55 protein-coding genes, 2 pseudogenes, 1 riboswitch and 1 other annotated feature (1 of these 59 running past the window's edge) are annotated in these 57,671 nt (G+C 37.8%); of the genes and pseudogenes, 28 read left to right on the top strand and 29 right to left on the bottom strand.

Features of this window, described 5'->3' with window-relative positions; genetic code table 11:
• From JOC76_RS13360 to JOC76_RS13335, 6 genes and pseudogenes are all read left to right on the top strand, one after another.
• Window positions 1-344, top strand: partial view of a FecCD family ABC transporter permease gene (locus JOC76_RS13360; RefSeq protein ID WP_205178308.1) — the end only. Its footprint begins 679 nt before the window's first position; the window shows 344 of its 1,023 coding nt (coding positions 680-1,023); its start codon lies beyond the left edge, outside the window; its stop codon occupies window positions 342-344.
• Between the two features lie 13 nt (window positions 345-357).
• Complete coding sequence (locus tag JOC76_RS13355; RefSeq protein WP_205178306.1) at window positions 358-1,182, top strand: ABC transporter ATP-binding protein; 825 nt, start codon at window positions 358-360, stop codon at window positions 1,180-1,182.
• A 16-nt stretch (window positions 1,183-1,198) separates the two neighbouring features.
• On the top strand, window positions 1,199-2,215 hold the full coding sequence (locus JOC76_RS13350) for an NAD(P)/FAD-dependent oxidoreductase (protein WP_239557721.1): 1,017 nt from the start codon (window positions 1,199-1,201) through the stop codon (window positions 2,213-2,215).
• Window positions 2,216-2,287: 72 nt separating this feature from the next.
• Window positions 2,288-2,428, top strand: a complete 141-nt coding sequence (locus JOC76_RS13345; protein ID WP_205178303.1) for a hypothetical protein — start codon at window positions 2,288-2,290, stop codon at window positions 2,426-2,428.
• Window positions 2,429-2,579: 151 nt separating this feature from the next.
• On the top strand, window positions 2,580-3,254 hold the full coding sequence (locus tag JOC76_RS13340; protein WP_205178302.1) for an NAD(P)H-dependent oxidoreductase: 675 nt from the start codon (window positions 2,580-2,582) through the stop codon (window positions 3,252-3,254).
• A gap of 11 nt (window positions 3,255-3,265) precedes the next feature.
• A pseudogene (locus JOC76_RS13335) lies at window positions 3,266-4,390 on the top strand (NADH-dependent flavin oxidoreductase).
• Between the two features lie 92 nt (window positions 4,391-4,482).
• Here JOC76_RS13335 and JOC76_RS13330 read toward each other — a convergent pair.
• Window positions 4,483-4,632: a hypothetical protein gene (locus JOC76_RS13330; protein ID WP_205178301.1), complete on the bottom strand. Its 150-nt coding sequence runs from the start codon at window positions 4,630-4,632 to the stop codon at window positions 4,483-4,485.
• Between the two features lie 136 nt (window positions 4,633-4,768).
• Here JOC76_RS13330 and JOC76_RS13325 point away from each other — a divergent pair, with 136 nt between their 5' ends.
• The 5 genes from JOC76_RS13325 to JOC76_RS13305 all read left to right on the top strand — a co-directional run bounded on the left by JOC76_RS13325 (window position 4,769) and on the right by JOC76_RS13305 (window position 11,341).
• Entirely contained in the window at window positions 4,769-5,644 is an 876-nt protein-coding gene (locus JOC76_RS13325) for a proline iminopeptidase-family hydrolase (protein ID WP_205178300.1), read from the top strand.
• Window positions 5,645-5,797: 153 nt separating this feature from the next.
• A complete protein-coding gene (locus JOC76_RS13320) occupies window positions 5,798-7,039 on the top strand; it encodes an ATP-binding protein (RefSeq protein WP_205178299.1) in 1,242 nt (413 codons plus the stop codon).
• Window positions 7,040-7,206: 167 nt separating this feature from the next.
• On the top strand, window positions 7,207-8,532 hold the full coding sequence (locus JOC76_RS13315; RefSeq protein ID WP_205178298.1) for an MDR family MFS transporter: 1,326 nt from the start codon (window positions 7,207-7,209) through the stop codon (window positions 8,530-8,532).
• Between the two features lie 144 nt (window positions 8,533-8,676).
• Window positions 8,677-8,924, top strand: a binding site (T-box leader).
• A 64-nt stretch (window positions 8,925-8,988) separates the two neighbouring features.
• Complete coding sequence (gene ilvA / locus JOC76_RS13310; protein ID WP_205178297.1) at window positions 8,989-10,254, top strand: threonine ammonia-lyase IlvA; 1,266 nt, start codon at window positions 8,989-8,991, stop codon at window positions 10,252-10,254.
• 364 nt (window positions 10,255-10,618) lie between these two features.
• On the top strand, window positions 10,619-11,341 hold the full coding sequence (locus JOC76_RS13305) for a YebC/PmpR family DNA-binding transcriptional regulator (RefSeq protein WP_205178296.1): 723 nt from the start codon (window positions 10,619-10,621) through the stop codon (window positions 11,339-11,341).
• Between the two features lie 644 nt (window positions 11,342-11,985).
• Here the strand turns inward: JOC76_RS13305 and JOC76_RS13300 are convergent.
• Complete coding sequence (locus tag JOC76_RS13300) at window positions 11,986-12,327, bottom strand: hypothetical protein (RefSeq protein ID WP_205178294.1); 342 nt, start codon at window positions 12,325-12,327, stop codon at window positions 11,986-11,988.
• Window positions 12,328-12,727: 400 nt separating this feature from the next.
• Window positions 12,728-13,639, bottom strand: coding sequence for a DMT family transporter (locus tag JOC76_RS13295; RefSeq protein WP_205178292.1), 912 nt, complete (start codon window positions 13,637-13,639; stop codon window positions 12,728-12,730).
• A 196-nt stretch (window positions 13,640-13,835) separates the two neighbouring features.
• Between JOC76_RS13295 and JOC76_RS13290 the strand changes: the two genes are divergently transcribed.
• Window positions 13,836-14,351, top strand: coding sequence for a YbaK/EbsC family protein (locus tag JOC76_RS13290; protein ID WP_205178290.1), 516 nt, complete (start codon window positions 13,836-13,838; stop codon window positions 14,349-14,351).
• A gap of 111 nt (window positions 14,352-14,462) precedes the next feature.
• On the top strand, window positions 14,463-14,816 hold the full coding sequence (locus JOC76_RS13285; protein ID WP_205178288.1) for a hypothetical protein: 354 nt from the start codon (window positions 14,463-14,465) through the stop codon (window positions 14,814-14,816).
• A 55-nt stretch (window positions 14,817-14,871) separates the two neighbouring features.
• On the opposite strand, the gene JOC76_RS13280 is transcribed toward JOC76_RS13285, so the two are convergent.
• Window positions 14,872-15,276 (bottom strand): hypothetical protein, encoded by a 405-nt coding sequence (locus JOC76_RS13280; RefSeq protein WP_205178286.1) that lies wholly within the window; start codon window positions 15,274-15,276, stop codon window positions 14,872-14,874.
• Window positions 15,277-15,426: 150 nt separating this feature from the next.
• Here JOC76_RS13280 and JOC76_RS13275 point away from each other — a divergent pair, with 150 nt between their 5' ends.
• On the top strand, window positions 15,427-15,816 hold the full coding sequence (locus JOC76_RS13275) for an SET domain-containing protein (protein WP_205178284.1): 390 nt from the start codon (window positions 15,427-15,429) through the stop codon (window positions 15,814-15,816).
• A gap of 339 nt (window positions 15,817-16,155) precedes the next feature.
• Here the strand turns inward: JOC76_RS13275 and JOC76_RS13270 are convergent, their stop codons facing one another.
• From JOC76_RS13270 to JOC76_RS13215, 12 genes are all read right to left on the bottom strand, one after another.
• A complete protein-coding gene (locus tag JOC76_RS13270) occupies window positions 16,156-16,389 on the bottom strand; it encodes a hypothetical protein (protein ID WP_205178277.1) in 234 nt (77 codons plus the stop codon).
• A gap of 16 nt (window positions 16,390-16,405) precedes the next feature.
• Complete coding sequence (locus JOC76_RS13265) at window positions 16,406-16,639, bottom strand: hypothetical protein (RefSeq protein WP_205178275.1); 234 nt, start codon at window positions 16,637-16,639, stop codon at window positions 16,406-16,408.
• Window positions 16,640-16,691: 52 nt separating this feature from the next.
• Window positions 16,692-16,925, bottom strand: coding sequence for a hypothetical protein (locus tag JOC76_RS13260; protein ID WP_205178273.1), 234 nt, complete (start codon window positions 16,923-16,925; stop codon window positions 16,692-16,694).
• Window positions 16,926-17,142: 217 nt separating this feature from the next.
• Window positions 17,143-17,820 (bottom strand): SOS response-associated peptidase, encoded by a 678-nt coding sequence (locus tag JOC76_RS13255; RefSeq protein WP_205178271.1) that lies wholly within the window; start codon window positions 17,818-17,820, stop codon window positions 17,143-17,145.
• A gap of 112 nt (window positions 17,821-17,932) precedes the next feature.
• Window positions 17,933-18,640, bottom strand: a complete 708-nt coding sequence (gene treR / locus JOC76_RS13250; protein WP_205178269.1) for a trehalose operon repressor — start codon at window positions 18,638-18,640, stop codon at window positions 17,933-17,935.
• 14 nt (window positions 18,641-18,654) lie between these two features.
• Window positions 18,655-20,325 carry an alpha,alpha-phosphotrehalase gene (gene treC / locus JOC76_RS13245; protein WP_205178268.1) on the bottom strand — a complete coding sequence of 557 codons (1,671 nt, stop codon included), beginning with the start codon at window positions 20,323-20,325 and terminating at the stop codon, window positions 18,655-18,657.
• A 79-nt stretch (window positions 20,326-20,404) separates the two neighbouring features.
• Complete coding sequence (gene treP / locus JOC76_RS13240; protein ID WP_205178267.1) at window positions 20,405-21,829, bottom strand: PTS system trehalose-specific EIIBC component; 1,425 nt, start codon at window positions 21,827-21,829, stop codon at window positions 20,405-20,407.
• A 596-nt stretch (window positions 21,830-22,425) separates the two neighbouring features.
• Window positions 22,426-23,088, bottom strand: coding sequence for a YwrJ family protein (locus JOC76_RS13235; RefSeq protein WP_239557719.1), 663 nt, complete (start codon window positions 23,086-23,088; stop codon window positions 22,426-22,428).
• 170 nt (window positions 23,089-23,258) lie between these two features.
• Complete coding sequence (locus JOC76_RS13230) at window positions 23,259-24,545, bottom strand: hypothetical protein (protein WP_205178264.1); 1,287 nt, start codon at window positions 24,543-24,545, stop codon at window positions 23,259-23,261.
• 65 nt (window positions 24,546-24,610) lie between these two features.
• A complete protein-coding gene (locus JOC76_RS13225) occupies window positions 24,611-25,192 on the bottom strand; it encodes a hypothetical protein (RefSeq protein WP_205178263.1) in 582 nt (193 codons plus the stop codon).
• A 151-nt stretch (window positions 25,193-25,343) separates the two neighbouring features.
• A complete protein-coding gene (locus tag JOC76_RS13220; RefSeq protein ID WP_239557718.1) occupies window positions 25,344-26,414 on the bottom strand; it encodes a CotH kinase family protein in 1,071 nt (356 codons plus the stop codon).
• A gap of 207 nt (window positions 26,415-26,621) precedes the next feature.
• Window positions 26,622-27,218, bottom strand: coding sequence for a hypothetical protein (locus JOC76_RS13215; protein ID WP_205178262.1), 597 nt, complete (start codon window positions 27,216-27,218; stop codon window positions 26,622-26,624).
• Between the two features lie 357 nt (window positions 27,219-27,575).
• On the opposite strand from JOC76_RS13215, the gene JOC76_RS13210 reads away from it, so the two are divergent.
• A complete protein-coding gene (locus JOC76_RS13210) occupies window positions 27,576-28,922 on the top strand; it encodes an arsenic transporter (RefSeq protein ID WP_239557717.1) in 1,347 nt (448 codons plus the stop codon).
• A gap of 42 nt (window positions 28,923-28,964) precedes the next feature.
• Here JOC76_RS13210 and dsdA read toward each other — a convergent pair whose 3' ends face one another.
• Complete coding sequence (gene dsdA / locus JOC76_RS13205) at window positions 28,965-30,296, bottom strand: D-serine ammonia-lyase (protein ID WP_372441949.1); 1,332 nt, start codon at window positions 30,294-30,296, stop codon at window positions 28,965-28,967.
• A gap of 233 nt (window positions 30,297-30,529) precedes the next feature.
• Between dsdA and map the strand changes: the two genes are divergently transcribed.
• The 4 genes from map to JOC76_RS13185 all read left to right on the top strand — a co-directional run bounded on the left by map (window position 30,530) and on the right by JOC76_RS13185 (window position 34,306).
• On the top strand, window positions 30,530-31,270 hold the full coding sequence (map, locus tag JOC76_RS13200; protein WP_205178261.1) for a type I methionyl aminopeptidase: 741 nt from the start codon (window positions 30,530-30,532) through the stop codon (window positions 31,268-31,270).
• A 254-nt stretch (window positions 31,271-31,524) separates the two neighbouring features.
• Entirely contained in the window at window positions 31,525-32,133 is a 609-nt protein-coding gene (locus JOC76_RS13195) for an alpha/beta hydrolase (RefSeq protein ID WP_205178260.1), read from the top strand.
• Window positions 32,134-32,147: 14 nt separating this feature from the next.
• Window positions 32,148-33,119, top strand: a complete 972-nt coding sequence (locus JOC76_RS13190; RefSeq protein ID WP_205178259.1) for a ring-cleaving dioxygenase — start codon at window positions 32,148-32,150, stop codon at window positions 33,117-33,119.
• A gap of 98 nt (window positions 33,120-33,217) precedes the next feature.
• Complete coding sequence (locus JOC76_RS13185) at window positions 33,218-34,306, top strand: PrsW family intramembrane metalloprotease (RefSeq protein ID WP_205178258.1); 1,089 nt, start codon at window positions 33,218-33,220, stop codon at window positions 34,304-34,306.
• Window positions 34,307-34,359: 53 nt separating this feature from the next.
• Here the strand turns inward: JOC76_RS13185 and JOC76_RS13180 are convergent, their stop codons facing one another.
• The 3 genes and pseudogenes from JOC76_RS13180 to JOC76_RS13170 form a co-directional block, all read right to left on the bottom strand.
• Entirely contained in the window at window positions 34,360-34,869 is a 510-nt protein-coding gene (locus JOC76_RS13180; RefSeq protein ID WP_205178256.1) for a DUF1259 domain-containing protein, read from the bottom strand.
• A gap of 172 nt (window positions 34,870-35,041) precedes the next feature.
• Window positions 35,042-35,203, bottom strand: a pseudogene (locus tag JOC76_RS13175) (NAD(P)-binding protein); the annotation flags it as partial.
• Between the two features lie 172 nt (window positions 35,204-35,375).
• Window positions 35,376-39,041 carry a trifunctional glycoside hydrolase family 18/polysaccharide deacetylase/glycosyltransferase family 2 protein gene (locus JOC76_RS13170; RefSeq protein WP_239557716.1) on the bottom strand — a complete coding sequence of 1,222 codons (3,666 nt, stop codon included), beginning with the start codon at window positions 39,039-39,041 and terminating at the stop codon, window positions 35,376-35,378.
• Between the two features lie 269 nt (window positions 39,042-39,310).
• On the opposite strand from JOC76_RS13170, the gene JOC76_RS13165 reads away from it, so the two are divergent.
• Window positions 39,311-39,919, top strand: coding sequence for a hypothetical protein (locus tag JOC76_RS13165; protein WP_205178254.1), 609 nt, complete (start codon window positions 39,311-39,313; stop codon window positions 39,917-39,919).
• Window positions 39,920-40,752: 833 nt separating this feature from the next.
• Entirely contained in the window at window positions 40,753-41,112 is a 360-nt protein-coding gene (locus tag JOC76_RS13160; protein ID WP_205178253.1) for a putative zinc-binding protein, read from the top strand.
• A 31-nt stretch (window positions 41,113-41,143) separates the two neighbouring features.
• Here JOC76_RS13160 and JOC76_RS13155 read toward each other — a convergent pair whose 3' ends face one another.
• The gene (locus tag JOC76_RS13155; RefSeq protein WP_205178252.1) at window positions 41,144-41,491 is read right to left on the bottom strand and encodes a hypothetical protein; all 348 of its coding nucleotides are present in this window, start codon (window positions 41,489-41,491) and stop codon (window positions 41,144-41,146) included.
• A 72-nt stretch (window positions 41,492-41,563) separates the two neighbouring features.
• Window positions 41,564-42,730: an MFS transporter gene (locus JOC76_RS13150; protein ID WP_205178251.1), complete on the bottom strand. Its 1,167-nt coding sequence runs from the start codon at window positions 42,728-42,730 to the stop codon at window positions 41,564-41,566.
• On the opposite strand from JOC76_RS13150, the gene JOC76_RS13145 reads away from it, so the two are divergent.
• A complete protein-coding gene (locus JOC76_RS13145) occupies window positions 42,721-42,903 on the top strand; it encodes a hypothetical protein (protein ID WP_205178250.1) in 183 nt (60 codons plus the stop codon). The genes JOC76_RS13150 and JOC76_RS13145 overlap by 10 nt on opposite strands.
• A 282-nt stretch (window positions 42,904-43,185) precedes the next feature.
• Here the strand turns inward: JOC76_RS13145 and JOC76_RS13140 are convergent, their stop codons facing one another.
• Genes JOC76_RS13140 through JOC76_RS13130 form a run of 3 tightly spaced genes read right to left on the bottom strand, consistent with a single transcriptional unit; the run spans window position 43,186 to window position 46,495 of the window.
• The gene (locus tag JOC76_RS13140; protein WP_205178249.1) at window positions 43,186-44,820 is read right to left on the bottom strand and encodes a PhnE/PtxC family ABC transporter permease; all 1,635 of its coding nucleotides are present in this window, start codon (window positions 44,818-44,820) and stop codon (window positions 43,186-43,188) included.
• Window positions 44,817-45,575 (bottom strand): phosphonate ABC transporter ATP-binding protein, encoded by a 759-nt coding sequence (locus JOC76_RS13135; protein WP_205178248.1) that lies wholly within the window; start codon window positions 45,573-45,575, stop codon window positions 44,817-44,819. Before JOC76_RS13135 ends, JOC76_RS13140 begins: the two co-directional genes overlap by 4 nt.
• Before the next feature lie 14 nt (window positions 45,576-45,589).
• Window positions 45,590-46,495, bottom strand: coding sequence for a putative selenate ABC transporter substrate-binding protein (locus tag JOC76_RS13130; protein ID WP_205178247.1), 906 nt, complete (start codon window positions 46,493-46,495; stop codon window positions 45,590-45,592).
• Window positions 46,496-46,887: 392 nt separating this feature from the next.
• Here JOC76_RS13130 and JOC76_RS13125 point away from each other — a divergent pair, with 392 nt between their 5' ends.
• Entirely contained in the window at window positions 46,888-47,118 is a 231-nt protein-coding gene (locus JOC76_RS13125; RefSeq protein ID WP_205178245.1) for a spore germination protein, read from the top strand.
• A gap of 524 nt (window positions 47,119-47,642) precedes the next feature.
• Here JOC76_RS13125 and JOC76_RS13120 read toward each other — a convergent pair.
• Together JOC76_RS13120 and JOC76_RS13115 are read right to left on the bottom strand one after the other, a co-directional pair.
• Complete coding sequence (locus JOC76_RS13120; protein ID WP_205178243.1) at window positions 47,643-48,953, bottom strand: nucleobase:cation symporter-2 family protein; 1,311 nt, start codon at window positions 48,951-48,953, stop codon at window positions 47,643-47,645.
• On the bottom strand, window positions 48,953-49,546 hold the full coding sequence (locus tag JOC76_RS13115) for a xanthine phosphoribosyltransferase (RefSeq protein ID WP_205178242.1): 594 nt from the start codon (window positions 49,544-49,546) through the stop codon (window positions 48,953-48,955). Before JOC76_RS13115 ends, JOC76_RS13120 begins: the two co-directional genes overlap by 1 nt.
• Before the next feature lie 118 nt (window positions 49,547-49,664).
• Window positions 49,665-49,766: riboswitch (purine riboswitch) on the bottom strand.
• A gap of 215 nt (window positions 49,767-49,981) precedes the next feature.
• Between JOC76_RS13115 and JOC76_RS13110 the strand changes: the two genes are divergently transcribed.
• From JOC76_RS13110 to JOC76_RS13100, 3 genes are all read left to right on the top strand, one after another.
• A complete protein-coding gene (locus JOC76_RS13110) occupies window positions 49,982-50,980 on the top strand; it encodes an NAD(P)H-dependent flavin oxidoreductase (protein WP_205178241.1) in 999 nt (332 codons plus the stop codon).
• A 227-nt stretch (window positions 50,981-51,207) separates the two neighbouring features.
• A complete protein-coding gene (locus tag JOC76_RS13105) occupies window positions 51,208-52,410 on the top strand; it encodes a glycine C-acetyltransferase (RefSeq protein WP_205178240.1) in 1,203 nt (400 codons plus the stop codon).
• 78 nt (window positions 52,411-52,488) lie between these two features.
• On the top strand, window positions 52,489-53,433 hold the full coding sequence (locus JOC76_RS13100; RefSeq protein ID WP_205178239.1) for an L-threonine 3-dehydrogenase: 945 nt from the start codon (window positions 52,489-52,491) through the stop codon (window positions 53,431-53,433).
• A 231-nt stretch (window positions 53,434-53,664) separates the two neighbouring features.
• Here the strand turns inward: JOC76_RS13100 and selD are convergent, their stop codons facing one another.
• Window positions 53,665-54,720, bottom strand: coding sequence for a selenide, water dikinase SelD (gene selD, locus JOC76_RS13095; protein ID WP_372441948.1), 1,056 nt, complete (start codon window positions 54,718-54,720; stop codon window positions 53,665-53,667).
• A gap of 174 nt (window positions 54,721-54,894) precedes the next feature.
• On the opposite strand from selD, the gene JOC76_RS30870 reads away from it, so the two are divergent.
• Window positions 54,895-55,101 carry an Rdx family protein gene (locus JOC76_RS30870; protein WP_372441954.1) on the top strand — a complete coding sequence of 69 codons (207 nt, stop codon included), beginning with the start codon at window positions 54,895-54,897 and terminating at the stop codon, window positions 55,099-55,101.
• 88 nt (window positions 55,102-55,189) lie between these two features.
• Here JOC76_RS30870 and JOC76_RS13085 read toward each other — a convergent pair whose 3' ends face one another.
• The gene (locus JOC76_RS13085; RefSeq protein WP_205178237.1) at window positions 55,190-55,579 is read right to left on the bottom strand and encodes an Hsp20/alpha crystallin family protein; all 390 of its coding nucleotides are present in this window, start codon (window positions 55,577-55,579) and stop codon (window positions 55,190-55,192) included.
• Window positions 55,580-55,769: 190 nt separating this feature from the next.
• Between JOC76_RS13085 and selA the strand changes: the two genes are divergently transcribed.
• On the top strand, window positions 55,770-57,185 hold the full coding sequence (selA, locus tag JOC76_RS13080; protein ID WP_205178235.1) for an L-seryl-tRNA(Sec) selenium transferase: 1,416 nt from the start codon (window positions 55,770-55,772) through the stop codon (window positions 57,183-57,185).
• The last annotated feature ends 486 nt before the right edge of the window (window positions 57,186-57,671 follow it).

Raw genomic sequence — 57,671 nt, 5'->3', positions numbered from 1 at the left:
ATGTATTAAATCTCGGCGATCAAATCGCCACAGGTCTTGGATTAAAGGTGGAGAAGGAACGGAGAATATTACTAATCACTGCGGTTGCACTGGCAGGATTTAGTGTGGCGGTTGGTGGAGGCATTGCTTTTTTAGGTTTAGTCACTCCACATATTGCGAGAAAATTAGTTGGTCCCAAACATCAGCTGCTTCTTCCCATTACAGCCATCTTGGGTTCTTTCCTACTGTTAGCGGCGGATGCGATTGGTAAAAACGTGCTTGCTCCGACAGAGATCCCTGTTGGAATCGTTACAGCGGTTTGCAGCGCCCCCTATTTTATTTATTTACTTATGAAAGCAAAATAAAGGAGGAACGGATGTGGTCTCACTTTCAACCGAACATCTTCAAATTGGATACGGAGAGAAACTGATTGTAGAGGATTTAAATTTAACGATAAATAAAGGCGAAATAACCACCATTATTGGGGCAAATGGCTGTGGAAAGTCCACCATCCTTAAAACACTGGCTCGAGTGCATCAAGCAAAGTCGGGTGTTGTTTATTTGGATGGAAAGATGATCCACAAGATCCCTACAAAGGAAATCGCCAAAAAAATGGCCGTTCTTCCGCAGAGTCCTGAAGCACCGAGTGGGTTAACCGTGTATGAATTAATTTCTTTTGGCCGTTCACCACATCAAGGCGGTTTCGGCAGACTTACTGAAAAGGATCGAAACGTGATTGAGTGGGCATTAAAAGTTACAAGATTGTCTTCATTTGCTGACCATGCTGTGGACGCACTTTCTGGCGGTCAGCGTCAGCGGGCATGGATTGCCATGGCGATTGCGCAAGAAACCGAATTATTGGTGTTAGACGAGCCAACGACTTACTTGGATATGGCACATCAGCTTGAAATATTACAGTTGTTAGAAAAATTAAATAAAGAAGAAGGCCGGACCATTGTAATGGTTATTCATGATCTAAACCATGCAGCCAGGTTTTCACACCACATGGTGGCTATGCGAAGTGGAAAGTTGGTAAAGGAAGGAACCGCTGAAGAAGTGATGACGCACGAAGTGTTAAAGGAAGTCTTCCATATTGATGCGGAAATTGTAAAAGATCCAAGGACCAATAAACCTGTCTGCCTTTCCTATGATTTACTACAGACAGAAACACAAATTGAGAAACAAAAAGCGTCTAGCTTTTAAAGTAGGATGGGATAACATGAAACTTTATGATGTAACAATCATTGGCGGCGGACCAGTTGGTTTATTTACTGCCTTTTACTGTGGAATGAGAGAAATGGAAACCAAAATCATCGAATATCTTCCGTATTTAGGCGGAAAGGTATCTTATTTTTATCCAGAAAAGGTCATTGGGGATATTGGTGGAATTCCTGCGATTACAGGGGAGAATTTAATCAGACAATTAGAACAACAAGCTAGAACCTTCCATCCAACCATTGTTTTAAATCAACAAGTGGTGGATATGGAAAGGCTTGAGGATGGGACTTTCCTGTTAACTAGCCAAAACGGAGAGCAGCATCATACGAAAACGATCATATTAGCGACTGGGTTTGGAGCGATTAAGAATTCAAAACTGGACCTTTTAAACGCTGACAAATACGCAGGAAAGTACCTTTATCATACAGTTGAAAATTACCAGGACTTTCATGACCAACATGTTTTAATTTATGGCGGGGGCAACTCTGCTGTTGAATGGGCTAACCGATTATTGCCGATTGCTAAACATGTTACGATTGTTCATCGAAGAGATGAGTTTTCCGGGATGCAAAGAAATATTTACAACTTGAAAAGCTCAAAGGCAGACATTTTGACCCCTTATATTTTAGATGCTTTATATGGTGATGAAGCATTGAGAAGTGTAAGTGTCAAACATATTAAAACCGAAGAAACAATGGAAATTCCCGTTGATGCTGTTCTTCTAAATCATGGTTTTTCCATTGAATTAGGCGAAATCAAACAATGGGGTTTAGCGTTTGAAAATGGAAGTATCATGGTGGATAGTTCCATGCAAACAAATATTGAAGGAATCTTTGCCGTAGGAGATATAGCAGGTTATGGAAATAAACTGCATCTCATCACAGGAGGTTTCTTTGAGGGGCCAACGGCCGTCAACAGCGCCAAGGCATACATAGAACCTAATAAAAAGGTAAAACCGATATTTTCAACCACTCATACGAAACTCCATCGCATAAGAGAGACAGGACATACAAATTAATTTAATGATTATTTTTTGAAAAGGACAGCAAAATAAGAGAGGAGAAAATGTCTTAACGAAGGAGGAAATATCATGTCAAAAGATAAGCAAACACCTTCATCAGAGGTAGATCAAAAGAAACTGTTAAATGATAAAGTGGAAAAGGCCCGCCAAAACGGTTTTGAAGATGATCATGTTCGCAAAGTAACACTAAATGGGGCACAAGGTCAATAATTTACCTTTTCAATCATAAAAAAGCAGAATGTCATTTTCATGATATTCTGCTTTTTTGTTGCTATAGGTAAAAATTTAACTAGAATGGTCAGAAGACATAATCGGTAAACTAATTCTTGTTACACTTTTCGTTTTAAGGAGCATATCTACAATGGTGGACAAAAACATTAAAAAGCAAGAGATATTGGATGCGTTTCAATTCCGGCACGCCACTAAAAGATTTAATCCTAAGAAAAAAATTTCTGATGATGACTTTCAATTTGTTTTGGACGCCGGAAGATTATCACCAAGTTCCATTGGTCTTGAACCATGGGTCTTTTTAATTGTGCAAAATATGACCTTGAGGGAAAAATTAAGAGAAGTTTCATGGGGGGCACAGGGGCAGCTTTCTACCGCCAGTCACTTCGTTGTGATATTAGCACGTACAGATGTTAGGTACGATTCTGATTATGTTGTCGATCAAATGACAAAGGTTAAAAAAATGCCGATTGACATTTTTCAAAATGCGCAAGTTCGGTACAAGAGCTTCCAAGAATCTGACCTGCCAATGCTCGATAATAACCGTGCCTTGTACGATTGGTCGTGCCGGCAAACTTATATTGCTCTAGGGAATATGATGACGACAGCCGCTTTGATTGGCATTGATTCTTGTCCAATTGAAGGGTTTGATTATCAAGCGGTAAATTCCATTCTTGATAAAGAAGGTTTGTTAGAGGATGGAAATTTACGAGTTTCTGTTATGGCTGCTTTTGGGTATCGTGAAGAAAATCCGAAACGGCCAAAAACGCGGAGGGAACTCAACCAAATTGTGAAATGGGTCCATTAGGGGGAGTTTTAATGAATTCAAAATATGCACCATTATTCGAGTCGTTCACGTTTCCAAGTGGCGTTCAAGTGAAGAATCGTATTGTTTTAGCGCCAATGACCAATTTTTCATCCAATCCTGACGGTACTGTAACAGATGCTGAGGTTAAATATTATGCAAGACGTTCTGGCGGTGTAGGGATGGTTGTCACCGCATGTACTTATGTAACAGCCAACGGAAAAGGATTCCAAGGTGAATTTGGCGGAGACCGTGACGAATTCATTCCAAGTTTACAACAGCTTGCTTCCGGAATTAAAGAACAAGGTGCAAAAGCAGTTTTGCAAATTTTTCATGGCGGCAGACAATGTCCCCCTGAATTAGTGCCAAATAAAGAAGTGGTTAGTGCAAGTGCTGTCCCTGCAGAGGGAGGCGGAAAACCTGTTCCGAAGGAGTTAACGGATCAAGAAATCGAAGCGATTATCCATGATTTTGGTCAGACGACTCGCCGGGCAATTGAAGCAGGCTATGATGGGGTGGAAATTCACGGAGCCAATGGGTACTTGATTCAGCAATTTTTCTCTCCTCATTCTAATCGACGGGAGGATCGGTGGGGTGGAAACATCGAAAAACGGCTAACCTTTCCGCTCTCCGTTGTCGATGAAGTGAAAAAGGTAGTAGCGGAGCATGCCGAGGGTCCTTTCATCATCGGATACCGTTTCTCCCCAGAAGAGCCGGAAACACCTGGAATCACGATGGCGGATACTTTCGTTTTAATTGATGCCCTGCTTGAGAAAAAATTAGATTATCTTCATGTTTCTCTTCAAGATTTTTAGTCTCAACCTAGACGTGGTGTGGACGATAACCGCCCGAGGATTGAAATTATTCAGGAACGTGTTGGCCACAAAGTTCCAGTTATCGGTGTGGGCTCACTATATACAGCAGATGATGTGTTGAAAGCTTCCCAGACAGGTGTGCCATTTATTGCTCTTGGTCGAGAATTAATCATCGATCCTGATTGGGTCCAGAAGGTGAAAGAGGGTCGTGAATCTGAGATTGTAACCAAAATTGATAAAGGCAAGCAAGAAGAATTGATGGTACCAGACCCACTTTGGCAAGCGATTATTCACTCGCCAGGCTGGTTTCCAGGAGTTGAATAAGAAAAGCGCTGGAGCTAGACATTTCTCAAAGTCGAAATTTCTTATCATTTAAATAAAGCATCCCAAACTTTTTGGGATGCTTGCTATCTCGTTTAAGAGTACTGATTTTCATTCTCTTCTGCATCATTGTTATTTATCATATCTTTTACATCCTGTGAAATTTTATCAAATGTTTGATTCACTCTATTCATAATTTCTTCATTGTTCGTTGTCCCCGAGAAATCATTTTTGTTTTTTTCCATTTATTTCACCTCCACTGTTATCGTTTGTCATTAGGCAATTGATAATGCATCTAATTAGGAATTTTGGCCAAAAAAGTCACTTTTGTGTTTGCTTTTTTGATAAAATAATGAGACATACATATAGGGAGCGATCTGAATGTATAAAGAAGGATTTATTGAGGTTCCCGGGGGAAGGGTTTGGTATCAAAAATTTGATGAAAATGGGAATGGAACCCCTTTATTAGTATTACATGGCGGCCCAGGGTCATCTTGTTTTTCATTACAGGTCTTAAAGGCGCTTAGTAAAGATCGTCCCGTCATTTTATATGATCAATTAGGCTGTGGACGCTCTGACAGGCCGACAGATAAGAGCCTATGGCGTATTGAAAGATTTGTAGAGGAAGTAGGTCAAGTCCGAGAAGCCCTGCACCTTGACGAAGTACATATTCTAGGTCATTCTTGGGGGACCACACTCGCAGCAGCGTATGCTTTAACTAAGACTTCCGGAATAAATAGTATTATTTTTTCCAGTCCATGCCTTAGTGCACCTTTATGGGAACAAGACCAAAAACGGAACCTTCAAAAACTGCCTGTCGAAGTGCAGGAAACAATCAAACGATGTGAAGAAAATGGAACAACTGATTCAGAAGAGTTTGAAGCAGCGATCGAGGTATTTGCTCAACATTTTGTGAATCGAATGGAGAAAAAACCGGAGTGGCTCGAGCAAAGACCACCAGAATATCGTAATGCTGAAATCTATAATATCATGTGGGGTCCATCCGAATTTACGGTTCTTGGCAATTTAAAGAACTTTGATTGTACAGAGCAGTTAAAGGAAATTACTTGTCCTACCCTTTTTTCTTGCGGTCGGTATGATGAAGCCACACCTGAAACCACCGAATATTATAGCAATCTGACACCAGGCTCAACATTTCATGTCTTTGAGAAAAGTGCCCATATGCCTTATATCGAAGAATCAGAAGAGTTTTTAGAAGTAATGGACGATTTTCTAACAAATATTGACCGTAAGTAGTAGTGTTTTGAACAGCTTGAGGAGATTCAAGCTGTTTTTATGTCGAATACCGAAATAAAAATTAGGAAGATTATAGAGGATAAAGAAGTTTTTTGGCGAATATACAACTTTATAACCATTAATTTCGAACTATAACATTATGAGGTTAAAAAAATGAAAAGAAAAGGGCAACTCATTCTGGTTTCAATATCGATTCTTTATACTCTCTATCAGTGGTTTACTGAGCAACACAAGTTATTCACCTTAGACTTTATTATCTTTATACTGATTGCTTGGGTTGTCGGCTGGCAATATGATAAAGCCCGCTACTATGAAAAAAAAGCACGAGCGAGTGAGGAGAGCTATAAAAAATTAATCGATTCGTTGCCTCAACCTGTCTATATTACGCAAAATCATCGTTTTCTATATGCCAATCATGCGGCTGTCTCAATGGCCGGTTATGAAAGCAGGGAGGAGATGATTGGAAAGTCTATATTGGATTTCATTATTCCGGAGTATAACGACCGGTTAACAGAAAGATTAAAGCAGGTAAATAAAGAGAAAACTCCGGTTAACACTATCGAATACAAAGCTAAACGCATAGATGGGTCCATCTTCTTCTTCGAAGTAACCTCCTTGTTTATATCTTTTGGTGGTGAAAACGCCATTTTATCAATAGGAAAAGACATTACTGATCGGAAAGAACAAACAGAAAGCCTTCTGCTGAAATCTGAGAAGTTGGCCCTTTTAGGGCAAATGGCAGCTGGCATTGCCCATGAAATTCGCAACCCGCTTACGTCGATCAGAGGCTTTATCCAACTGTTTAAGTCCAATCACATAAAAGATGAATACTTTGATATTGTTTTAACAGAACTCGATCGGATCAATGCCATTGTAGGGGAATTTCTTGTTTTAGCTAAACCCACTGCAGCAGTATATAAGAAACAAGATATTAAGCTACTATTAAATGATGTAATAACTTTAATTAGTACACAATCCATCCTAAATAATGTTCAGATTGCAGTTGAATTTGAAAATGAGCTACCAATGATCAGCTCTGAAGAAAATCAATTAAAACAAGTTTTTCTTAATTTATTAAAAAATGCGATTGAAGCCATGCCGCATGGAGGAAATATAGAAGTTACTGTCCGGAAAAAGGGAGAAGGACAAATTTCCATCAAGATTATCGATGAAGGTGTCGGGATTCCGGCCGAAAGAATACCTACACTTGGAGAGCCATTTTATACGACGAAAGAAAAAGGGACAGGTCTTGGCCTAATGACATGCTATAAAATCATAGAAGGTCACCATGGGGTGCTAAACATTGAAAGCAAAGTAAATGAAGGGACAAGAATTGAAATTTTGCTTCCAACCATTACACAGGCATTGTTAAAGGTCGATCCAATCAAAGTGTAAAAGGATTTAACAGTCCTCTGCAGAAAAGAGACTCTAACCGTTTTGGTTCGGAGTCTCTTTTCTTTTTCGGAACCCTATTTACTAAATTTTGTTAGATGCACTCATCTATATTTTGCTATAATGAATGATGCGCTGATTTTTTTGTAAAAGGAGGCAAATAAGCGTTTATGAATTCAAATAAATATGTTTTCTGGGGACTAGTGATCACAACCTTGATTTCAGCACTTGATGCTAATATTATGCAAACTGCTAGCCCTACGATTGTAAAACAGCTCGGTGGGATGGAGTTGTTTGCTTGGGTATTTTCTGTCTATATGTTAGCGAGTACCATTACGGTTCCGCTTTACGGGAAACTTTCAGATATGTATGGCCGGAAAAATCTCTTAATGATTTCAGTCGGCTTGTTTACCGTAGGCTCAATATTGTGTGGAATGGCAAATTCGATGGTCTTGCTGATTGTGTTTAGAGGGGTACAAGGTCTCGGGGCTGGCGGGATGATTCCGTTATCTATGATTATTGTAGGGGATTTATTCTCAATCGAAAGACGTGGAAAAATTCAAGCTGTTTTTAGCAGTATCTGGGCGATTTCATCGGTTGTGGGTCCCATCTTAGGATCTTTTTTTGTGGAAGCCTTAACGTGGAGATGGATTTTCTTTATCAATATACCAATCGGAATTGCCACTATTCTTTGCTTAATTCCTTATCAAGAAAATACAGAATTTAAGAAAACCTATATTGATTACAAGGGCTTCTTCATCTTTGGGATATCGATTACCCTCTTACTTTTGTCTACTAATGTCAGAAATCCTTATTGGTATCTAATAATTGGATTATTAGGATTGTTTGTTTTTGTTTTAGTTGAAAGAAAGGAATCACAACCATTTCTTCCTGTTTCTCTTTTTAAGAATAAAGGGATTTTCCGAACCAATCTTTTTATGTTATTTTACTGTCTATCCTTTTTCGGTACATCCAACTTTATTCCGTTGTATTTGCAAGAAGGCAATCATATGAGTATTTATAAAAGTGGTCTGATTTTATTAAGTATTGCTGGCGGTTGGATGTTTGGCAGTACACCGGCAGGGAAATGGATTATACGATATAGCTATAAGCCTTTATTTATCATAGGCAGCATTCTAACAACAATCTCGGGATTATTACTTTACTTATTTATTACTGACATATCCTATCTTGTACTGTTCCTTATACTGATAATTCAAGGGTTCTCATTTGGCTTATTGTTTGCGGTTGGTACGATTGCGTCTCAAGAGTTTGCAGATGCTCATATCAAAGGCATGTCCACGTCTCTTCAAATATTCCTGCGAAACATCGGAACATCTGTAGGAGTTACCATAATGGGTGTCATAATAAACCATGCCGTTACCATTCAAATAGGAATGAAAAATGTGTTTCTCTATGCACTTCTATTAAGTCTAGTTACAGTAGCAATCAGCTTTATCATCCCAACCAAGACTGCCGTTGAAAGTGAACAATAGGGTGCCTGTCACCCTTTTTATCACTTCAGTAGTATAAATGGTGCCTGTTACCAATGTAAGCGCTTTAAAATAAACAAAATAGTTAAAATAGTCAAAAAATATTGACAGACTTTTTTTTCGGTGGTACCCTAATCTAAAATTACATATAAGTTGATGACGAGAAGAGTAGGGTAGATTCGTTGTTTTTAGAGAGTCGACGGTTGGTGAGAGTCGATAACAGTTCTATCTGAAGATCATCTCCGAGATGTTTAGCTGAACGATGAAGTAAGCTAAACCGGAATGTCCACCGTTACCATGGAACACGTACAATCAAAGTACGTTGATCGAGAGCCGCTAACCTCCACAAAGGTCAGCGGAAGTAGGGTGGTATCGCGAGTTCACTCGTCCCTATTTTAAGGGGCGAGTTTTTTGTTGTCCATAAACAATAATGTGCACTAATTTAGGAGGAAGATCAATATGAGTCAACAAGTAGATAAAAAAGCATTTAATGTGGAGGACATCATTATTGCAAGTCATACAATTAAAGATGTCATTTCACCAACACCACTACAATATAATCATTTATTATCAGAACGATATGGCTGTCATATTTACTTAAAACGAGAAGATATGCAAAGTGTTCGCTCCTTTAAAATCCGTGGTGCTTATAACCGGATTAAAAAGTTAAATGAGGAGGAACTGAAGAACGGAATTATCTGTGCCAGCGCCGGAAATCATGCGCAGGGTGTCGCCTATTCCTGTCACCTTTTAAATATTAACGGAAAAATCTTCATGCCAAGTACAACACCAAAACAAAAAGTAAATTCAGTAAAGTTTTGGGGCAAAGATAGTGTGGAAATTGTCCTAGTTGGAGATACATTTGATGATGCTTACGAAAAAGCTCGCGAATGCAGTCTGGCTGAGAACCGTACCTTTATCCACCCATTTGATGATTTTGACGTCATTGCAGGCCAAGGAACAGTGGCGGTTGAAATGCTCAATGATTGTCCAGAACAAATTGATTATCTCTTCGCAGCCATCGGCGGTGGCGGTCTTGTTGCCGGATGTGGAACGTATTTAAAACACTTTTCTCCTCAAACACAATTAATCGGAGTAGAGCCGCAAGGTGCGCCTGGTATGAAGGAATCCATTTCAAAAGGTGAAGTGACTTCATTAGGTCAAATTGATCCATTTGTTGATGGGGCCGCTGTTAAAACCGTTGGTACGAAAACCTTCAATATTTGTAAGGAGCTTGTGGATGATATTGTGGTTGTTCCTGAAGGAAAAGTCTGTACGACCCTTTTATCCCTTTATAATGAAAATGCGATTGTTGTAGAACCAACCGGAGCCCTTTCTGTTGCAGCTTTAGATGCATACGCTGAACAAATCAAAGGAAAAACAGTTGTTTGTATCGTTAGCGGCGGAAATAATGATATTGGGCGGATGCAAGAAATTAAAGAGCGCTCCAAACTTTATGAAGGCCTTCAGCATTATTTCATTGTCCAGTTCCCACAACGTCCCGGAGCATTGCGTGAATTTTTATTTGACGTGTTAGGACCCAATGATGATATTAGCCATTTTGAATATACCAAAAAGAATAACCGTGAAACCGGTCCGGCATTAGTTGGGATCGAATTAAAGGATAAAGAAGATTACTATCCATTAATTGAACGGATTAAGGCAAAAGGATTCTTACACCGAGAAGTAAACAATGACAGCACACTATTTCAAATGTTAGTATAATTTAAGGCTAAAATTGTTTTATATACTATGTTGATTGGAGCGGAAGTCGCTCGACTCCTGCAGGAGTACGGGGCTGGGGAGACCCCACAGGCGCTTTCAGCGCCGAGGAGGCTCCCCGGGCCGGGCACGCCTGCGGGTTTGCTGAGCGACTGGAGCGGAAATCAACATCCTAATTTTAAAGACCATTCACCCGCTGAATGGTCTTTTTTCGCTATTTAAATTACAGGATACTTAACAAATGCAACATTTAATGTATAATATTATTTGTGCATGAAGATAGTGTTTGTCTTCTAGTCAGTATAAATGATATGAACTCCAAAATAGTTACTTTTGCGAGATTCAAATTGGAAAGAGAGTGTTCAGAATGGGACGTAAATGGAACAATATTAAAGAAAAGAAGGCTTCAAAAGATGCCAATACAAGCCGTATATACGCCAAATTCGGGGTTGAAATTTATGTAGCAGCGCGTAGCGGTGAACCAAACCCGGAATCCAACCAAGCGTTAAAATTTGTCCTTGAGCGTGCTAAAACTTACAATGTGCCAAGACATATTATTGACCGTGCGATTGATAAAGCTAAAGGCGGTTCAGAAGAAAGCTATACAGAACTTCGTTATGAAGGCTTTGGACCAAACGGCTCAATGGTTATAGTTGATGCCTTAACAAATAACGTTAACCGTACTGCTTCAGATGTACGTGCTGCTTTTGGAAAAAACGGCGGGAACATGGGTGTGAGCGGTTCTGTTGCTTATATGTTTGACTCAACGGCTGTTATCGGTGTGGAAGGAAAATCATCTGATGATGTTCTTGAACTTTTAATGGAAGCAGATGTGGATGTACGTGACATCGTGGAGGAAGAAGAGGATCAAGTGATTGTATATGCTGAGCCAGATCAATTCCACGCAGTCCAGGAAGCCTTCAAGCAAGCGGGAATTACGGAATTTACCGTAGCTGAATTGACCATGCTTCCACAAAACGAGGTTACCCTTGAGGGCGAAGCATTAGCGAAATTCGAAAAAATGATCGACGTATTAGAAGATCTTGAAGATGTTCAGCGCGTATACCATAACGTGGATCTTGGTGAATAAAAAAATTAACAAGATTTTACCCATAGTACAAAATCATTGTTAATTACGATAACAAAAGTTAAACCCACTTTTAGTATGAGAAATTCATATAAAGGTGGGTTTTTTTATGGATTTAATCGACGTTTATAAAGAGTTTTCATTTGAGTTAGAAATAAAAAATTATAGTCCACTAACCATCAGAGGATATAAAAAAAGCATTTTCTTTCAGTTAAATTTATGAATAAAAAAGACTACTCAAAAAGCCGAGTAGTCTGGAAAGAATATAAATATAGACGATTCAAAACTGGCTTTATTTTGACCGATATACCCTATGTATATTATGAATTAACACTCCTGGCTGGTATGGGAAAATAGATGGGAATTTAGAGCAAGGCTAAAATTTATCATGGTGTAGTAGCCATAGACAGTGAGGTGTATTGTTAAGCCTTGCTCTAATAATAAGATGGCCAATATTAGAAAATGTTATATGGGTATAATTTACTGTTTTGATTAAAAAATTAATAGTTCTAATTGGGTGTTCGGAAAAATTGTCGATTGAAAACTAAATATTCCCAAAATATATTGAGTGGTAAAAATGGATAATCTAGAGGACAATTACAAAGTCAAAAAAAAGATCCAGCATTCGCAGAACTGATCCTTTTGGGTCAATCTTTAATTACAGTAAAATTCCCATAATCAACTGCTACAAGTTCTCCATTTTCAGAAAGTGCTAGATTCTTGTCTTTTATATCTTTTGGTTCAATTCCATTTTCCATAAATAACTTAATAAATTGTGCTATTTTTATATCGTATTCTTGATCTAGTGGTATCATTTGTATCATTTTTTTCATTATTATCCATCCATATCCAAACTCGATGACGGGACATAAATGTTTTTGTATTAGGGATGGTGAATTAAAGAATAACTTATATTCTTGTTTATTGCTCTTCATACCCCAATCATTAATGGCAACCTTTAGTACATATCCATTTTCAAGGTCAAACACAATTCGATTCTTACCATTTCCAATTATTTTATATTTTAACTGAAGATTTTTTACTGCTTTTTCTATAAGTGAATTTACTTTTTTGGTTTCTTTACTATTACCTTTATTTTGTATTTTTAAAATCCATGAATTTATTGAATTAATTTCTTGTTCAGATAAGTAATTAGATTTTAAGGAATCAAGCCCATTCTTCGTTCCCTTACTTTTCTTATCTTGATGGTCGTAGATGTTTCCCCATCTCCCTTTCTAAAATGGTAATAATCTACAGTATCAGACAATTTGTTTTATGGATATATACTTAAGCATTATTAAAACATCTTTAAAATAATGTATGCATAACTTCCTTATCTGTTATAGCAAAAAAGCAGACCTTGATTGGTCTGCTTTTCATTAAGGAAATTTATTTTTTGACTGCCGACAGAATAAAAATGGTTGAAAGGATGGAAAGAGCTCCAATCCATTCCGCTAGACCGAAAGAGACATGAAGCCAAGCAACGGCTAAAAAGGCCGCAGAAAATGGTTCCACACAGGCGAGAAGACTTGCTTCAGATGCACGAATATATTTTAGACTCTCCATATAGCAAAAGAAGGCTAGCAACGTACCAAAAAGAACCACAAAACAGACAGCTAAAAAGGAAGTAAGATTCCAACTACCCTGGAAATCCCAAGGGGGGTGGTACGTTGCGAATCCGACTCCGCCAATTGTCATACCCCAGCCTACAGTTTGAACCGAGCCCCACCTGGAAAGCAGTTTTACAGGAAAAAGAGTATAAAAAGCTAAGGCAAAAGCAGACAATATCCCCCAAAATAAAGCAGGACCTGAGATCGATAGAGATTGGATATTTCCTTTTGTCACTAAAAGAAACGTTCCAAAGAGGGCAAGGAAAATAGCGATCACTTCTTGTTTAGCTGGTAGTGATTTCGTTCGTAAACACATATAACATGCAATGAGTACGGGAGCGAGGTACTGCAAAATAGTAGCTGTGGCTGCATTCCCATATTGTATGGCTGCAAAATATGTATATTGAACCCCAAACATCCCAAGCATTCCAAAAATGAGTATCTGTACAACGTCCTGCTTATTTTTCCAAATAGTCCAGATATTTTGCTTGAGGCCTAATTTTGAAAAGAATAATAACCCAACTCCGGATAGAATTAACCTTGTTACCACAAGCCAATTGGTCGTGAAGCCCTGCTGATGAAATAAAAACTGCGCAACTGTTCCAGAAACACCCCAAAAGATAGCAGCAACCAATACTAAAATAATTCCTCTTGTCCTTGAATAGGACATTACAGCACTTTGTGAATTCATCATAACCCTCCGAAAACAAACGATCGAAACCATCTTATTCTAGTAATTTACAAAAAATTATAACACTTATTTATAAAGGTTTGTTTAAAAATATCATTTATTAACTTAGTTAGACTCTTTTAAGCCGTGAGTTCGCTTTATTCCTTTAACGTATGTTATTATTTTAATCATGTAAAAAGTGGAAAGGATGAGACATGTGTCGTTAGAAAGTGTAAAGGAGCATTTTAAACAGTGGAATCGGCAACAGGATGTCATGGAATTTGAAACATCTAGTGCAACTGTTGATCAAGCTGCCGAAACGATTGGGGTTAGTCCAGCACGGATTGCCAAAACCTTATCGTTTAGGGGTTCTGATGAAAAAGCAATTTTGATTGTTGCCGCAGGTGATGCCAAGATTGATAATAAGAAATTCCGCCATTATTTTGGCTTTAAAGCACGAATGCTTTCGCCAGAGGATGTACTTGAACAGACAGGCCATGCGATTGGCGGCGTTTGCCCGTTTGGATTAAAGAATGACCTAGAGGTTTACCTCGATGTTTCCATGGAACGATTTGAAACAGTTTTCCCGGCATGCGGAAGCACTAATTCAGCGATTGAGTTAACGAAGGAAGAATTATATCAATATTCTTTTGCCAAAGAGTGGGTGGATGTTTGCAAATGTTGGGAAGATGACAAAGAGACGGTGAATACAACTCAACCAATAGAAGTATAGCGTAGATTTGTTCTACGGTATATTAATAATTTGACTAAGTGATTAATATAATTACAGTGATTTTATTTTGAATTTTAGCCATTATAATCATCATAGGAAGAAGGAATCGTGATGAAATTCAAAATATACCGCTGTAATTGCCGGAAAACTTGGTCAATCCAAAACAGAAAATCCAAAGTCCAGGCAGAAACAATACTATTAAATGCAAGTTGGTCAGCAGAACTAAAGCCGAAACGGAAGAGTGACCCCAAAGGGTTCGTTACGACCGATGGAGATGAGGGGATTATTTATAATCCTGACAGTGAAATGGTGAAACAATTCATTAAAGTGAAGAAGTTACTATATGACAAAAAGAATGTAAATTTTAATGTCAAACAAGGGGACTGTTTATACTTCGCTAAGGATGGAACCTGTTTTATTTTAAATCAATATCATAAGGGATCACAGATTAGCGAAGGAGACTAGAGATCTTTGGCAAAAGAGCTTGGTGTCCCAAGCTCTTTGAAATGTTAAGGATTATTTATCTAGGGGTAATGGGTTTTACCGAAATGGCAGGAGAAAAGCTTGTTATCATACAGCCTTCTAAATGTTTATTTGTTAATAAACCTAAATCCAAAGCAGCCTTTATTTTTATATCATCCGGTTTTCTAATGACCTGGATGAGGTCACTCATTTTTAATTCTTCTAATCTTTTTATGGTTTCTTCTTCATTATATTTTTCTGTTTTTCTAATTTGTCTTTGGAGCTTGAACCCACTGACGGTTATTTCACCTTTTTGCTGTGCTCCCACAAGTTTATTAAAATAGTTTTGAAAGGAATCCTTTAGGTGATTCATTTCCAAGTCAATTTCTTTTTTCTGTTTATTTAGCTCATAATACCTATGCAACATCTCACCAGTTATTAAGGTCTCATTGTTATTTACCATGTTCCCGCCTCCGATGCGAACGTATATTCTATAATATGATGGCCCGCATGGAAATATAACCCAAACAACAAATATTTGAACAACTAGCTAATCAGGTATATACTAGGCAGATACAACAATTGGTGACAGGCACCAAAAAGGGGTGAATTTATGATTGAGATTAGAACATCAAAACTTAGTGATGGGGAATTGAATAGAGGGGTATTTGCAACTTGTGATATTTCTAAGGGTGAGCTGATTCATCAGGCTCCCGTTCTTCCTTATCGTAATGAGGAACATGTACATATAGAGAAAACCTTACTGGCGGACTACGCCTTTGAATATGGAAAGAATCACACTGCCATTCTTTTGGGATACGGAATGTTATTTAATCATTCTTATCAGCCAAATGCGACTTATGATATTAACTTTCCAAATCACACCTTTGATTTTTTTGCTTATCGTGATATTAAGGCAGGAGAAGAGATTCTTATTAATTACAATGGTGACGTCGATGATGATGAACCGCTTTGGTTTGATAAAGAAAAGAAACAAGAATAACTCGTTAAACCTGTTTTGAAATAATTATGCTGCACATAGTGATGAACCCAGGAGATGATGAAAACATAGACATTTGCCTATGCCTTTTTATCTTGGGTACAGAACCAGGAAAAGCCTTGAATCATTCAAGGCTTTTTCTAATCAACTCTTCCCGACTTTGATCTTTTTTTTTTTAATACCTCCAATGATTTTTCCAGTAACTCCTGTTCTATTTTCCAATTTGTTCCATACGACTTTTCCCACTCCAATCATTTTTCATATGGATATTATAGCTTGTTAAATAAAAATTGGGGAATTGCAAAAAACAAGGACTTCAAAATTGAAGTCCCATGAATCACTCTATAGAATGCTATTTTTCACAGTCGGACTGTCACTTAAATCATTATCGAGTATAAGGGAAATAGGAATCAGCATGGGGGCAATGTCACCGTTTTGCTCACCATAACCTTGATTCCGTTTGTACGAAATAAAGAAATCGGTCATCTGATTTGGCCCCATATTCAGGATGGAACCATGGTCCAATACATTGACCTTCATACCGCCGAAATTGACGTTCATCGGTGCAAAAATCAACTAGATGCCCCCTTTATTAAACAAGACTGTTTTTCGTGGTATTGCTGTCCGTTAGATCAGGGTCCACTACATATGATATGGGGATGTTCACAGGGGATAAATCACCATTTTGTTCACCGACCCCTTGGTTCCTTTTATAGGACATAAACTGGTCGACAAATTGATTTGGACCAAGATTGATGAATGATGTATTATCCACTGTATTCACTTTAAAACCTAAAAAATTGATGGCCATTGGGGCGATATTCAAGGAAAATCACTCCTAAAATAAATTTATGTGCTTTCTGGACAATGAGTTACATCTACGGACAATTTAACTTACTATTAGGCGAATCGATTCCATCATCATCGAAAACGATATGAATCGGGATGACTGTGACGGTATCATCAGCCATTTGCTGACCAAATCCTTGATTTTTTTTACCATAAACATTCATTCCTGTTAGAAAAGTCGGACCTAGTGAAATAGCACTGCTATGGTCTGGACTATTATTTTTAAAGTTGAATATATTGACATTTGTCGGGATAAAAAACACTTTTTATCCTCCTTCCTGATGAAAAAACCATCATATCTTTTATTCTATTCAGCGAAAAGAGGCATAAGAACAAACACCTTAGGGTCAAAAAAAAAGAAAGTGGGTCAGCCACTTTCAAATGAAGGAAAACTTTTATGGGTTAGTACAGCATATGTTTGTCCTTGTACGAGCATGTAGTGAACATGTCCATTTTAAAAAATTTTTTCAAAAAATAGGCTTAACAAATTTTTTGTATAAGCTCAATGGAGTTATTCTTAGGCGAATTTACCAATGGTGATACCTCATATGAGTCCATTAAATGTTCATCAAAGGGAACAAGCAGAGGTTTTAAGATATGAGTTTCAGTAATACCTGGATTAAGCCAAATGGGCTCATCCTCTTGTTTTAAGATCACAGGCATTCGATCATGAATGTCTTTCATTAATTCATTGGGGCCTGTTGTAATGACAGAACAAGTATAGATTGTTTTTCCATCTGGGGACTTAAACCCTTCCCAAAGACCTGCCATGGCAAATAGTTCATTCGATTTTAGTTGAATTCGCATTGGAGTTTTAGATTTATCATGATGCCGTTTCCATTCATAAAAGCTGTCGGCAATAACCAAACAACGCTTTTTCTTAAAGGCGTTGCGGAAACTTGACTTTTCTGAAATCGTTTCGGACCGTGCATTTATCATTTTGTTTCCGATTGACATGTCTTTTGCCCATGGGGGAACAAGACCCCATTGTAGAAAGCCCATTCGGTTGGACGTTCCGTCATTAATGACAGCTAAGACCGACTGGGAGGGAGCAATATTATAACTTGGAGAATATAGTTCCTCGTCTAGGAAGGATTGGATATCAAAACGATCGATGATTTGATCAATTGTTGCAGTTAATGTGAACCGGCCACACATACTTTTCACCTCAGGTTGTGGATTAGGTTTATTGTCGCAAGTGACTCTTCCGATTACAAAACAATTTCTTATACAAATAGAAGACCTTATAAAAGGTCTTCTATACTTTCAATTATCTCCTTGCAAAATCGACAAAACGAAATTTATCGGGCCGATGCCTTGATTCTGTATATTGGAACAAAGTGGCATCATCTAAATAGACATAGTTTTTAATGACAACCACGTTGTGAAACCCTTCAAGGTCCAATAGGGAACGGTCTTCGTGGTTTGGTTCGACCACAACGATTTCCTTTTTCGCGAAGCTAATTGACAAATTTAGTTCATTTTCAAGATACTGATATATTGAATCAGCACAGATTTCTTCTGTTAGGGTAGGCACTATATTGCTGCATAAATAATCTTTATCTAAAATGATTTTTTCGCCATTTATTTCCCGTGTTCGGACTACCTTCCATACCATGTCTTTGCTTCCAAGCTGTAATTGCTGGCGAATATAGTCATCAGGCTTCATGAACGATAGTTCATTTACGATAGTTGTTGGTTCATTTCCCATCTTACTTGCTAATTCTTTAAAACTAACCAATCCACTGACAGGAAAGTCAAATTTACTGATATCAATGACAATGGAACCTTTTCCTCTAACTTTTTGAATATAGCCATTTTGTGAGAGCAGATTTAATGCTTTTCTGATCGTTTCCCTCGAGGTTTCATATTGATCTTTTAACTCATTTTCAGAGGGAAGTAGGGTTTGCGGAGGAAGTTCTTCATTCTTAATTTGCTCGACAATGCTATTATAAATGGTTAGGTACTTGTTCGTCATCATGACATCTCCGATCATTTTTTCAAGTGATACACAATGGACTCATAGGGACGCAGCATCATTTCCCTAGTTAAAAGGGCAGGGGAGTCCTGATAATTAGAGAGTAACATTTCACTATGATGGTCATCAAGATTTAATTCAGCAGGGAGGCTAAATCTTTTGTCTTCACCGTAAAAATTATTGAAGACAATTAGTTGTTCACAACCGCTTGTCCTAATGAAAGCAAAAAGCTCTGGATCTTGATCCATAATTAACTGGAAATCACCATCTGTAATCACATCATACTGTTTTCGTAATTGTATCAGCTTCTGATAGTGATAGAAAACGGAATCTGAATCTTTAAGGGCTTCCTCTGCATTAATCTCTTGATAGTTCGCAGCCGTATCGATCCAAGGCGTTCCAGTCGTAAATCCAGCGTTCTCACTTGCATTCCACTGAACAGGTGTTCTTGAATTATCTCGGGATTTCTGCTTTAAAATTTCAATGATTTCTTGCTCTTTCATGCCTTTGTTTTTCAAAATTTGAAACATATTTAATGACTCGACATCACGATATTTGTTGATGCTGTTGAAATTTGGATTGGTCATGCCGAATTCTTCACCTTGATAAATATAAGGGGTTCCTTGCATCATATGAAGGGTAGTAGCCAGCATCTTAGCCGATTCTTTATGAAACTCGTGGTCATTTCCAAAACGTGATACCACACGTGGCTGGTCATGATTACACCAGAAAAGGGCATTCCAGCCGCCGCCTTCATTCATTTCTATTTGCCATTCGGACATGATATTTTTTAAAGCTTGAAAATCGAAATCAGCTTTTGTCCATTTATCGCCGCCTGGATAATCCACTTTCAGGTGATGGAAACTGAACGTCATATTTAATTCGTTTTGGCTTGGGTTTGTATAAAGAATACAATTATCAATCGATGTGGAGGACATTTCACCAACCGTCATAATATTGTATTTCGAGAAAACTTGTTGATTTATTTCATGTAAAAATTCATGGATTCTAGGTCCATCTGTATAGAATTTACGACCATCACTGTCATCCTGAGGGAAGTGCTGGTCTTTCGAGATGAGGTTAATAACATCTAAACGGAAGCCGTCGACACCTTTTTTTAACCAAAAATGCATCATCTCATATAGTGCCGCACGTAATTTTTCATTTTCCCAGTTTAAGTCTGCTTGTGTGACATCGAATAAGTGTAGATAGTATTGTTCCGTTGCTTGATCATATTCCCAGGCAGAACCACCAAATTTAGATTCCCAATTGGTAGGAGGCTCACCATTTTTCCCATCTTTCCATATATAAAAGTCACGGTAAGGATTATCTTTTGAAGATTTAGCTTGTTTAAACCATTCGTGTTCTGTGGATGTATGATTAATGACGATATCCATTATAATTTTGATATGGCGTTTATGTGCTTGTTCGAGCAGTAACTCAAAATCTTCCATGGTCCCATAATCTTCATGAATACTGTAATAATCACTAATATCATACCCATTATCTCGCTGTGGTGATTTATAAATTGGCGTAAGCCAAAGGACGTCTACGCCTAGTTCTTTTAAATAATCTAATTTTTCAATAATACCTCGAACATCTCCGGTACCATTTCCTGATGTATCGTTAAAGCTTTTTGGATAGATTTGATAAACGACAGCTTTTTTCCACCATGCTGTTGACATACTAAACACCCGCCTAAAATTTTGATTTATCTAATATGGAAAAGGAGGGAGACGGTCTCCCTCCTCTAAGGAGTACTAATTATTTAGTTAACCTAGACTTATTCAATCTTGTTTTTGCAAAAATGGTAGTCAAGATGAATGGAACTACAATGGCAATCAACATACATACTGCAAATATGCCCATATATTTTGGCTGAATGGAAAGAATACCAGGCAGACCGCCGACACCTATGGAGTTAGCCATAACGCCACTAGCGACTGACACCACGGCAGCGACCATGGAACCAAGCATTGCTGCTAGGAAGGGGAAGCCGTATTTCAGGTTAATACCGAACATCGCTGGTTCTGTAACACCTAAGTAACAAGAAATGGTTGCTGGGATTGAAACTTGCTTTTCTTCTTCATTTTTACGGTTGATAAAGATCATTGCAAGAACGGCTGAACCTTGAGCGATGTTGGATAGGGCAATCATTGGCCATAGGTTTGTCCCGCCAAATTGACTTACTAATTGAAGGTCAATTGCATTTGTCATATGATGTAAACCAGTGATAACAAGTGGAGCGTAAGCGAATCCAAATACTGCTGCAAACAACCAGCCGAATGATGAAGTTAAGCTAGAGTAAACAACATGAGAGATACCAGCGCCGATTTTCCAACCTAGAGGTCCTAAGATGGTGTGCGCAATTAAAACAGTTGGAACTAATGCAAAGAATGGTACGACAATCATTGAAATTGAGTTTGGAACAATCTTACGTAATCTTGTTTCAAAGAATCCTAATGTTAAACCAGCTAAGATTGCAGGAATTACTTGTGCTTGGTAACCAATCATTTTAATTTGTACGAATCCAAAATCCCATGTTGGAATTTCTTTTGCACCTGCCACAGCATAAGCATTTAATAATTGTGGAGAAACTAAAGTAATACCAAGAACGATACCTAGAATTTGAGAGGCACCCATTTTCTTCGCCACAGACCAAGTGATCCCGACTGGAAGGAAGTGGAAGATTGCTTCGCCTATCAGCCAAAGGAATGAGTAAACACCGGACCAAAATTGAGATACTTCAACAATGGTTTTTGTCCCATCATCTAATAGCTTAATGTCACCGATAATATTACGGAAACCAAGGATTAAACCTCCGACTACAAGAGCAGGAATTAACGGAGTGAAGATTTCAGCTAAATGACCCATCATGCGCTGAATCCAGTTTTGATTTTGCTTTGCTGCTTTTTTGGCTTCTTCTTTGGAAGTGCCATCCACACCAGCAACTTTGACAAATTCGTTATAAAAACTTGGTACTTCGTTCCCGATGATAACCTGGAATTGACCCGCTTGCGTAAATGTACCTTTTACAAGTTTGATCCCTTCAATTTTCTCTACATTTGCTTTTGATGGATCGTTCAAAACAAAGCGCATTCTTGTTACACAGTGGGTAACCGCTGCAATGTTCTCTTTGCCGCCAATGTGCTGTAGTAATTCTTTCGAAGGATCTGTGTACTTCGTCATATGTTTTCCCCCTAACAAATGGTCTAACGACCATTTTCCCTCTATTAAAATGTAACTCTATATACATGTGTACGGTTTCAGGATCCATTACATCTTGTATATACAAGTTGTGTTTACGTTTTCATTTTATCTTGTATATACATGTCTGTCAACAAAAAAATTTTAAGTTTTTTAGTATAATTTAGTATAGAGGTAAGACTCTATTTTCCCTTTAATATGGCATATTTATAAGAAAACCATTCTCTAAGTGAAAGCTCAATAAAATAGGAAGTTGATAGGGGGAGATAATGGTATTTTAAAATAGGTATTTAGAATCACTTTCTTACTTTACAGTAATAAATAGTTGATAGAAGATTCGGAAAATGGTAATATGAACTTGTTTAAATTCTTCTGAGTTTAGACCTCCTAATTGTGAGAGCTTAGCCTAGACCACTAAGTTCTCTGTTTGGCCTTTGAATTCTATTCAAAGGTCCTTTTTTGGTGCCTGTCACTATTAACCACAATTGCAATATGAAAAGAGTGCCAATAGACACTCTTTTCATATGAATATTTTATGAGAGAAAAAGCTTGTTTCATATTAGCTCAAAAAAATGGTATTATGTCATATGCACTGTTTGAATATGGTGGAGGTTAATATAGATCGGATCTTCTTTAGCACTAATCAATTCAACAAAATTATTGTTAATGGTTTGGATTTTTCCAATAACATTTTCGTTTTCACCAATATTAAATACGATTAATTCTCCGATTAATTTTTCGATTTGAACTTCAAAGGACCTCGCAAACGAAAGATTACTTGGACTTACAGGCAGACTCGCATTACTTAACCCATAAGGACGCTGATTATTCGTATATGGGATTAACCATTTTAAATGATTCAAGGATATAAACATGGTTTTGTAAATTGGTGAGTAAAATACAAAGTAATTATTCATTATGCTAATGATATAACCATGTATAGCTTGGTTACTTGTTACATAAATTTCTGTGAAAATTCCTTTTGCAGCGGTTAAGGTTTTTCGCAATGAAATCTCTTCATTATGATTATAAATCGGTTCCGGTTCATCATTAAAATTAATTTCATCAATTTCATATGGTTTTAAGAACTGCCAGTTTTGTATATGAATGGTTGGGATATATAGGTAGTCATTGCCGTTAAAAATGACCCATAAATCACTCCCGATATCCACTAGTAATCCAAAAATGAATTTCTTACCAGATATTTCTAGTTTAATATACTTACCTATATTTTCTTTCATTTTCACGGACATTCTCACATCCTTTCTTTGGTATTTCCAAATACAAATAGAGAAGGGCTGATTTAAATGAGCTTAATCTGCCCAGCTCATATTTGTAAGAGGATATGTGATTCCGCCCAAAAGCTTGTCTTGAAAAGGATAAATTTAAATTCATAAAAGGGTGATAGCGATTAGAATCTGAATGTTCGATTATTATTTCTAGGCCATCCGTTAAAAGGGAAGTTTCTTTCTTGATTTTGAGTAACGGGTTCTTCTTTAAAACTGACGGCTTTGGTTTCTTGCCCTTTTTGTTTCCACACTTTTTGAGGATCATTATTAAATTTATAAGAATAAACTGTTTCTTTTTTATTTGATTCGGCTGATTCCGATACAGCGGATTTTGATGTGGATGTCGTTTCTTGAGGTTTTTCCTGTTTCTTTTCTTTTTTAGATGATGATTTCCCAGATGAATGGTTACTTTCCTTGTTAGACTTATGTTGTGAATTCACTTCTTGAGTTTTACTTTCGTCATTCTTCTTCTCTTTTTGGACCATTTCATTTTTTGTTTTTTTCATTTCGTTTTTGAAAAATTCATTTTCATCTTGCTTCTTCTGATTTGTAGGAGGGGAGTCCTTTGTTTCTTCTAAGCTTGATTCAAATTTGATTGGAAGTGGCCATAACTTCGTAACTTTCTTTTCTTCGACCCCCATAATAGTAGAGTCTTTTTGTTTATTGCCTTTTTCATTGTTAGATTGGGATTTAGCCATTTTATCACTAGAACCACTATAATAGGTCACTGACTTATAATCTTTCGGTTCTTGAAAAGGAATATCTTCTTTATCCTTATCTTTTTTCTGGTTTTTCTCCTTATACTTATCCGTATCCTTTTTCTGGTTTTTCTCCTTATCTTTATCCGTATCTTTTTTCTGGTTTTTCTCTTTATCCGTATCCTTTTCCTTTTCGTCTTCTTTTTCCTCGCCTTTATCCTTTACTTCATCTTGATTTTGAACTTGTGTTTCATTTTTACTATCTGATTTTTTTTGATTCTTTTTCTTAGGCTCTTCTTTAACAAAGCCTTTTAGAATATTAGATATTTGTGCTACCTTAATTAAAATTCGCTCTTCGCCATTAATTAACGTAACAAAGTCTTCATCAATTTCACTTAAAACACCGTAAAATTTTTGTTTATTAATGCTTAAAATCGTTACCCAAGAATAGTGAAAAGAATGTAAAAGTTCATGTAAGCTTTGAGTTTTTTGAAATTCAACAGATGCTCCCACAGGAATAAACTGCCTCGTATTTTTAAGGACCGCTTGAATTTTTTCAATATTGTAATAGAAAATATATTTATCATCTGTTTCAAGGACAACATGATCCGTTTCTACTCCAATCAGTTTTCCTTTAAAAATATCTTCACCCACATAAAGATTTACTTGAAAACCCTTCAGTAAATCCAATGCAGCTGTAAACTTTTCCAATCCCATGTGTTATCCTCCTATATGAGATAATTTGTCGCTTCTCTGTTTGAGAAGCGACATAATGTTTAATCATTATCTTCGTCGTTATCATCACTTTGATTATTATTATTATTGTTGTTTGAATTATTTTTTGAATTATTAGAGTTATTAGAATTATTATTAGAATTATTATTAGAATTATTGTTCGTGCTGCTACTACCTCCGCCATTACCTAGACTTTCTACCATTAATCCATAGCTGATATTTCGAATATGCTTCATTGAAAAACGGACGACTTCATCTTGGACGATTAGTGAAGCATAGTGTTTGTTAGCGTCACTAAGTACACCTTCTAAGGACTCTTGACCGCCATCCCGATTGATCCTTACCCATTGAAATCTAATACTTTCTAAAAGTTTATGAAAGTTTTCAGCGGACTTGAAATCTAAATTGTCAGGAATATTCAGTCCTAATTTCATGGCATCTTTAGAACTTTCAGTGATACTTCTGACATGATTCGTTTTGTAGTAGACGACGCCGTCACTTTCTGTCAAGAGGACAAAGTAATCTTCAAATACTGCAAGTAATTTCCCGATTCTTGATTCCGGACCGCCACGATCTACCCGAATTGTTTTACCCACATGCATGTTCATAAGTTCTCTATCCATAAAAGTTTTTTCCTCCTTTAATTAAATAAACATTTACACTGCATCTATATGTATCACGGGGTGATGTTGTACTAATAAAGAGGCCCTTTTTCATAATTTTGATAAAAAATAGGCAAAAAAAAGTATATGATATTCAACCATATACTCATCCTCACTGGAGTTTTATCATTTCTTGTTTTAAATAGGCATTTCTGTTTTGAATGAAATCTAAAATATAGTCCTTTTCTTTATCGAGGTCTTCAGCATTTATTTTAATAAACGGATCTAAATAAATATTGGGCTTTAATTGATGAAAAAGGTTTTCTAAAATGTCTTCTTGGGCCCCAGTTGTAAAATCATTTTCAAGACATGAGGCAAGTATATCTCGATATACTTCTTTAAATTTAGGAAAATGGAGTAATCTAGCTGTTAGAGTATTATATCCTGTTATAGGAATATAGTTATATCTTAATCTTTTTCCGTGTATATTTCTCCCCCATGTTCCGTCATAATCCCAAGGGGAAATTTCAAAAGTATCATTTTCACTATTTTGATATAGTGCGTAATTATGAATAAAGCCATCAAAATTTTGGGTGCAAACCACTCCGGCAAGCCATGTCAAATATTGATTAACATTTAGCACAGTTGTAATTTGTTCTTCAAACTGGTCATTGCCTAAAGTGTTTGTCATGGCGACTAATTTTTCTACCGCTGCAAGATCGCTTTTAATACCATATTTAACTGTATATCCCTCAGTTAATTTGGTTTTTAATTTCTTTTTAGGAGTTAGCAGGGAGAAATTTGCACGATTATTAGTGGCATAAATAATAGGACCTAGCGGCAATTTTCTTTTTTGTAAAAGAAATTGATCGAAGGACTCTAGCTCTAGGTAGATTCCCTTACAAACTCCATTAATATATAAAAGAACATGTTTGGAGTGGGGGGAGATGACACCAATTCGGTCAAAGAAGTCTAGGGAAAGCTTGTTACGGCAAAGAGATTTGTCACTGAACTCAGCATTTAAATGGATCTCATGGGCTCCATTTACTTGAAAAGGTTTTTGAAAAACGATATTATATGATTTTTTTTTCTTTTCTCTAATTAAATCTCCTCGATAAGTGATTCCTATTGTATATTGATTGGTACCAATCTTTAGTGTGGCTGGCATATGCTCATTTGCCCAAATATCATTGTCTAATTGGTTTAACAATTTTGGATTGATAATAATTTCATATTTTTCCAATTTAATTACCCCTATAGCACCTATTTTTTAGAATTGTATGCACTCATGAATGCATTGGTGCCGTTTATGGGCAAATGGTTAATTGTAAAAAAATGGGCGTTTACCTATTACATATCATTCTATTTCCCCATAAAGTAACATTGTATAAATAAATTTTGAAAGTGGTGGAAAAATGAGCGTAATGATGAAAGAATTGTTAACACAGGCTCAAGAAAATGGAGTTATTGAATTTCTTGTTAACAATCCTATAGAAATGAAGGGTAACAAAAATAATAGCGGCAACAAATCTGGTAACAAGTCAGGCAATAAATCCGGCAAATCTGGTAACAAGTCAGGCAATAAATCTGGCAAATCTGGTAACAAGTCAGGCAATAAATCTGGCAAATCTGGCAACAAGTCAGGAAACAAATCTGGTAAATCTGGCAACAAGTCAGGCAATAAATCCGGTAAATCTGGTAACAAGTCAGGCAATAAATCCGGTAAATCTGGTAACAAGTCAGGCAACAAATCCGGCAAATCTGGCAGCGGATCTGGCAAAGGATCTGGCAAATCTGGCAACAAATCTGGCAAATCTGGCAGCGGATCTGGCAAAGGATCTGGCAAATCCGGCAACAAATCTGGCAAATCTGGCAGTGGATCTGGCAAAGGATCTGGCAAATCCGGCAGCGGATCTGGCCATGGATCCGGCAGTGGATCAGGTAGCGGATCAGGTAGCGGATCAGGTAGCGGATCTGGCAGCGGTTCTGGTAGTGGATCTGGCAGCGGATCAGGTAGCGGATCTGGCCATGGATCTGTCGGTGTCAAACCGGGACCAAAACCACCACTTCCAAAGGGAGATAAGGGACCAGGACCAAAAGGCGATAAGTAAAAGCTGAGAGATGGGCTTTACCTTTATTCGAATATTAAAAAAAGCCGATACCTCATGTATCGGTTTTTTTATTTATCATAAATTCACTATGAACCCCAAACGGTAGTTCAAAACTACATAAATTTATAAAAAAAAAATATAGATAAATGCTGATTTGATTAAACCCGAGATATTCGTTTAGAACAAGCCTTCTTATTAGACGTACTATATTGCAAAGGACAAGAAGGATATAAACGGAAAAATAAAGAGGGAAACTAAATGAAGGGAGTAAATTCATTTTGATGTATCATCCAATGACGGTAATTATTACGATTTTTGCTTTTGTCCTTACAATGGTGCTGATTTTCATCCGTCCCAAAAATATGAACGAAGCAATCCCAGCCTCAATCGGAGCTGTTCTCGTATTTTTTAGCGGTAGTGTATCGACGGGGGACTTGCTTGACATCAGTTCAAAAGTAACAGGGGCTGCCATTACCATTATAGCCACAATAGTTATGGCAATTGTGCTTGAAAGCATAGGATTCTTCAGCTGGACCGCCGCACTTATGCTCAAACTTTCAAAGGGGTCTGGCTATAGATTATATTGGAATACTTTGCTGCTATGCTTTCTCATGACATTATTTTTTAATAACGATGGAAGTATATTAATTACAACTCCCATACTAATCTTAATATTAAATAACTTAAAATTAAAAAATTCAGAAAAAATACCTTATCTTTTAAGTGGTGCGTTAATTGCCACTGCTTCAAGTGCACCGATTGGAGTTAGTAATATCGTCAATCTCATTGCATTAAAAATTATAGGATTGGACCTTTATCTTCAAACGGAAATGATGTTTGTTCCAGGAGTTCTCGGTCTGTTGTTCTTATCCTATATACTGTACCTCGTTTTCAAAAAAAGAATTCCTGCAGAAATCCGTTTTCACTCATACTCCATTCCGCTGCAGAAAAACCGACCATTCCATCCACTTCAAGAAAACTCAGATAGCCTGTTTGACCAGCAAAAAAAATTAATGATTAAAATGTTAATCTTTGTTTTTATAGTAAGAATTAGCCTTTTCGTGGCATCTTTTATCGGTGTATCTGTATCCCTTGTTGCAGTTTGTGGTTCACTGCTCCTATTAATTTGGAGATGGATTTATTTAAAAGTGAAACCAACTGATGTTCTAAAGAAAATACCTTGGCACATTTTAATTTTCGCCTTCTGTATGTACGTTATAATTTTTGGCTTGCACAATATCGGATTAACGGCCTATTTAGTCGAAAATTTAAAACCACTCGTCCATGACAGTTTTATTCACGCAAGTTTAACCATGGGTGTCATCACGGCATTTTTAGCAAACATTTTTAACAACCACCCAGCATTAATGGTGTCTACTCTGGCGTTAACGGAAATGGGACTGGATCCTCTATTAATGAAAACGGTTTACTTAGCCAACATAATAGGCAGTGATGTTGGTTCACTTATTCTTCCAATTGGGACTTTAGCAACCTTGATTTGGATGCACATATTAAAGAAAAGTAAAATACGGATAACCTGGCTAGAATATATCAAAGTGACCTTAGTGGTCATTCCACCAACTCTAATTTTCACTTTAATTAGTTTGTATTTTTGGCTTTTGATCTTTTTTGTTAAATAAAATAGCAGCCGCCATCAATACATGAGCGGCTGCTTTTATTATTTACCTATTTTTATAATAATGTTCCATGATCTCATCAGGAACCATGCTTCCTCCTGTTGCCCAAACAATATGAGAAGCATGATTTATTTTTTCAATCAAGGGGTATTTTCGTAGATTCCCATTTCTTTCTTGCCATATTCTAATCGGTCCAATCATTCCGGCGAGGGAAGATGGTTCTAATTTAATTTCCTCTGTATCAACTAAATTTTTTAAAAGAGTAAATAGCTCTTGATCTCTAACTGTATAGGCTCCTGAAAGAATGGGTTGGATAATCTTGCCGACAAATCCTGAAGGTCTTCCCACAGCAAGCCCATCGGCAGCAGTAATATTATCAACACCAATGTCTTGGACGGAAATTTTCTCATGGAGTCCTGTCATTAATCCTAGTAACATGCAAGGTGAATGAGTTGGCTCTGCGAAAAAACAGTGAACATGGTCTTGGAATATTAATTTTAAGCCAAATGTAATGCCACCAGGAGCTCCACCTACACCACAGGGAAGATAGACTAGCAATGGATGATTTTCATCGACTTTAATCCCAAGCTCTTTTAATTGTTTTTGTAACCTTAAGGCGGCTACGGCATACCCGAGAAATAAATGCGGTGAGTTCTCATCGTCCACGAAATAACAAAGAGGATCTGATTCTGCTTGTTTTCGACCTTCCTCGACCGCTTTACTATAATCTGCTTCATACTCGATGACTCGCACGCCTTTGCTTCTAAGCAAATCCTTTTTCCATTGCTTCGCATCAGCTGACATATGAACACTGACTTTAAATCCTAACTTCGCACTCATAATCCCTATACTTAATCCTAAATTACCTGTCGAACCAACCACAATTGTATATTGAGTGAAGAACCTTCGAAATTCTTCACTGGCTAAAATGGAATAATCATCTTTTGGAGTAAGTAGTTTCTGTTCAATCGCTAAATCCTCTGCATATTTTAGGACTTCATAAATTCCTCCTCTAGCTTTAATCGAACCGGCAATAGGGAGGTGGCTATCACATTTTAACCATAAATCCCCTAAAAATGCCTGGTTATAGATTTCGACTAATTTCTGTTTCATCGCGGGGATTTTTTTCAGGTTTGATTCAATGATTCCATTGGATAACTTGGTTTCAGGAAAAACTTTCGCTATATAAGGAGCAAATCGTTTCAGTCGTTCATCTGCATCCTGCACATCTTCTAACGTAAACGGGGATCCTTTCAAGCCATTATGCGTCGTTTGGATGCCTGGATTGAACCAAAATACTTCTTCAAGTAATTTCATTTTTTCAAGTAGGACAAGGCTCTCGGCGTCGAGTAAACTTTCGATATTTGATAGGGTCACTTTTTTGTCCCTCCAATGGTTTATTAGATACCTTTATTTTAACATTCCAAGATTACTAGTTGAATGGTTTCATCTTTTTCCCGCCAAGAGGACTATGCCCAATCAAAAAAATCTCCTAAACCATGACAAAAAATGATTAGGCATCAACAATACTTGGATTTATGTTGAAAGACAGGTAAAATCTAAGTTATGGTGTTTTTTAATACTATATTACATAGAATGGGGCAAGACCAATGATTGCAAAAACAGAAGAAGATTTTAAGGCTTTAAAAGAAATCGGAAGAATTGTGGCATCGATAAGAGATGAGCTGGTGAAAAGAGCAGTACCAGGGGTTACCACAAAGGAATTGGACGACATCGCTGCTGAACTATTTGACAAAGAGGGTGCCATTTCCGCTCCAAAGGGTGAGTATGATTTTCCTGGCTATACTTGTATTAGTGTAAATGAAGAAGTTGCACACGGAATCCCTGGGGATCGCGTAATCCAAGAAGGGGACCTAGTTAATATCGACGTTTCCGGTTCTAAAAACGGTTATTTCGCAGATACCGGCGTTTCCATTGTGGTTGGAAAAGGAGAAGAAATCCTAACAAAAATCTGTGATGTGGCTAAAGAGGCCTTTGAAGCAGGATTACAGAAGGTAAAACCAGGATCTAGAATCTCGGGTATGGGTAAAGTTGTCCACCAGGTTGCGAGAAAGCATGGGTTAACGGTCATCATGAACCTAACGGGTCACGGGATAGGCAGGACGATTCACGAAGAACCTGAGTATATCTATAATTATAACGAAACCTCTGACCATGGGTTATTAAAAGAAGGCATGGTGATTGCCTTTGAACCGTTTATATCCACCTTAGATGAGGAAGTATTTGAACTTGAAGATGGCTGGACATTTGTAACCGAGCAAAGCTTTGTGGCGCAATATGAGCATACATTGATTGTGACAAAGGATGGACCGATTATTTTAACTAAATAACTACTGGAAGAAAAGCGTATTCCATTTTACGCTTTCTTTTTTTCCCTTTTCTGTAACCACAAAAGTATCCCGTTTTTATTGACTAATTTCAAAAATTACATTACTATTATCTCATATTCAAGATATTTTATTTCAAAACAACTTTAAACTGGATATAGGATATGCTAACCATAAAGGAGTGAAATCCTTACAAAAAAGGTCCAATCCATATCCATGTTATCCTAGGCAGTTAGAGCTATGAAAGGGGAATAGCAATGAAACATATTTTTCAAAAAGGAAAAAATCCTAAAAAACCAACATTACTCTTACTTCATGGAACAGGAGGGAATGAATTAGATCTGCTTCCGCTTGCGGGAATGATCGATGATGAAGCATCTGTGCTAAGTGTCCGGGGAAATGTACTAGAAAATGGCATGCCTCGTTTTTTCCGAAGATTAGCAGAAGGTATTTTTGATGAGGAGGATCTTGTCTTCCGTACCAAGGAACTAAATGCGTTTCTTGACGAATCAGCACAAAAATATGAGTTTGAGCGTAATCAAATCATTGCCGTTGGCTATTCAAATGGTGCCAACATTGCTGCAAGTTTATTATTTCATTATCAACACGCAATAAAGGGCGCGATCCTTCATCATCCGATGGTTCCAAGAAGAGGGATTGAGCTGCCTGATTTAACTGGAAAAAATGTGTTTATTGCTGCTGGTACGAATGACCCAATTTGTCCCCCTGTAGAGTCTGAAGAGTTACAATCCTTATTGCAAAAGGCAAATGCAAAAGTAGCACTCCACTGGGAGAATCGAGGACATCAATTAACAAGGGAAGAGGTAGAAGCGGCTGCCGAGTGGTATAAAGAGATTATCGGGTAAGGGAGGCATTACACATGCAATTATTGGGACTGCACCATGTATCAATCTTAACAGGCAAAGCGGAAAAAAATTATGAGTTTTATACCAAAATCCTTGGGATGAGGTTAGTTAAAAAAACGGTTAATCAAGATAATACACAATCCTACCATCTTTTCTATGCCGATGCGGAGGGTACACCAGGTACTGAAGTTACTTTCTTTGACATACCAGGTCTCGGGTCTTCCTACAGAGGAACGACAGATATATCAACAGTATCCCTAAGAGTAAAAACAACTGATTCGCTGTTGTTTTGGCGTGAAAGGTTTAAACAACTGGGTGTCCAACACGATGCTGTGATCCAGAAAAGAGCCGGTCGTGATAGTTTAGCTTTCCGTGACTTTGAAGGAACCCGTCTTATCCTCGTAGCGGATAACGGTGAGGATGGTGTTCGGGCAGGTATTCCTTGGAAGCGGGAAGATATACCGGTAGAACATGCAATTGTCGGGTTAGGCCCTGTAACCCTTACAGTCAGTATTCCTGAACCAACAATCGGCATTCTTACAGAGGTAATGGGATTTCGATATGTAAATTCCTATCCATCACTTGAAGGGGAGTATCCCGATCTAATGGTTTATGCAACAGGGGAAGGGGGAAGCGGAGCGGAAGTCCATATTGAACCAAGACCAGATCTTCCTCGTGCCCGAATCGGCCGCGGAGGAGTACATCATGTGGCGTTCCGGGTTCCAAATGAGGTTGAGTACAATCAATGGGCCGAGCGGTTAAAGGAAAATCGGATAGCGAGTTCGGGGAAAGTTGAACGTTTTTATTTTAAGGCACTTTATTTTAGAGAACCAAACGGCATATTATTCGAACTTTCTACCGACACACCTGGCTTTGCAACCGATGAACCTTTGGACACAATGGGACAAAAATTAGCATTACCACCCTTCTTAGAGCCAAAACGACAAGAAATTGAAGCTAATTTACGTCCGCTAGAATTAAATTAAATTAGAACTTGGTTTAAAACAGATGAAAAATTTCATCTGTTTTTATTTGTGTTAATTGGTTAAATTAACTAAGACGAAACCAAGAGGGGTGAAGTTCTTTGAATTGTCCGCAATGTGTCTATTCTAATCCGGATGGAGTGAAATTCTGCTTAAACTGCGGTGAAAAGTTTGTTAAGTCTAACACGCAAGAGGACGACAACAGCTTATTTTATGAGTTCGCTCATTATGTAGATTTTGTGCCTAAATTTGAAAGGTCCATTGAACCAAAATTTCAAAACATCTTTTCGCGTGTATTTCGTAATCACACTGAACTTGAAGCTGAACGGCTTTTCATCGTTGGAACGGCCCTTACGACTCCTAAAATTACCGAAGTAAAAGAAACTTGGCCAAAACCTTGGCTTTTTGCAAGGGTATTTATCTTTGCACTACTTGCTTTCACAGGGTTATATGTGGGCGTTGATTATTTTAGAAATGTAAATTTTATACCTGGACTTATCATTGTCGGTGCTTTTGCAGTTCCATTAACTACCTTAATATTCTTCTGGGAAATGAACGCACCCCAAAATATTGCCTTTTATCGGATTATATATGTTGTGTTTATCGGTGGAATCGTCTCCATGTTAGTGGCCCTGGTGTTTTTCGATATTCTAAGAAATAATATCAATCCTATTACAATCGGAATTGGGGAAGAGCTTGCCAAAGCGATTACCGTCATCACGTTTGTAAGATACCGAAAATACCGATTTATCCTAAATGGACTTCTTATTGGTGCGGCTGTTGGGGCCGGATTTGCGGCGTTTGAAACCGCTGGTTACGCTCTTAGAGCACTGCTTTCCGGAGATGCCAAGAATTTATATATCACCATTCTTTGGCGCGGTATTTTAGCTCCTGGCGGGCATGTAGCATGGGCGGCTTTGACAGGTGCAGCTTTTTGTAGGGTGCAAGGGGATCATCCATTTGAGCTAAAAATGTTAGTTAAATTTAAATTTTTACGTGTTTTTCTCCTAGTCGTCTTGATGCATGCATTATGGGATACTCCTATTTCAGGAATGTTTCCATTTGGCCAGATTTTCTTAATGGCTGTATCCTGGGTGGCGGTTTTCTTGCTCATTCGGGCGGGGCTTAAAGAAATTGGTACTAAAAAATCAATGTCAAAAACTGACTATCCAATCATGGAGAATTCGTAACACAATAAAAATTAGCCCCCTGTGTTTATGGCTTACACTAGGGGCTTGTCTCATTAAAATAGTCCTGCTTCTTTTGCTGCTTTGAAACTATTTTTAGCGAATTCAACTGGATCTCCAACATTTTCCCAATGCATATACATTAGGCGTGGCTCATCGAATAGCCAATGGTTGTGAACCGCTGTTACAATAAGCCCTCTTTTTCTTAATGCGGATAGAAATGGATTAATCTCTTCTTGAAGAATTACTGTTTCACCTAAGTTGAGAGTCTTTCCATTTTGTTTGTTTTCAAATGATAGAGCGAATGGCAATGCAAGTGGGGAAAGTGTGCGGCGTCCAAGAATGGTTGCATCGATATTGCGAAGACGTTGAACGACACAAACAGGTGTTGAGGTAATAACCATTCCTCCAATAATATCTGCTAGTTTCTGGCATTTGCTACAACTAACTCCTGCCACATTACCTCTCATGTCTTCCGAAGATTCCATTTCACTTGATTCAAAATCATGATTAGACCCTCTAAAGAAGTTTTGATTTCCTAATTGATCAAACTCTCTTCTAGCCATAAAGATCACCTCCTTGTCCTATTTCAATAATTAGCTTATTCCTTTGGAATATAAAAGAATAGGCAAATAGACAAGTAGAAAAGCCCTTTTTAATTAGTAGTTTTAAAAAACTTCTTAATCCTCATCCTGTGTTAAATGTTTTGCTATCTTATAGCCAATTAGGTAGGTCGCAGGAATCTTTTATCGGTATATCATTATCATTATTTTGACCAGCTTCTAGGACTAGAACTGAAGTTTTTTTATTATCCGTTAGTGTTTTCGCGATAACTGCACCAGCAGGTCCAGTTCCGACAACAATATAGTCAAAGATATTTTTGGACTGACTAGTAGTCATTTCTCTCATTCTTCTTTTCTTTGTTTATTTATCTTATGATTAGAGGAGGGGAGCGTATTAGGTAAAAATACTAGGTGATAAAGTAAATCAAATAATGTTTTTGTTATGCTATTTAATTTTAAACCAAATACAAAAGGTCTTCCCATTTGGAAAGACCTCGTTGTTAAAACTATTACATGTGTTCTCTAAACTTCACGCTGTAGGTTTCTTTAGTTACATTTCCTTTTCGTTTTAGTTTATTCCACCCAACGGTGACACCCATCATTGCAGAAACAATGGATTTTATTACGACATAGGTCATTAGTTGTTTATATAGGATTCGTTGAAGAAATAAGGATCCCAATGGTTTTGGACTTTCATTCTCTAAGCGAAAAGCATATAAAGAAGTAACGAAATCTAGCAAGTAAAAAAGGATAAAACCAATCGCTGCTTTTTTTGGATTTCCATTAAATAGTGCTATTATGAACAAAATATCCGCAATAGGAGAAATAGTTTGATATATATATTGAAAAATCCACATATTTGGAAGGGCGATAAATCCTAATGATGGATGTTGTTTATTGACTAAAGCCCCGCGATGTTTCCATAAGCATTGTAGTGTACCATAAATCCAGCGGTATCGCTGTTTGGCTAGACTTTTTAAATCTTCCGGCACTTCTGTGAAGGCATAAGCCTTTTCTTCAAACTCAATCTTTTTCCCTTGGCGTAACAGAGTAAGCGTGATGTCGGTATCCTCTGCCAATGTATCTTCTTTAAAGTATCCAGCTTCTACTACCGCTGTCTTTCTCCATGCACCAATTGCACCTGGTACTACAGTAATGCAATTGAGCGCGGCAAAAGCTCTTCTCTCGAGGTTAAAGCCTGTTACATATTCAATATGCTGCCAATTTGTAAGGAGGTTGCCCTTATTCCCTACTTTTACATTACCTGAGACAGCAGCAACATGTGCATCTTTAAAATGGTTAACAAGCAGGGAGATGGCATTTTCGGCAATGAGTGTATCAGCATCAAGAGCCACCACAATTTCGCCTTTTGCTTCCTTAAAACCAAGATTTACCGCAGAAGATTTCCCCCCATTTGTCTTTTTCATTAATCGAACTGAGGCATGGTTTTCGTAGGTTCTATGAACAACACCAGCGGTATCATCCTTTGAACCATCGTCGATAACTAAAACCTCAAAAGCTGGGTAATCACTAGATAATATCGAATCAATCGTTTTGCAAATTACCTTTTCTTCGTTATATGCTGCGATAACCACACTAACAAATGGTGTAAAAGAAGGGTCAATCACCGTTTCTTTATACTTTTTTACCTGCTTTCTAGAAAGGAAGACAAAAAGGACCAAGCGCAAAATTCCTAAAATAATAGCTGAGTAGAAAAGGAAACTTAATCCTAACCGCCAGCCTTGTAAGAGCTTAAATACTGCCTTATCGTAGACTAAATATGAACTGTCTTGATTGGCAGAAGGCATGACCTGACTATCTGTTTTTTCAATAAGCTGACCAATAGTCGTAAAGGTATAGCCCCGCTTTTTTAGTTCATTTATTATTATTGGCAAAGCCTGTACCGTATTCGAGCGGTCCCCTCCAGCATCGTGCAGTAAAATCACATTTCCTTCTGGCAGCTGCTTCAATACCCGCTGTACTATCACATTACTAGAAGGTCTTTGCCAATCGTTTGTGTCAATTAATTCACCAACCATGGTATAGCCCATATCCTGTGCCCGCAAGATTGGAAGTAATTCGTTTCTCGTACTTGGCTCCGCATCAGCTACATATGGAGGGCGGAAAAGGGTCGTCGAACGACCAGTCAATTCCTCAATCAAACGCTGATTTGCGTTTAACTCCAATTTTGTCTGAAAAGCAGTCGTTGAAGCCACATCAGGATGTGTAAAGGTATGACTGCCAATTTCATGGCCTTCATTAACCATCCTTTTAATTAGATCTGGATGCAGAACAGCATTCTCACCCACGATAAAGAAGGACCCTTTTATATGATACTTGTCCAATATGTCCAATATTTGAGGTGTATAGGCTGGATCAGGACCGTCATCGAAAGAAAGGACAACCTCCTTATCTTTAGGTTTTCCATAACGAACTACCTCAAAAGGCTTTGGCAGGGAAGTATAAGTTTCATTATTAATCATTCCCTCTGAATTTAATTGAATGATTCTTTTCCCATTTTTAGATTGAGAGATAATTTTTAGAATCTCACCCGAACCTTTATAGTGAACTAGCTGAGGACTGGTTAGATTTTTAAGAGCATTTGCTGGGTTATATATTTCCTTTGATTTATTAAGATAATTCCAGATAGAAGGGTCTTCAGAGCCGAGACGCCAAATAGCAATTCCTTTTGAACCACTCTCCATTGCAGTTCTCATTTGATTGTAAAATGTAGCCGCATCTAAAAACCAAACAATATGGTTTTTTCCATTTATTTTGTAGCGCAAATAGGGGTTGCCTGTTTGCTTATTCCAATGAATTTGAAGGTTCGTCCCAATTCCTAAGTTCATAATATCCCCGAAAGAAAGCGTCTCTGCGGGCTGTTTTGCATTTTCTTCCCAGTCATATCCGTAATTTCCCAAACTGACAATCAATTTTTTGGCAGGTAAATTGAGCTGATGTAAACTCTCTTTTACCCAATCGGTCGGAGCGATAGGTCCAGGTTTGCTCTGGGAGTTGTGTTGGTCATATTGCATGACAATGATCCGATCCGCGTTTTTGGCTAAAGAATTATAATCAAAAGCAGAATTATTTGGCGGGACATCAATAGTTACCAAGAGATTTTGCTGATGAAATTGTTGCGAAACCTTAGCTATAAAACTGGTGAAATTCGCTTTATCTTTTAGATTGATATTCTCAAAATCAATATTAATACCTGCAAACTCATTCGTTCTTACATATGCTAGCATTTTCTTAATAAAAAGATCTTCAGCCCCGGGATTAGTAAATAATCGGTGAAGAGTTTCCTCGTCCCATTTATTATTAATAAAATTATTTACTACTGGAATAACCTTTAATTGATTCGATTTTGCTTCTGCTTTTATAGCTGAATCAGTGCTCTTTTTTAGAGTCAGTTTAGAAGTAAGTTCAAGCCACTCCGGTAAAAGGGTTGTAATAGAATGAATATTTTTCTTAAAAGAAGTATTGCTGTTTTCGTCCCAATTGACATAAAAAGCATAGACTTCCTGTTTGCTCGAAAGCTGATTATTGTTTGATATACTGTTATTTTTTTGAATAAGAGGGGAAGATTGTGTATTTTGCAACTGTGATGCAAGTTGTTCTTCACTCAAACTTTGATTTATTGGTTGAATCTCGCTCGTTTCAGAGCCATTATTTAATTGAAGCTTAGGAAATACTGGATTAGTATATAAACTTTTAATAAAAATAATAGATACCAAAACAATTAGTGAAATAAAACCGATAGTGATTCTTTTAATAAGCGACCATCGCCTTTTGGCAGGATCAAGAAAAACTTGTTCTTGATTTCTCTCTCTTTTTTTCAGCCCTAAGTTATAAAACCAATGAAAGAAAAAATAACAGATTAGCCCGATTAAACCACCTAATATAGGTGTAACGTAATCTGCCTTTATGAAATTGAAATTCAGAAAGGGTAAATGACGTATATTAGGAATAAAAATAGGAACCAATGTACCAAGAAACAAAGCGATAAAATTTAGGCGTAGAAAAAGAGATAGAACAAGCAATAATAGAATCCTTATATTAAATACAGGCAAATAGGCCAGGAAGAATCCAAGTGAACTCGCCAATGCACCTCTATTGCCGGTTACAGGTGCAAAAAATGATCGAACCATCCACCTTAAAACTAGATTAACCATGACTCCTCCTTAAACGTTTAAAATATAAATAAATAATTTAAATTTAATCATTTACTTATGTTGTTATCGGTGACAGGCACCTGAGTTGTTTTTCGACAAAAAAAGACACTCACCAAAATGGTTAGGTAGTCTTAATAGAATTTTGGGGGTAGGCTGAAACTTTTTGTTAAATCTATAGGAACTTGTGTCAATTATACCCCCATAAATACCAGAGGATTGGTCGAAGTTTTGTAGTGCAATCTTGCATAAAAAGACAAGAGGAGACATTTATGAACAAGCGAACAATTGGGGCCCTAGCCATGGTATTAGTCGGGTCCGTAACATTTTCGGTTACCAACTCTTTGTTAGCCGATGATACTATTAATCGAAAAGATCAAGCTAATGAATTAACCATACCAAGTAAGCAAAATACAAACGATTCTATCAATCAAACAGAAAAACAACTCCATATTCAAACGACAAAAGCAGTGGAGGATACTGATGAAACTAAAAATACAGTAAAAGCTCCCTTAGCTACAATCAATATAAATAAGTCGAAAACTACGAGTTCAAACAAGATGAAGCTAAACACGGAAACTAGTAGTAATAAAACCATTACACAAACTCAAAAAAGAACAGCAACAAGTACAACAGCACCTGCTGCTAATGCTACAGCAACAACTAGCAAACCTATTACGAATCAGAAAACAATCACAACTACCAATAAAACGACAACAACCAGTCAAACTAGCAGCAAGACAACTGCCACAGCTACACCAACAATTTCAGCCGCTCCTACAACAACTACGACAAACCATGGAAATCAAGTTTCACAAGATGCAAGAGAAAAAGCTCTGAGTCGTAAAGTGGTACAAAAAAGCAATGGAAAGAACAAGTAATATCGAAAAAGGATCGCAGACCATTTCGCCTAATCGGAATGGTCTATTTTCATTGATTTAAAGCCGTTGTTAAGGTTTTTAAGCGAAAAATCGAGTTGGTTTCATTATTAGAAAAAATAATCTACAATGATTTATTTTCTTGCTGGTTAAGATGTGATTTTATTTTCTTAACCTATTGTTAAAAATTGTACTATTTTCAGTTTAAGTCTCTGTTATTATTCATAGTTGATTGTCGTGTAGGTATGAGAATTCATAGACGGAGAATTTCCGCCTAATATATAAAGAGGAAGGTTAAGAAGCAGAAATAAGCGGAGAACTTCCGCTTAACTGCTCTAAATAAGACCAAATCCTAAGATTTGGATAATATAAACGGAAAAACTTCCTTTATTTATAAAAAAATAGGTGTATTTACCAATTTAAACGGAATTTTTCCGTTTATTTTTCAAATACAGTGAAATCTACATTCAGTTATAATAGAAATATTAAGTGGTGTTTTGCTAGATTTATTCTTGGCATATGATGAAGATAATAGATGAAGGGAAAAGAGCATCCCAATGATGCTCTTTTGATTTTAAAATAATGTTATTTTTAGTGGATTTAGATACCTAAATAGATGCAAAATACTGTGTTTTTTTCACAAAACTCCCCATCAAGAGAACCAGTTAAAAAAGAAGGGGGATCCTTTTTATTTCCACTTCTTTTACCGTTTTCTTTAATTGTGACGTTATTCACAGAATATTATAAGTTATTGAATTAAAATGTGTTTACTAATCAGCTAGAATTTTTTTACTATTGCCAAAAAATCAAAAACATAAAAAGAGGAGATTGAACACGTGAAAAAAACTAATTTACCAATCGTCTACTCATGCTCAGGATGTTCTTCCGCCGCACAAACTGCTAATATGATTGCTATTAAAATGGACCGGGATAAAGTGGCTGAAATGTCCTGTATTGCTGGTGTTGGAGGGGATGTTAAGCCACTTGTTAAGCTTGCGAAATCTGGAAGAGAAATCATTGCCATTGACGGCTGTCCTTTAACCTGTTGCAAAAGTTCTTTGGCAAGGCATGAAGTTCAACCTAAACATCATTTTGTACTTTCCGACTTTGACGTACCAAAGATCAATGGTGCTGACCCTGATCCTAACCTTTACATAAATGCTTACAGTAGCATTTTAGAACTTACGAAAATTTAAATTTTATTAACATAAAAAGACCGCTAAATGACTAGCGGTCTTGATTGATTCCTTTGTTCTTACTATAGTCCCAATATTTAAGGGTATCTGTTTGTCCGGTCGGTTCACTTTTTGTTATATCACCGTTTTCGTCTTTATAGACTTCATATTCCTCATATGTTTCGATGATGTAACCATTCTTTTTTTCGCGTTTCACTAGTTTTTCTTTCGTTTCAGGTACATCTGTAGAAGACTCTGCAGATGCTGAGATGGCTGCAGCAGGCTGGTCGTTCGAATAGGCATAGTTTTTATTCAGGAATGAGTAGGGGGAATCAAGATAAGCCGAAAAGCCTAATAATATCAAAGCAAATAGACCACAAATAAAGGTTTTTCTTTTCATGAAATGCTCCTCATTTCTACCAGAATCCTCACCCCCATTTTATGCATGTCCACAAAACATATGCCTTTTAAATTAGGAATTCGTTATTTTCGCCAGATTAATCTGTGGACGAAAGATACGAAATAGAACGAAGGCAGCGATGGTTATGACAACCCCTGAAAGGTACGGAAGTCCAATCGTTAAAGAGAATAACCATCCGCCAAGAGGGGGACCTATGATTCTGCCTAATGAATCAAATGAAGATAATAAACCGGTCGCTCGTCCATGACCTTCATTAGAAGACTTGGTCAATAGAGAAGAGACACTAGGACGGATTACGCCGTTTCCTAATCCAAAAATGGTTAAGAAAATGGCTGCGGTTGTAAAACTATGCACCAAAAGGATTAGCCCAAAACCGACCGCAGAGACGATCAAGCCTCCTTGAATAACTGAAATTTCCCCATATTTCTTCGTTAATCTGCCGACCAATCCGCCTTGAACGAGGGCACTGCCGAAGCCCATAATCATGAAAATGTATCCTAATTGAATGGAGTCAAGACCCGCTTTTTTAGCAGCAAAATAAGCAAACGTTGCTTCCAATCCTGAAAGGGATAATGAAATCAGGAATTGAACGAAAAATAATATAGAGGTCGCCCCACTAAGAGCTTTCCAAAGAGATGGTCTTTTCTGTCCGGTTTCGTTTCCTTTCTGTTTTGATTCTTTTACTAGAATGAATACGAGGAATAAGGTAATAAAGGAAGATCCACTTGCAAGATAAAAGGGCATATTTAAGCTGATTTTTGAAAAAATACCGCCAATTGCCGGACCAAACACAAATCCAAGACCTGTAGCAGCACCTACAATGCCCATACCTTTACTTCGATTTTCCTCCGTTGTAATATCCGCTACATAGGCCATCGCAGTGGGCATATTAGCAGAAGAAAGGATTCCCCCTAAAATTCTTGCCACAAACAGCATCCACAATTGAGTCGATATCGCTTGGATAAAAAAGGAGATAGCAAGTCCGGCAATTCCAAGCATCATGACTGGTTTCCTTCCAATACGGTCGGAAACTTGACCCCAAACTGGAGCGAAGATTAGTTGCATAAGCGAATAAACGCCCATTAGCAAACCCAATTCAGTTGGATTTGCGCCAATTTCCTGCGCATAGAAAGGTAAAACAGGAATGATGATTCCAAATCCAACCATCACTAAAAACATGACCAGAAATAAGATAGGTAGGGCTTTTTTTGTTTCCAATGAATCTCACTCCCCTTAGAATTTTAGGTAAGAATAAAGGAAAATTAGGTGCTAAAACAAGCATTTTAAATCCATTATTTCCTTTGTTGCAAATGGTATGCAAATTGTTTGGAGGGAAACTTGTTCGTAAAGCAAAACAGCTGAAAGTTATGATAGAAAGCGAAGCTAACTAGCAGTTGCTTGATGATAACAATATGCTAGCAAATTAATAGCGATAAGATAGTGATTGATAGAAGATAAAAAAACACATCTTAACAGGAAGATGTGTTTTGTTGAAAGATAAAAAATATAAAATTTGTTTTGAGAATTGTCCAGCTCCAGCGCCTAGCAACTAGTGTACTTCACCCATCTCCCTACGATAAGTCAACATCAAATCGCTTACGCTCTTTGTGTTTCCTTTATCTCAGTCGATGGGCTCCAGTCCATACGTTGCTAAACAGGCGCTTCCGCTTTTCTTATTTAACTGCCTTTCTAGTGCTCTCGGAAGCAAAGTCAGCAATGATAACAAGAATCATATAACACAATAGAAGCAAGGTAATCTGCGTGTAATCGAAAAAGCTCATCGCAAGTTTAAAGTTCATCCCCAATCCACCTGCACCAACAAATCCAACCACGATGGTGGTCCTCATAATCACTTCCCAGCGATAGAGAATATAAGTGAGAAACCTAGGCATGACACTTGGAAGAATACCATAAAAAAAGCTTTCTATCTTAGATGCACCAGCTGATGCTAAATTTCGAATTGGGCGGGAGTCCATGTCCTCTATCACTTCAGCCCAAAGTTTGCCTAAAATCCCAAAATTATGGAGGGCAAGGGCGATAGCTCCGGGTAAGAGACCAGGTTTAAAGATAAAGATAATCATCATTGCCCAGACTAACTCAGGAACGGCCCTTGAAAAAATATAAGCAAGTCGAACTACCCCATATAGCGGCCAATTGTACCACTTTCTAGCCCCAGTTAGTTTTCCATTGGCGATGCTCCTAGCCGCCGGAACGACCGTTAAAAAAGCGGCAATGGTAGCAAACCCAATCGCCATAATACTCATTTCCAATGTTTCAAGTGTTAGTTTTAAGGCCGCAGCCCAGCTTTTCTCATCAAGATACGCCGGATGATCAATCCCAATCCCAAGAAGCCCGCTGAAAAATCTACTTGCCGCTGTCAAATTTCTATCGGAAAAAAGCTCAAAAAATTGCGCGTTTTCTCCAAGAGCAATGTATACCCATGAGCCAATAATTAACACAAAGGTAAGGATAACCGAATACCATCCAGTGCTAATACCACGCCGTTTTTTACGCTCTGTAAAGACTCTTCGAACAAAATTACTCCATAGGTCTACTAAAATGACGAGCACTATTAGAAAAAACACAAACGCCCAAACCCGATCATATCTTAAATCCTGTAGCGCAAGCTGGATTTGATAACCTAATCCGCCTAGGCCAACAAAGCTCATAATTGCTGAAGAACGAATGGCACACTCAAACCTGTACATAGTATAGCTAATCATATCTGCCCAAACTAAAGGGAGGTACCCATAAAAAAGGGTTTGCAGCTTAGAAGCACCTGACGATTTTAAGGCCTTTATTGGTTCTTCTGAAACATCATTTAGCATATCAGCGAATATTCGTCCTAAAATTCCCCCGTAAGGTATGGCGATAGCAAAGATGGCCGCATAAGGGGAAAGTCCAACAGCTGCCACAAACAGCCATGCCCATATAAGTTCATGAATTGAACGGGTAAAGCCTAAAATTCCTCTAAAAAATACTTTCGAGATCCATTTTGAGGTCTTTGAAGACGACAAAACTCCTGAAGCAAGAATACCAACTACAAAGGCATAGAGTATAGCTAAAGACATCCCGGCAACAGCATACACCAATGTAATCCAGGATGATTGAAGTCCGAGCAATAGTACTTCAGGGGAGAGATCGGGATGAAAAAGACCCTCAAAGATTTGAATTAATGTTGGAATCCCACCGGAGTGAAATAAATCGGCATTCCATTGAATTGCAAAAAGACTCCAGACAAAAATAGCGATAAGTAGAAGAGAGAGGAAAAAACGATTATGCAATCGAAATAAGCGATCTAACCTCATACTACTCCACCACTTTTGATTTGGTATAACTCAGCTAAAAGCTCATCGGACACTTGTTCTGTTGGTAGGTCAAAAAATATCTCACCATTTTTCATTGAGATAATTCTGTTGAAATATTTTCTTGCGTATTCTACAGAATGAAGACTTGTGATTAAAGTCTGTTTTTCCTCAGCAGCTATTTTCGTTAGCATCGCTAAAATGTCATCCGCTCTTGCAGGATCTAAAGAAGCAACTGGTTCATCTGCCAAAATTACTTCTGGCTTTTGGACCAATAACCTTGCCATCGCCACACGCTGCTGTTCCCCCCCTGATAACGTAGAGGTAATTTCATACGCTTTTTCAGGAAGACCGACCCGTTTTAAGGCTTTCAGCGCAATATCCTTTTCCTGAGGTATTAGTAATGAAAAAAGGGACTTAAAGGTTCCCCAGTCTGAAAGTTTTCCTGCTAAAACATTATGAATTACAGCAAGTGGACCGATTAAATCAAATTGTTGTCTAATCACACCAACCTTTTTCGCAAAGACCTTTCCTTTTTTAAAAGTAGAAAGGGGCTGCCCATCAATCAGGAGTTCTCCTCCTGAGATGGGCACAAGCCCCGCAATCGAATTAAGCAGAGTGGTTTTACCAGCTCCGCTTGGTCCGATTAATGCGATTAATTCGCCTTGTTTTATGGTAAAAGAAAGGGAAGATAAGGCTATCTTCCGCTCAAAGTGTTTCGTTAAATTGTTGGCTTCAATCTTATTTTTTGAAGACATTTCTATGACACCTACTACTTAATGATGTTTAATTCTTTTGCTACCTTTTTAATCTTTTGGTAATTTGCATTTTTTGTTTCAATAAATTTATCCGTTTGGAAGAAATCGGTTATGTCTTTTTGTTTCGTCGTAATGGAAAGAATGGCATCTTCTACCTTTTTCTTAGAACCTTTTCCAAAAACATCATCAACATTGCTGTTGATTGTCCAGTTATAATCATAGAAAGCAGGTGTTGTGTAGAATACCTTCACTTTGTTTGTATCCACTTTCTTTTCTTGGACAGCTGCTTGCCAAACTGCTTCATTTAAAGCGCCTGCTTTAAATGCACCTGATTCTACTAATTTATAAGTAGCATCATGAGATCCCGAGAAGTTTGGTTTTCCATCAAAGTCTTTGCTTGCATCAATCCCAGCTTCTGATAAGTAATAACGTGGCATTAAGTGTCCTGAAGTTGAACTTTCACTACCGAATGTGAATGATTTCCCTTTTAAATCTTCTAATTTTGTAATGCCTGACCCTGGTTGGGTAATGAAAACGGAGTGGAACTCAGCATCTCTTGGTCTTTGCGCAAACGCTTCAGCACCCGGTACGAGGCTGACTGCTTGTACACTTGTTAACCCTCCGAACCATGCCATATCAATTTCACCGCGCTGGAAAGCCGTTACTAGAGCAGCGTAATCAACAGATGGAACAAATTCAACCTTCAGCCCGGTTTTTTCACTAAGGTAGTTAGCAACTGCCGTCATCCCTTTATTAAGATCAGAAGCATTTTGGTCAGGAATTGCACCAATTTTGAAAACTTCTTTGGTGTTGGTTGTTTCTTTTTTTGTGTCGCTTGCTTGATTATCCTTTTGAGTGCCGCATGCAGCTAAGGAGAAAACTAGCATAGCTAATAAAACAATAGAAAGCCATTTCTTCATAAATTTCCGCACCTCTTAGTATTTCTATTTGTTATTGCCTTTTATATTATATAAAACAAGATAGGCTTAAACAAACATAATACCTGATTATTTTATCCATATCTATCGATAATCCTAATAAATGAAGCTTATTCCTTTCACCAACCTTTTGTTTATATATAAGAAAAACCCCTGCTTACAGGGGTTAGGTTTACTAAACTGTCATTTGTGACCATTCTTCGACAAGATACCCAATCTTCATAAACCTTTGCTTGCTCTCCACCGCTTAATTGACTCAGAGGGCGGGAGAACTGTTTAATTTTCTATCTATTCCATGGCTTTTTTTAATGAAGATGTTTATACATGCACCCTTGCTTGTACATATAATAGAAAAAAAGGGAAGAGGTGTTTTATTGGCTGCGGTTAATCATGATGGAATTAGCATCGGTACTATATCCGGAGGAATTGTAAACTTTGGTGGAGCTGTTACCATTGCTCCCATATCAATCACAAAGACCGTAACTGGTTCTGGAACTGGTAACCAGGGAAGCACAACCACAACAAGTAGTGGAGGGAGTTCTAGTCCTATAAGTGAGACTAGTTTAAATGAAATTTTAGATATCATTAGGCGGAGTTTAGAATAACTCCGCCTAAAATTTTTCCGAAACTATAAAACATATAAATAAAAAAAGACCTTTGATTCGAAATCAAAGGTCAAAATGGGCTTAGTGGTCTAGGCTAAGCCATATTGGGAGGTCTAAATTCAGAAGAAGAATTTAAACGAGAATCAGTGATAATGTTTATTCTCACTTAAACATTATCATCTTATTTCATACTATACTTATTTAAACTTAATTTTATCTTAACTTTATGAGAGGTAGCTAAAAAAAAAGACCCCTAAATGGAGTCAAAAGTATATTTCAAGGGGGCAATTAGTATCTTTATTATATAAATCTTTATATATGTTAAAAAGAGGAATTATAGCCATATATTTCTAGGAAAAATTATCTAAATAATTTTCAGAAATAAGCATATTTATTTTCTTGATTTTCCTCTTCATTTAACCTTTACTAACACTTCAAAAGTACATTTTTGCTAAGAAAATGTAGGCACGTATCGACATATTTTAAGCAGTAATATGCGAGATATACATAGATTTATCTTAACTTTATGCCACGCTTTGATTTCTATTATTTACAACTTGGCTTTGCTTACTAGATTTTGCCACATTAAAGATGATATTGAGTATAATCGCCGTTAAACTTCCTGCAACGATTCCGCTGTTTGTTAAAATTTTCACGCTTTCCGGAAGTGCGTCAAAAAGATTAGGAACAGTTGTTACTCCTAGACCTACAGCAACCGAGCAAGCTATGATTAAAAGATTTTCTTGAGATGTGAAGTCTACTTTACTTAGCATTTTAATCCCGGAAGCAATAACCATTCCAAACATCGCTACCATGGCACCGCCAAGAACAGAGGTAGGAATAACTGTAGTTAATGCTGCTACCTTAGGAACAAATCCAAGGAAAATTAAAATACCAGCCGTAGTGTAGATCACATTTTTCGATTTAACACCTGAAAATTGAACAAGTCCTACATTTTGAGAATAAGTCGTATAAGGGAAGGAATTAAATAGTGCTCCTAAAATACTTGCTAGGCCTTCTGCACGATAACCTTTTACCAAATCCTGTTCCGTTAACTTTTTTCCTGTAATATCACTTAATGCAAAGTACACACCAGATGATTCTATTAGACTAACAATTGCCACAAGTGTCATCGTAATAATTGGAGCTAATTCAAACGTTGGTGCTGCAAAATGCAGGGGAGCAACCATATGGAACCATGAAGCCTCTCCAACTGCTGAAAAATTAACTTTTCCTAAAAGTGCAGCGACAATCGTCCCAGCAATCAGCCCTAGTAAAATAGAAATGGCACGAATGAAGCCTTTAGAAAAACGATATAGAACAATAATGAATAATAATGTTCCAAAAGCCAGAGAAAGATTTGTGACTGATCCGAAATCAGGGCTTCCTTGTCCACCCGCAACATTGTTCATAGCAACAGGAATAAGGGTAAGTCCAATGATTGTAACGACAGAACCAGTTACAACAGGCGGGAAGAAACGAACAAGTTTTCCAAAAAATGAAGCAATTAAAATGACAATGATACCTGAAACAAGGATCGATCCATAAATCGCACCCATGCCATACTGGCCGCCAATGGCAATGATCGGACCAACGGCAGTAAACGTACAGCCAAGAACAATTGGAAGGCCGATTCCAAAGTATCGATTTTGCCAAACTTGTAAAAGAGTAGCGATCCCACTAGTTAGGATATCTAATGAAACTAAATAAGCTAGTTGCTTGCCAGATAAATGAAGGGCACCGCCAATTATAAGAGGGACAATCACCGCTCCGGCGTACATTGCTAATACATGTTGTATTCCTAAAGATGCTGTTTTCAATGGACTTTGTTTCATTAGACTAATTCCTCCACTTTTTCATTGATAAATTGAACTTCTCCGTTGGAAAGGGATGCGATTCTGGCTAACGACTCTACCCTTAAGCCTAATTCTTGCAGTTTTTCTGTCCCTTGCTGGAAGGACTTTTCAATCACAATGCCAATCCCCATCACTTTGGCACCGCTTTGGTTGATAATATCCACTAATCCAAGTGCTGCTTGTCCATTTGCAAGAAAATCATCAATTACTAGAACACGGTCGTCTTGATCTAGATACTTTTTAGAAATCGAAATTTCACTTGTTTCATTTTTAGTAAATGAATGAACAGAAGCAGAAAGTAAGTCATCTGTAAGAGTTAAAGACTTTCTTTTTCTAGCAAATACCACAGGAACATTCATATATAATCCAGCCATTACTGCGGGAGCAATACCAGAAGATTCGATTGTCACGATTTTCGTAATTCCTTCATTGGCAAACCGTGAAGCAAATTCTTTTCCAATTTCGTTCATTAGGAAAGGGTCAATCTGATGGTTTAGAAAGGAATCCACTTTTAATACTTGATCAGATAACACTCTTCCATCCGATTTAATTTTTTCCTCTAGTAATCTCATTTTAATAAATCCCCCTTGAAAAAATAAAAAAGCCCAATGGTCATTGCTCACGTCTTTTAGAGTGAGGCAATGACCATTGGGCTTTTCGTTTCTATTATTAATAGAAAAGCACAAATAGACAAATACATTACCCACTCATAGTCAGATTGTTAACGGCAATCTGGTAGAAACTTGCGGGCCATATTCCCGCGATTATATGAGCGAAACTTATCTTTTATGTAATCACATTATAACATGATAAAAGAGGAAATCAATGACTTTTTCACCAAAAAACGAACATTAATTAAAATTTTCCGTGCATTATTCGTCTATAGAAAGCACTTTCATAGTAATTTTATGGTATTTCAATCAATGATTGAATATTCATTCATTTTGGAGTACTATTAAACTACAGATTTTTAGTCAGAATATTCCGAATAGAGGGAGTGGTTTTGCATGCAAAAATCAATACCTGATAGTTGGTGGAGGCAATTGCGGTTACCAGTCATTTCTGCCCCGATGTTTTTGGTGTCAGGCACCGAACTGGTTAAGACCTGCTGTTTAAATGGAGTGATAGGCTCATTTCCTGCGCCTAACGCAAGGCCTATCGAAGTTCTAGATCATTGGATGGGACAGTTAAATGATGAGCTTGCGGAGGCACGAGTAAAAGATCCAAATCGAAAAATTGCTCCTTGGGCCATGAATATGGTCGTACATAGTTCATACAGCCGCCTACAGGATGAACTGAATTTAATTAAAAAGCATAAGCCCCAATTAGTGATAACCTCGCTAGGAAGTCCAAAACATGTTGTCGAAATTGTTCATGGATACGGAGGATTGGTATTTTCAGATGTAAGTGATTTGATATTTGCAAAAAAAGCCGCTGATGCGGGGGTTGATGGTCTTATCCTTGTGGCAAGCGGCGCAGGTGGGCATGCCGGGCAGATAAATAGCTTTGCGTTTGTTGATATGGTGCGGTCATTCTGGGATGGAATCGTCATTCTTGCCGGTTCCATCTCAACAGGAAAAGGGATACTAGCTGCGCAGGCTGCAGGAGCCGAGCTCGCTTACATGGGAACTCGTTTTATTGTAGCGAAAGAGAGCATGGCTAATGATGAATATCGAAACATGCTGGTTGAATCCACACAAGAGGATTTGATCTTAACCGATGCCTTTTCTGGGGTAAAGGCAAACATGCTGAAACCAAGTATCAAAAAAGCTGGTCTTAACCCGGAGCAATTGGTAAAGAAAGACCAAGTGAACTTTGACGATATGCAAAAAGAAACCAACGCCAAAGCGTGGAAGGATATTTGGTCCGCCGGACATGGGGTGGGGGTCATTGATCGGATTGAATCAGCGGCAGATATTATTAATCGTTTGGAAATAGAATACAGGGAAGCACTTCAAAAAATTAATGGTTTCGCCGGAAAACTATCGAGTGTAGGCGTAAATTAATCAATAGGTAAGGAAAAAGGAACCAATCAACTTACGGTTCCTTTTTCTTGTTCTTATACTCCTCTTTTTCGCCATCATATGACCACTTTAAAACCCGATTTACTATCAAAAATATGACATCCTTTCTTAGAAGCAATTGTAAATTGTATAAAGAGCAATATAACGAAAAAGAGGCAATTTAGAAATGACTTGAATAGTTACTTTTCACAACAAAGGGGGAAATTTTTGTGTCCAGCCATATTTTAGAAACATTTTTAAATGAAAATCTCAAAGATTTGCAGGGGAAGGGTTTATATAATGTCATCGACCCATTAGAAAGCCCAAACGGACCCGTTATTACGATCAATGGCAAGGAACTTATTAATCTATCTTCTAACAACTACTTAGGCTTAGCTACGGATGTCAGACTTAAAAAAGCCGCAAAAGAGGCAATTGAAAAGTATGGAGTGGGAGCAGGGGCTGTACGAACAATCAATGGAACGCTTAAGCTGCATGTCGAGTTAGAAGAAAAATTGGCTGAATTCAAACATACAGAGGCAGCTATTGCCTACCAATCAGGGTTTAATTGTAATATGGCCGCTATTTCTGCTGTCATGGATGATAATGATGCCATTCTTTCGGACGAATTAAACCATGCCTCGATTATCGATGGCTGCCGTCTTTCCAAGGCAAAAATTATTCGATTCAAACACTCTAATATGGAGGACCTTCGTGCTAGAGCTAGAGAAGCGAAAGAATCTGGTCAATATAACAAAATCATGGTGATAACAGATGGTGTATTCTCCATGGACGGGGATATTGCCCTTTTACCCGAGATCGTTAAAATTGCTCAAGAATTTGATTTAATCACTTACGTAGATGACGCTCATGGCTCTGGTGTCCTAGGAGAAGGGGCCGGAACAGTCAAACATTTTGGACTTTCTGATAAGATTGATTTTCAGATTGGTACATTATCTAAGGCAATTGGAGTTGTCGGGGGATATGTGGCCGGAAAGAAACATCTCATTGACTGGCTGAAGGTCCGCAGCCGTCCATTCCTTTTTTCCACTTCCTTAACACCGGCAGATGTGGCAGCCAGCAAAAGTTCGATTGAAATTTTAATGGAAAGCACAGGACTTAACAAAAAACTATGGGAAAATGGCGATTATCTGAAAAAGGGATTAAAAGAATTAGGATTTAATATTGGACATAGTGAAACCCCAATAACTCCTTGTATCATTGGGGAGGAGACACTTACACAGCAATTTAGTAAACGTCTTATTGAAGAAGGAGTTTATGCAAAGGCGATTGTGTTCCCAACGGTAACAAAGGGTACAGGTCGTGTCCGCAATATGCCAACTGCCGCCCATACTAAGGAAATGCTTGATCAAGCCATCGCCATATATGAAAAAGTCGGGAATGAAATGGGCGTCATTTCATCGTCAATCTAGACACTTTGCACACCGTTGAAACGTATCCTTAATTAAAAAGTAAAATACGCTATTCTTGAAGAGGACGGAGAAACGGTGATGAAGAGGATTTTAATCACAGGTGCATTGGGGCAGATTGGTTCGGAACTTACCTTAAAGCTACGCGAAATTTATGGAGCAGATCAAGTCATTGCCACAGATATTAAAAAGAATGATAGTGAAGCTGTCGTAGGTGGTCCTTTTGAAACGGTTGATGTGACGGATGTTAACAAACTGATGGAAATCGCTAAAAAATATAAGGTTGACACCATTATGCATTTAGCTGCACTGCTATCTGCTACAGCAGAAGCAAATCCCATTTTTGCATGGAAATTAAATATGGGTGGTTTGATGAACGCCCTTGAAACGGCACGGGAATTAAAGGCTCAATTTTTTACTCCTAGTTCAATCGGCGCCTTTGGACCATCAACGCCCAAAATCCATACACCTCAGGATACAATCATGAGGCCAACTACCATGTACGGGGTTAATAAGGTAGCCGGAGAATTGCTAGCTGACTACTATTATTATAAGTTTGGTGTTGATACACGTGGATTACGGTTCCCCGGACTGATTTCTAATGTTGCTCTTCCAGGCGGGGGAACAACCGATTATGCTGTGGAAATTTATTATGAAGCTGTTAAGAAAGGAAAATATACTTCTTATATTGCTGAGGGTACCTACATGGATATGATGTATATGCCAGATGCCTTGCGTGCGATCATTGATCTGATGGAAGCAGATGCATCCAAGCTCAAGCATCGCAATTCCTTTAATGTCACAGCTATGAGTATTGCACCAGAGGATATTGCGGCTAGTATTGCTAAGTTGGTACCTGGGTTTGAGCTTAATTATAAGGTTGATCCTGCACGTCAAAGGATTGCTGACAGCTGGCCGGATTCCATTGATGCAAGTGCCGCTAGTGAAGAGTGGGGCTTCAAGTATGAATATGATTTAGATAAAATGACCAAAGATATGATTGAGAAGCTGAGGGAGAGGTTATAATTTATTAAAGTCTTGACCAAAGGGGCTCGGTTATTTGGTATAAGTTTTGCTTATGGCTCATTTTCCGGCTGAAATGGCTCATTTTTTAGAATGATTGGCTCATTTTATTGTAAATATGGATGATTTTTTCACATTATTGGCTCATTTTTCATGATTCATGGACTTTTTACCAAATATTAGAAAATATATTTCTTCAAAAAAACAAACAGCGAAGCATTTAAGCTCCGCTGTTTATCTCTTTACATAAATAAGTTTTTCTTGTTTCTCCAGCACCCGACCAATAATCGCCGCTTGAACGATACCATTCTTCTTGAGCTGGTCAACATAACTTCTAGCTTCTTTTTCATCCATTGCAACAAGGAGACCTCCTGATGTAATGGCATCACAAAGGACGAGCTGCTCTTCTAAAGATATATCCTCATAAGCCGTATCGTTGCTGATCCATTTATGATTAGATTTAGAACCGCCTGGGACAACACCATTTTCCGCTAAGTTAACCGCACCGTGTAAAATGGGCACTTGGCTCCAATAAATTTCAAAACTCACACCACTGCCTCGGGCCATTTCGCTTCCATGACCAAGCAATCCAAATCCAGTCACATCGGTTACAGAATGCGGCTGATAGTTGGTCAAAAGTTCTGACGAAGTTTTGTTAAGCATGGCCATTGTTTCTGTTACCACTTGCTCCTGTTCGTCTGTAACAGCACTTCTTTTAATACCAGTCGTCAGGATCCCGACACCTATCGGTTTCGTTAAAACCAGCACATCGCCCGGCTTCGCACCAACATTTTTCCAAACTTTGTCCGGATGAATAATGCCTGTTACAGATAAACCGAATTTAGGCTCTTGGTCATCAATGGAATGCCCACCGACAGTAATGGCGCCTGCTTCTTTTACTTTATCGGCAGCACCACGAAGGATCTCAGAAAGCATTTCAGCACCGAGCTTTTTAATTGGAAAACCAACAATATTCATAACTGTTTTCGGCTGACCACCCATGGCATAAACATCACTTAATGCATTCGCTGCGGTAATCTGACCAAACATATAAGGATCATCAACAATCGGTGTAAAGTAGTCAACCGTTTGGATGAGAGCAATGTCATCTGTTAATTTATAAACCCCTGCATCATCGGATGTATCCAGTCCAACGATTAATTCAGGGACAGGTTCTTGTTTTGGTAATTGACGCAAAACTTGCGCCAGGTCCTCAGGACCAATCTTGCAGCCTCAACCAGCTTTTGTGGAAAAAGAAGTTAGGCGAATCTTTTCTTGTTCACTCAACATGTCCACCTCCATTATCATAGTATACCTCTTTTAAGTACAAATCGCACCCATCATGCAGAACATTTGCAGAGCCTATTCGGGAAACGATAAAATGTTTTTACTATCTAGATATAGGAAACACTTAAGATAGGAGGTGAAGGCGTGAAAAACTATCATGTTGTTGTTGAATTTTGTATGCAATGAAACTACGCACCAAAGGCTGCGAGTTTCGCAGAAGAGTTATTTAATCATTTTTATCGAGATATTCAAAAACTAGAACTGATTCCAAGTTCAGGCGGGGCGTTCGAGGTAACTGTTAATGGGGAAAAAATGTATTCCAAGCTCGAAACAGGTGAATTTCCAGAAACAGAAGAATTGATTGAAATGATGAAAACAAAATAACAAAAGCCCTCAAAAACGAGGGCTTTACTTTATGCATAATTTTATTATGTTAACCAGACGAAAAAAAAGTCACGCCTTAAACAAATGCCTAAGGAACTGTGATATATCTATTTTTCCCTGATCCTTTTTTGGTTTTAGAGATAAAAATCTCTAAAATACCATTTGAAAATGCGGCAGATATGTCCTGTTCTGTTATATTAAATGGAAACTCAATCGAACGTGACCGTTTTAGATGGGTGCGAGAAGGGGGGCGTGCCGAGACAGTTAATTTTTTATACTCTATATAAATTCTTACATCTGATGCTTTAAAGTCACTTAAATTTGCTTCGACAATCCATTCTTGATCGGTTTCGAACAGGTCAATTTGAAACTGTGTTTGATCGTAATAAGATGTTAACGGATCTAAGAAATAGCTTTCCAGCCACTTTTCCACTAATGCAAAATCAAAGGTTTGATTTTGTGGACTTTTTTTCTTCATATTTCATCCCCCTTGCTCGTTCATTTTATTCGCTCCAGCCTTAAAATGTGAAACGGTTATGATATAATAGGAAAAGAATTTTTACCAAGGGACGAGCTGTAAAAATGATAGAGTCATTCTGCTTAACAGCAATGAATCCATTGGAAAAGTCAATATTGTCAATTGCCTGTCAAAGAAGGAGATTTTTATCGTGAAAGAATGGTTACGTTCATTACCAGCCATCCATGAGCTTCAAAACCACGAAAGTTTTACCCAACTACTTCAAAAAACCGAACTTGATTACACACAGCTTACAAAACAATTAAAAGAGGTACTAGATCAAGCAAGAGAATCCATCCTAAAACAACAATGGAATGGTTCGGTGCCAGGCACCCATCAATTTATCGATGATTTGTTTCGAACATTGGAAAATAAGGTGCAAAATCAATATTCTTTTACATTAGAAAAAATCATCAATGCCACAGGGACGATTTTACATACAAACCTTGGCAGAGCCAGATTAAGCGAGAATGCAATTGCCCATGTGGTGGAAACCGCGCGAAATTACTCCAATCTTGAATATAATATTAAGGAGGGAGAGCGTGGTTCACGGCATAGTCATGTTGAAGCACTTATTAGGGACATAACGGGTGCGGAAGCGGCAATGGTCGTTAATAACAACGCTTCTGCTGTTTATCTAGTGTTAAGGGCCTTGGCTAAAGATAAAGAAGTTATTGTATCAAGAGGACAACTTGTTGAAATTGGTGGTTCATTTCGGATCTCTTCGATTATGGAAGAAAGCGGTGCCATCCTAAAGGAAATTGGTACAACCAATAAGACCCATCTTTATGACTATGAAAAAGCGTTATCACCAACTACAGCTATAATTATGAAAGTTCATACGAGTAATTTTAAAGTAATGGGATTTACCAAGACGGTTGAAACTGACGAACTTGTTAAGTTAACAAACGAGCAAGAGGGCGTTATTTTCTACGAAGATCTTGGCAGCGGTGCCCTGTATGATTTTAGAAAACATGGAATTGGCGAAGAACCTGTTGTAAGAGAAGTCATCGACATGGGGACAGATGTTGTAACATTTAGTGGAGATAAGCTCCTTGGAGGACCACAAGCTGGAATCATCGCTGGCAAAAAAGCAATCATTGATCAATTAAAAAAACATCAACTAGCAAGAGTGGTTCGAGTTGATAAAATGACATTGGCTGCTCTCGAAGGAACATTGATGGATTATGCCCGAGGGGATTCAGCGATGAGAAATATCCCAACGATTCGTGATTTATTAGTATCTATTCAACAATTAGACGAAAGAGCACAATTATTCGTTACAAAATTATTACAAAAATCGAGTCACTTTCAAGCAACTATTATACAGGATTCAAGCCAAGTTGGCGGAGGTACCATGCCGGATGTTTTCCTTCCGTCTACGGTTATTGCATTAAAGCATTATACGCTAACCGCGGAACAGGTCAGCAGAAAATTACGTACTGAAACGAAACCGGCGATTGTGACCCGAATTCAAAAAGACGAATTATTGCTAGACCTACGAACAGTTTCTCTAGAAGAAGAAGAAGATATATTATTGGAGGCATTAATAAAGATTCAAGGGTGAGGAAGCGCCTAAATAGGCGCTTCTATTTTGTGCGACGGGCAGTCGCACTTTTGCTTTTACACAAGCATGATTTACTGTTAAAGGTTGGGTCATGTTACTTCGGTAATAACAGACCCCGAATCCTGGAAGGTATATTTTCTCGGAGGTGCAAATCCTCCCGTAGGAATACTGGTATAACCTACGAAGACTAATCTAGGGCATTATCGTGAGGTAGTGTTTGAAGGAGATGCGGAAAATCGAGAGACCCGTAGTCGGATGAGCAGACCCAAATGCGAAAGCGTGAAGTACAACGGCTAGATAAGTTGGCGACCGTGCGGAATTAACGGGAAGTCCTAGTGACAATGCTTCTTAGCCAAAGAACCAGTCGACTAAGAGGGACTTATCAAGTGATGTGCTGGGTATGTTCAGAAGGAAAGTGCGATGACCCCGTGAGGTCTCCACTTTAACTTTAGGTGTTGATATATAAGGGAAATCCGAAGTTATCAA

The organism is Neobacillus cucumis (genome assembly GCF_016908975.1).
Taxonomy (GTDB): Bacteria; Bacillota; Bacilli; order Bacillales; family Cytobacillaceae; genus Neobacillus; species Neobacillus cucumis.
Note: the sequence above shows the minus strand (reverse complement) of the source record. Positions and strands in the feature narration are given on the sequence as shown.

Bases quoted from the DNA above. Each gene is read 5' to 3' on its own strand.
- JOC76_RS13350 (WP_239557721.1), top strand. From the start codon at position 1,199: ATGAAACTTTATGATGTAACAATCATTGGCGGCGGACCAGTTGGTTTA.
- JOC76_RS13345 (WP_205178303.1), top strand. From the start codon at position 2,288: ATGTCAAAAGATAAGCAAACACCTTCATCAGAGGTAGATCAAAAGAAA.
- JOC76_RS13340 (WP_205178302.1), top strand. From the start codon at position 2,580: ATGGTGGACAAAAACATTAAAAAGCAAGAGATATTGGATGCGTTTCAA.
- JOC76_RS13330 (WP_205178301.1), bottom strand. From the start codon at position 4,632: ATGGAAAAAAACAAAAATGATTTCTCGGGGACAACGAACAATGAAGAA.
- JOC76_RS13325 (WP_205178300.1), top strand. From the start codon at position 4,769: ATGTATAAAGAAGGATTTATTGAGGTTCCCGGGGGAAGGGTTTGGTAT.
- JOC76_RS13320 (WP_205178299.1), top strand. From the start codon at position 5,798: ATGAAAAGAAAAGGGCAACTCATTCTGGTTTCAATATCGATTCTTTAT.
- JOC76_RS13315 (WP_205178298.1), top strand. From the start codon at position 7,207: ATGAATTCAAATAAATATGTTTTCTGGGGACTAGTGATCACAACCTTG.
- ilvA (WP_205178297.1), top strand. From the start codon at position 8,989: ATGAGTCAACAAGTAGATAAAAAAGCATTTAATGTGGAGGACATCATT.
- JOC76_RS13305 (WP_205178296.1), top strand. From the start codon at position 10,619: ATGGGACGTAAATGGAACAATATTAAAGAAAAGAAGGCTTCAAAAGAT.
- JOC76_RS13295 (WP_205178292.1), bottom strand. From the start codon at position 13,639: ATGAATTCACAAAGTGCTGTAATGTCCTATTCAAGGACAAGAGGAATT.
- JOC76_RS13285 (WP_205178288.1), top strand. From the start codon at position 14,463: ATGAAATTCAAAATATACCGCTGTAATTGCCGGAAAACTTGGTCAATC.
- JOC76_RS13280 (WP_205178286.1), bottom strand. From the start codon at position 15,276: ATGGTAAATAACAATGAGACCTTAATAACTGGTGAGATGTTGCATAGG.
- JOC76_RS13275 (WP_205178284.1), top strand. From the start codon at position 15,427: ATGATTGAGATTAGAACATCAAAACTTAGTGATGGGGAATTGAATAGA.
- JOC76_RS13255 (WP_205178271.1), bottom strand. From the start codon at position 17,820: ATGTGTGGCCGGTTCACATTAACTGCAACAATTGATCAAATCATCGAT.
- treR (WP_205178269.1), bottom strand. From the start codon at position 18,640: ATGACGAACAAGTACCTAACCATTTATAATAGCATTGTCGAGCAAATT.
- treC (WP_205178268.1), bottom strand. From the start codon at position 20,325: ATGTCAACAGCATGGTGGAAAAAAGCTGTCGTTTATCAAATCTATCCA.
- treP (WP_205178267.1), bottom strand. From the start codon at position 21,829: ATGACGAAGTACACAGATCCTTCGAAAGAATTACTACAGCACATTGGC.
- JOC76_RS13235 (WP_239557719.1), bottom strand. From the start codon at position 23,088: ATGAAAGAAAATATAGGTAAGTATATTAAACTAGAAATATCTGGTAAG.
- JOC76_RS13225 (WP_205178263.1), bottom strand. From the start codon at position 25,192: ATGGATAGAGAACTTATGAACATGCATGTGGGTAAAACAATTCGGGTA.
- JOC76_RS13210 (WP_239557717.1), top strand. From the start codon at position 27,576: ATGACGGTAATTATTACGATTTTTGCTTTTGTCCTTACAATGGTGCTG.
- map (WP_205178261.1), top strand. From the start codon at position 30,530: ATGATTGCAAAAACAGAAGAAGATTTTAAGGCTTTAAAAGAAATCGGA.
- JOC76_RS13195 (WP_205178260.1), top strand. From the start codon at position 31,525: ATGAAACATATTTTTCAAAAAGGAAAAAATCCTAAAAAACCAACATTA.
- JOC76_RS13190 (WP_205178259.1), top strand. From the start codon at position 32,148: ATGCAATTATTGGGACTGCACCATGTATCAATCTTAACAGGCAAAGCG.
- JOC76_RS13180 (WP_205178256.1), bottom strand. From the start codon at position 34,869: ATGGCTAGAAGAGAGTTTGATCAATTAGGAAATCAAAACTTCTTTAGA.
- JOC76_RS13170 (WP_239557716.1), bottom strand. From the start codon at position 39,041: ATGGTTAATCTAGTTTTAAGGTGGATGGTTCGATCATTTTTTGCACCT.
- JOC76_RS13165 (WP_205178254.1), top strand. From the start codon at position 39,311: ATGAACAAGCGAACAATTGGGGCCCTAGCCATGGTATTAGTCGGGTCC.
- JOC76_RS13155 (WP_205178252.1), bottom strand. From the start codon at position 41,491: ATGAAAAGAAAAACCTTTATTTGTGGTCTATTTGCTTTGATATTATTA.
- JOC76_RS13140 (WP_205178249.1), bottom strand. From the start codon at position 44,820: ATGAGGTTAGATCGCTTATTTCGATTGCATAATCGTTTTTTCCTCTCT.
- JOC76_RS13135 (WP_205178248.1), bottom strand. From the start codon at position 45,575: ATGTCTTCAAAAAATAAGATTGAAGCCAACAATTTAACGAAACACTTT.
- JOC76_RS13130 (WP_205178247.1), bottom strand. From the start codon at position 46,495: ATGAAGAAATGGCTTTCTATTGTTTTATTAGCTATGCTAGTTTTCTCC.
- JOC76_RS13120 (WP_205178243.1), bottom strand. From the start codon at position 48,953: ATGAAACAAAGTCCATTGAAAACAGCATCTTTAGGAATACAACATGTA.
- JOC76_RS13115 (WP_205178242.1), bottom strand. From the start codon at position 49,546: ATGAGATTACTAGAGGAAAAAATTAAATCGGATGGAAGAGTGTTATCT.
- JOC76_RS13110 (WP_205178241.1), top strand. From the start codon at position 49,982: ATGCAAAAATCAATACCTGATAGTTGGTGGAGGCAATTGCGGTTACCA.
- JOC76_RS13100 (WP_205178239.1), top strand. From the start codon at position 52,489: ATGAAGAGGATTTTAATCACAGGTGCATTGGGGCAGATTGGTTCGGAA.
- JOC76_RS13085 (WP_205178237.1), bottom strand. From the start codon at position 55,579: ATGAAGAAAAAAAGTCCACAAAATCAAACCTTTGATTTTGCATTAGTG.